At 69.0% G+C, this 53,368-nt stretch carries 58 protein-coding genes and 2 tRNA genes (1 of these 60 cut by a window edge); 29 read left to right on the top strand and 31 right to left on the bottom strand.

The features are described 5' to 3' along the window. On the top strand, positions 1–991 hold the 3' portion of the coding sequence (gene mptB, locus ACLJPX_RS05140) for a polyprenol phosphomannose-dependent alpha 1,6 mannosyltransferase MptB (protein WP_410598950.1). 569 nt of this gene lie to the left of the window's left edge; only the last 991 of its 1,560 coding nucleotides appear in the window; the start codon falls outside the window, past its left edge; its stop codon occupies positions 989–991. A gap of 151 nt (positions 992–1,142) precedes the next feature. Here mptB and ACLJPX_RS05145 read toward each other — a convergent pair whose 3' ends face one another. From ACLJPX_RS05145 to ACLJPX_RS05160, 4 genes are read right to left on the bottom strand one after another with little or no spacing between them, the layout of a single operon-like run. After that, on the bottom strand, positions 1,143–1,559 hold the full coding sequence (locus tag ACLJPX_RS05145) for a TIGR03668 family PPOX class F420-dependent oxidoreductase (RefSeq protein ID WP_410598951.1): 417 nt from the start codon (positions 1,557–1,559) through the stop codon (positions 1,143–1,145). Between the two features lie 14 nt (positions 1,560–1,573). Continuing rightward, entirely contained in the window at positions 1,574–2,200 is a 627-nt protein-coding gene (locus tag ACLJPX_RS05150; protein ID WP_410598952.1) for a class I SAM-dependent methyltransferase, read from the bottom strand. A gap of 48 nt (positions 2,201–2,248) precedes the next feature. Beyond that, positions 2,249–3,136: an LD-carboxypeptidase gene (locus ACLJPX_RS05155; RefSeq protein ID WP_410598953.1), complete on the bottom strand. Its 888-nt coding sequence runs from the start codon at positions 3,134–3,136 to the stop codon at positions 2,249–2,251. Then, the gene (locus tag ACLJPX_RS05160; RefSeq protein WP_410598954.1) at positions 3,133–5,073 is read right to left on the bottom strand and encodes a S9 family peptidase; all 1,941 of its coding nucleotides are present in this window, start codon (positions 5,071–5,073) and stop codon (positions 3,133–3,135) included. Before ACLJPX_RS05160 ends, ACLJPX_RS05155 begins: the two co-directional genes overlap by 4 nt. 133 nt (positions 5,074–5,206) lie before the next feature. On the opposite strand from ACLJPX_RS05160, the gene ACLJPX_RS05165 reads away from it, so the two are divergent. From ACLJPX_RS05165 to ACLJPX_RS05190, 6 genes are all read left to right on the top strand, one after another. Continuing rightward, on the top strand, positions 5,207–5,782 hold the full coding sequence (locus ACLJPX_RS05165; RefSeq protein WP_101607741.1) for a DUF3090 domain-containing protein: 576 nt from the start codon (positions 5,207–5,209) through the stop codon (positions 5,780–5,782). Between the two features lie 4 nt (positions 5,783–5,786). Beyond that, entirely contained in the window at positions 5,787–6,569 is a 783-nt protein-coding gene (locus tag ACLJPX_RS05170) for an SCO1664 family protein (protein ID WP_410598955.1), read from the top strand. Beyond that, positions 6,554–7,447: a phosphotransferase gene (locus ACLJPX_RS05175; protein WP_410598956.1), complete on the top strand. Its 894-nt coding sequence runs from the start codon at positions 6,554–6,556 to the stop codon at positions 7,445–7,447. The genes ACLJPX_RS05170 and ACLJPX_RS05175 overlap by 16 nt, the downstream gene beginning before the upstream one ends. Positions 7,448–7,497: 50 nt before the next feature. Further along, positions 7,498–8,313: a DUF3097 domain-containing protein gene (locus tag ACLJPX_RS05180; RefSeq protein WP_410598957.1), complete on the top strand. Its 816-nt coding sequence runs from the start codon at positions 7,498–7,500 to the stop codon at positions 8,311–8,313. A 95-nt stretch (positions 8,314–8,408) separates the two neighbouring features. Next, positions 8,409–8,840, top strand: a complete 432-nt coding sequence (locus ACLJPX_RS05185) for an NfeD family protein (RefSeq protein ID WP_410598958.1) — start codon at positions 8,409–8,411, stop codon at positions 8,838–8,840. Between the two features lie 47 nt (positions 8,841–8,887). Beyond that, the gene (locus ACLJPX_RS05190) at positions 8,888–10,240 is read left to right on the top strand and encodes an SPFH domain-containing protein (RefSeq protein ID WP_410599093.1); all 1,353 of its coding nucleotides are present in this window, start codon (positions 8,888–8,890) and stop codon (positions 10,238–10,240) included. Between the two features lie 239 nt (positions 10,241–10,479). Here the strand turns inward: ACLJPX_RS05190 and ACLJPX_RS05195 are convergent, their stop codons facing one another. Then, positions 10,480–11,004, bottom strand: a complete 525-nt coding sequence (locus ACLJPX_RS05195) for a helix-turn-helix domain-containing protein (RefSeq protein ID WP_410598959.1) — start codon at positions 11,002–11,004, stop codon at positions 10,480–10,482. A gap of 68 nt (positions 11,005–11,072) precedes the next feature. Here ACLJPX_RS05195 and ACLJPX_RS05200 point away from each other — a divergent pair, with 68 nt between their 5' ends. Together ACLJPX_RS05200 and ACLJPX_RS05205 are read left to right on the top strand one after the other, a co-directional pair. After that, on the top strand, positions 11,073–12,413 hold the full coding sequence (locus ACLJPX_RS05200; protein WP_410598960.1) for a M20/M25/M40 family metallo-hydrolase: 1,341 nt from the start codon (positions 11,073–11,075) through the stop codon (positions 12,411–12,413). Next, positions 12,410–13,660 carry an MFS transporter gene (locus ACLJPX_RS05205; protein ID WP_410598961.1) on the top strand — a complete coding sequence of 417 codons (1,251 nt, stop codon included), beginning with the start codon at positions 12,410–12,412 and terminating at the stop codon, positions 13,658–13,660. Before ACLJPX_RS05200 ends, ACLJPX_RS05205 begins: the two co-directional genes overlap by 4 nt. 41 nt (positions 13,661–13,701) lie before the next feature. Here ACLJPX_RS05205 and ACLJPX_RS05210 read toward each other — a convergent pair whose 3' ends face one another. The 3 genes from ACLJPX_RS05210 to ACLJPX_RS05220 are packed head-to-tail and all read right to left on the bottom strand — an operon-like array spanning position 13,702 to position 16,096. Further along, positions 13,702–14,070, bottom strand: coding sequence for a MerR family transcriptional regulator (locus tag ACLJPX_RS05210; protein WP_410598962.1), 369 nt, complete (start codon positions 14,068–14,070; stop codon positions 13,702–13,704). Continuing rightward, a complete protein-coding gene (locus ACLJPX_RS05215) occupies positions 14,067–15,515 on the bottom strand; it encodes a DHA2 family efflux MFS transporter permease subunit (RefSeq protein ID WP_410598963.1) in 1,449 nt (482 codons plus the stop codon). Before ACLJPX_RS05215 ends, ACLJPX_RS05210 begins: the two co-directional genes overlap by 4 nt. Then, positions 15,512–16,096 carry an NADPH-dependent FMN reductase gene (locus ACLJPX_RS05220; protein WP_410598964.1) on the bottom strand — a complete coding sequence of 195 codons (585 nt, stop codon included), beginning with the start codon at positions 16,094–16,096 and terminating at the stop codon, positions 15,512–15,514. Before ACLJPX_RS05220 ends, ACLJPX_RS05215 begins: the two co-directional genes overlap by 4 nt. Positions 16,097–16,198: 102 nt before the next feature. Between ACLJPX_RS05220 and ACLJPX_RS05225 the strand changes: the two genes are divergently transcribed. Beyond that, positions 16,199–16,684, top strand: a complete 486-nt coding sequence (locus ACLJPX_RS05225; RefSeq protein WP_410598965.1) for a hypothetical protein — start codon at positions 16,199–16,201, stop codon at positions 16,682–16,684. A 2-nt stretch (positions 16,685–16,686) separates the two neighbouring features. On the opposite strand, the gene ACLJPX_RS05230 is transcribed toward ACLJPX_RS05225, so the two are convergent. Then, on the bottom strand, positions 16,687–17,184 hold the full coding sequence (locus ACLJPX_RS05230; protein WP_410598966.1) for a hypothetical protein: 498 nt from the start codon (positions 17,182–17,184) through the stop codon (positions 16,687–16,689). Between the two features lie 101 nt (positions 17,185–17,285). Between ACLJPX_RS05230 and ACLJPX_RS05235 the strand changes: the two genes are divergently transcribed. Both ACLJPX_RS05235 and ACLJPX_RS05240 read left to right on the top strand, forming a co-directional pair. After that, positions 17,286–17,591, top strand: a complete 306-nt coding sequence (locus tag ACLJPX_RS05235) for a metalloregulator ArsR/SmtB family transcription factor (protein WP_101607754.1) — start codon at positions 17,286–17,288, stop codon at positions 17,589–17,591. Between the two features lie 153 nt (positions 17,592–17,744). Then, a complete protein-coding gene (locus tag ACLJPX_RS05240) occupies positions 17,745–18,503 on the top strand; it encodes an SGNH/GDSL hydrolase family protein (protein WP_410598967.1) in 759 nt (252 codons plus the stop codon). Here ACLJPX_RS05240 and ACLJPX_RS05245 read toward each other — a convergent pair. Genes ACLJPX_RS05245 through ACLJPX_RS05295 form a run of 11 tightly spaced genes read right to left on the bottom strand, consistent with a single transcriptional unit; the run spans position 18,494 to position 30,713 of the window. Then, positions 18,494–19,066 carry a TetR/AcrR family transcriptional regulator gene (locus ACLJPX_RS05245; protein ID WP_101607755.1) on the bottom strand — a complete coding sequence of 191 codons (573 nt, stop codon included), beginning with the start codon at positions 19,064–19,066 and terminating at the stop codon, positions 18,494–18,496. The two genes, ACLJPX_RS05240 and ACLJPX_RS05245, sit on opposite strands and share 10 nt — an antisense overlap. A gap of 47 nt (positions 19,067–19,113) precedes the next feature. Continuing rightward, positions 19,114–23,274 (bottom strand): caspase family protein, encoded by a 4,161-nt coding sequence (locus ACLJPX_RS05250; RefSeq protein ID WP_410598968.1) that lies wholly within the window; start codon positions 23,272–23,274, stop codon positions 19,114–19,116. Further along, positions 23,271–24,152, bottom strand: a complete 882-nt coding sequence (locus ACLJPX_RS05255) for a hypothetical protein (protein WP_410598969.1) — start codon at positions 24,150–24,152, stop codon at positions 23,271–23,273. Before ACLJPX_RS05255 ends, ACLJPX_RS05250 begins: the two co-directional genes overlap by 4 nt. A 28-nt stretch (positions 24,153–24,180) precedes the next feature. After that, positions 24,181–24,444 (bottom strand): hypothetical protein, encoded by a 264-nt coding sequence (locus ACLJPX_RS05260; protein ID WP_410598970.1) that lies wholly within the window; start codon positions 24,442–24,444, stop codon positions 24,181–24,183. After that, positions 24,426–25,775: an SLC13 family permease gene (locus ACLJPX_RS05265; RefSeq protein ID WP_101607757.1), complete on the bottom strand. Its 1,350-nt coding sequence runs from the start codon at positions 25,773–25,775 to the stop codon at positions 24,426–24,428. Before ACLJPX_RS05265 ends, ACLJPX_RS05260 begins: the two co-directional genes overlap by 19 nt. After that, entirely contained in the window at positions 25,772–26,470 is a 699-nt protein-coding gene (locus tag ACLJPX_RS05270) for a molybdate ABC transporter substrate-binding protein (RefSeq protein WP_410598971.1), read from the bottom strand. Before ACLJPX_RS05270 ends, ACLJPX_RS05265 begins: the two co-directional genes overlap by 4 nt. Continuing rightward, positions 26,467–27,114 (bottom strand): 3-oxo-tetronate 4-phosphate decarboxylase, encoded by a 648-nt coding sequence (gene otnC, locus ACLJPX_RS05275; protein WP_410598972.1) that lies wholly within the window; start codon positions 27,112–27,114, stop codon positions 26,467–26,469. The genes ACLJPX_RS05270 and otnC overlap by 4 nt, the downstream gene beginning before the upstream one ends. Then, positions 27,111–28,346, bottom strand: coding sequence for a 3-oxo-tetronate kinase (gene otnK, locus ACLJPX_RS05280; protein WP_410598973.1), 1,236 nt, complete (start codon positions 28,344–28,346; stop codon positions 27,111–27,113). The genes otnC and otnK overlap by 4 nt, the downstream gene beginning before the upstream one ends. After that, positions 28,343–28,951, bottom strand: coding sequence for a hypothetical protein (locus tag ACLJPX_RS05285; RefSeq protein ID WP_410598974.1), 609 nt, complete (start codon positions 28,949–28,951; stop codon positions 28,343–28,345). Before ACLJPX_RS05285 ends, otnK begins: the two co-directional genes overlap by 4 nt. After that, positions 28,948–29,745 (bottom strand): hydroxypyruvate isomerase family protein, encoded by a 798-nt coding sequence (locus ACLJPX_RS05290; RefSeq protein WP_410598975.1) that lies wholly within the window; start codon positions 29,743–29,745, stop codon positions 28,948–28,950. Before ACLJPX_RS05290 ends, ACLJPX_RS05285 begins: the two co-directional genes overlap by 4 nt. After that, a complete protein-coding gene (locus ACLJPX_RS05295) occupies positions 29,742–30,713 on the bottom strand; it encodes a phosphoglycerate dehydrogenase (protein ID WP_410598976.1) in 972 nt (323 codons plus the stop codon). The genes ACLJPX_RS05290 and ACLJPX_RS05295 overlap by 4 nt, the downstream gene beginning before the upstream one ends. Before the next feature lie 126 nt (positions 30,714–30,839). Here ACLJPX_RS05295 and ACLJPX_RS05300 point away from each other — a divergent pair, with 126 nt between their 5' ends. Further along, on the top strand, positions 30,840–31,547 hold the full coding sequence (locus tag ACLJPX_RS05300) for a GntR family transcriptional regulator (protein WP_410598977.1): 708 nt from the start codon (positions 30,840–30,842) through the stop codon (positions 31,545–31,547). A gap of 135 nt (positions 31,548–31,682) precedes the next feature. On the opposite strand, the gene rox (ACLJPX_RS05305) is transcribed toward ACLJPX_RS05300, so the two are convergent. Beyond that, positions 31,683–33,161, bottom strand: coding sequence for a rifampin monooxygenase (gene rox, locus ACLJPX_RS05305; protein ID WP_410598978.1), 1,479 nt, complete (start codon positions 33,159–33,161; stop codon positions 31,683–31,685). Between the two features lie 281 nt (positions 33,162–33,442). Here rox (ACLJPX_RS05305) and ACLJPX_RS05310 point away from each other — a divergent pair, with 281 nt between their 5' ends. After that, positions 33,443–34,291, top strand: coding sequence for an oxidoreductase (locus ACLJPX_RS05310; RefSeq protein ID WP_410598979.1), 849 nt, complete (start codon positions 33,443–33,445; stop codon positions 34,289–34,291). Further along, positions 34,291–34,884: a TetR/AcrR family transcriptional regulator gene (locus ACLJPX_RS05315; protein WP_410598980.1), complete on the top strand. Its 594-nt coding sequence runs from the start codon at positions 34,291–34,293 to the stop codon at positions 34,882–34,884. Before ACLJPX_RS05310 ends, ACLJPX_RS05315 begins: the two co-directional genes overlap by 1 nt. On the opposite strand, the gene ACLJPX_RS05320 is transcribed toward ACLJPX_RS05315, so the two are convergent. After that, positions 34,862–35,950: an epoxide hydrolase family protein gene (locus tag ACLJPX_RS05320; RefSeq protein ID WP_410598981.1), complete on the bottom strand. Its 1,089-nt coding sequence runs from the start codon at positions 35,948–35,950 to the stop codon at positions 34,862–34,864. The two genes, ACLJPX_RS05315 and ACLJPX_RS05320, sit on opposite strands and share 23 nt — an antisense overlap. A gap of 92 nt (positions 35,951–36,042) precedes the next feature. Here ACLJPX_RS05320 and ACLJPX_RS05325 point away from each other — a divergent pair, with 92 nt between their 5' ends. After that, positions 36,043–36,516, top strand: coding sequence for a MarR family winged helix-turn-helix transcriptional regulator (locus tag ACLJPX_RS05325; protein WP_410598982.1), 474 nt, complete (start codon positions 36,043–36,045; stop codon positions 36,514–36,516). Between the two features lie 107 nt (positions 36,517–36,623). Continuing rightward, a complete protein-coding gene (locus ACLJPX_RS05330) occupies positions 36,624–37,844 on the top strand; it encodes a hypothetical protein (RefSeq protein WP_410598983.1) in 1,221 nt (406 codons plus the stop codon). Here ACLJPX_RS05330 and ACLJPX_RS05335 read toward each other — a convergent pair. Then, entirely contained in the window at positions 37,841–38,356 is a 516-nt protein-coding gene (locus ACLJPX_RS05335; protein ID WP_410598984.1) for a CGNR zinc finger domain-containing protein, read from the bottom strand. The genes ACLJPX_RS05330 and ACLJPX_RS05335 overlap by 4 nt on opposite strands. A 25-nt stretch (positions 38,357–38,381) precedes the next feature. Between ACLJPX_RS05335 and ACLJPX_RS05340 the strand changes: the two genes are divergently transcribed. Next, positions 38,382–38,570: a hypothetical protein gene (locus ACLJPX_RS05340; RefSeq protein WP_410598985.1), complete on the top strand. Its 189-nt coding sequence runs from the start codon at positions 38,382–38,384 to the stop codon at positions 38,568–38,570. Here ACLJPX_RS05340 and ACLJPX_RS05345 read toward each other — a convergent pair. From ACLJPX_RS05345 to ACLJPX_RS05355, 3 genes are all read right to left on the bottom strand, one after another. Next, on the bottom strand, positions 38,561–39,673 hold the full coding sequence (locus tag ACLJPX_RS05345; RefSeq protein ID WP_410598986.1) for a tyrosine-type recombinase/integrase: 1,113 nt from the start codon (positions 39,671–39,673) through the stop codon (positions 38,561–38,563). The genes ACLJPX_RS05340 and ACLJPX_RS05345 overlap by 10 nt on opposite strands. 406 nt (positions 39,674–40,079) lie before the next feature. Beyond that, complete coding sequence (locus tag ACLJPX_RS05350) at positions 40,080–40,505, bottom strand: nucleoside deaminase (RefSeq protein ID WP_410598987.1); 426 nt, start codon at positions 40,503–40,505, stop codon at positions 40,080–40,082. Further along, on the bottom strand, positions 40,502–41,371 hold the full coding sequence (locus tag ACLJPX_RS05355) for an LLM class flavin-dependent oxidoreductase (protein WP_410598988.1): 870 nt from the start codon (positions 41,369–41,371) through the stop codon (positions 40,502–40,504). The genes ACLJPX_RS05350 and ACLJPX_RS05355 overlap by 4 nt, the downstream gene beginning before the upstream one ends. Before the next feature lie 92 nt (positions 41,372–41,463). On the opposite strand from ACLJPX_RS05355, the gene ACLJPX_RS05360 reads away from it, so the two are divergent. Beyond that, positions 41,464–41,910, top strand: a complete 447-nt coding sequence (locus ACLJPX_RS05360) for an Lrp/AsnC family transcriptional regulator (RefSeq protein ID WP_410598989.1) — start codon at positions 41,464–41,466, stop codon at positions 41,908–41,910. Positions 41,911–41,935: 25 nt separating this feature from the next. Here ACLJPX_RS05360 and rox (ACLJPX_RS05365) read toward each other — a convergent pair whose 3' ends face one another. Then, the gene (rox, locus tag ACLJPX_RS05365; RefSeq protein WP_410598990.1) at positions 41,936–43,384 is read right to left on the bottom strand and encodes a rifampin monooxygenase; all 1,449 of its coding nucleotides are present in this window, start codon (positions 43,382–43,384) and stop codon (positions 41,936–41,938) included. 263 nt (positions 43,385–43,647) lie between these two features. On the opposite strand from rox (ACLJPX_RS05365), the gene ACLJPX_RS05370 reads away from it, so the two are divergent. From ACLJPX_RS05370 to ACLJPX_RS05380, 3 genes are read left to right on the top strand one after another with little or no spacing between them, the layout of a single operon-like run. Further along, the gene (locus ACLJPX_RS05370) at positions 43,648–44,322 is read left to right on the top strand and encodes a TetR/AcrR family transcriptional regulator (protein ID WP_410598991.1); all 675 of its coding nucleotides are present in this window, start codon (positions 43,648–43,650) and stop codon (positions 44,320–44,322) included. Next, positions 44,319–45,452: an FAD-dependent oxidoreductase gene (locus ACLJPX_RS05375; RefSeq protein WP_410598992.1), complete on the top strand. Its 1,134-nt coding sequence runs from the start codon at positions 44,319–44,321 to the stop codon at positions 45,450–45,452. Before ACLJPX_RS05370 ends, ACLJPX_RS05375 begins: the two co-directional genes overlap by 4 nt. Positions 45,453–45,506: 54 nt before the next feature. Further along, entirely contained in the window at positions 45,507–46,313 is an 807-nt protein-coding gene (locus ACLJPX_RS05380) for a hypothetical protein (protein WP_410598993.1), read from the top strand. A gap of 40 nt (positions 46,314–46,353) precedes the next feature. Here ACLJPX_RS05380 and ACLJPX_RS05385 read toward each other — a convergent pair whose 3' ends face one another. Then, positions 46,354–46,992, bottom strand: coding sequence for a CGNR zinc finger domain-containing protein (locus tag ACLJPX_RS05385; protein ID WP_410598994.1), 639 nt, complete (start codon positions 46,990–46,992; stop codon positions 46,354–46,356). A gap of 90 nt (positions 46,993–47,082) precedes the next feature. Between ACLJPX_RS05385 and ACLJPX_RS05390 the strand changes: the two genes are divergently transcribed. Further along, on the top strand, positions 47,083–47,868 hold the full coding sequence (locus ACLJPX_RS05390) for an MBL fold metallo-hydrolase (RefSeq protein WP_410598995.1): 786 nt from the start codon (positions 47,083–47,085) through the stop codon (positions 47,866–47,868). Here the strand turns inward: ACLJPX_RS05390 and ACLJPX_RS05395 are convergent. After that, positions 47,822–48,445, bottom strand: a complete 624-nt coding sequence (locus ACLJPX_RS05395) for a TetR/AcrR family transcriptional regulator (protein WP_410598996.1) — start codon at positions 48,443–48,445, stop codon at positions 47,822–47,824. The genes ACLJPX_RS05390 and ACLJPX_RS05395 overlap by 47 nt on opposite strands. A gap of 109 nt (positions 48,446–48,554) precedes the next feature. Between ACLJPX_RS05395 and ACLJPX_RS05400 the strand changes: the two genes are divergently transcribed. Then, positions 48,555–49,487 (top strand): alpha/beta hydrolase, encoded by a 933-nt coding sequence (locus ACLJPX_RS05400; RefSeq protein WP_410598997.1) that lies wholly within the window; start codon positions 48,555–48,557, stop codon positions 49,485–49,487. Between the two features lies 1 nt (position 49,488). Here ACLJPX_RS05400 and ACLJPX_RS05405 read toward each other — a convergent pair whose 3' ends face one another. Then, the gene (locus ACLJPX_RS05405) at positions 49,489–50,076 is read right to left on the bottom strand and encodes a class I SAM-dependent methyltransferase (RefSeq protein WP_410598998.1); all 588 of its coding nucleotides are present in this window, start codon (positions 50,074–50,076) and stop codon (positions 49,489–49,491) included. Positions 50,077–50,164: 88 nt separating this feature from the next. On the opposite strand from ACLJPX_RS05405, the gene ACLJPX_RS05410 reads away from it, so the two are divergent. The 5 genes from ACLJPX_RS05410 to ACLJPX_RS05430 all read left to right on the top strand — a co-directional run bounded on the left by ACLJPX_RS05410 (position 50,165) and on the right by ACLJPX_RS05430 (position 52,774). Next, positions 50,165–50,761 (top strand): helix-turn-helix domain-containing protein, encoded by a 597-nt coding sequence (locus ACLJPX_RS05410; RefSeq protein WP_410598999.1) that lies wholly within the window; start codon positions 50,165–50,167, stop codon positions 50,759–50,761. A gap of 19 nt (positions 50,762–50,780) precedes the next feature. Further along, positions 50,781–51,521, top strand: a complete 741-nt coding sequence (locus ACLJPX_RS05415; RefSeq protein WP_410599094.1) for a dienelactone hydrolase family protein — start codon at positions 50,781–50,783, stop codon at positions 51,519–51,521. 355 nt (positions 51,522–51,876) lie between these two features. Continuing rightward, a tRNA-Leu gene (locus ACLJPX_RS05420) sits at positions 51,877–51,952 on the top strand. Between the two features lie 7 nt (positions 51,953–51,959). Then, positions 51,960–52,030 (top strand) — tRNA-Gln (locus tag ACLJPX_RS05425). Between the two features lie 27 nt (positions 52,031–52,057). After that, a complete protein-coding gene (locus tag ACLJPX_RS05430) occupies positions 52,058–52,774 on the top strand; it encodes a methyltransferase domain-containing protein (protein WP_410599000.1) in 717 nt (238 codons plus the stop codon). Here the strand turns inward: ACLJPX_RS05430 and ACLJPX_RS05435 are convergent. Next, complete coding sequence (locus ACLJPX_RS05435) at positions 52,771–53,349, bottom strand: TetR/AcrR family transcriptional regulator (RefSeq protein ID WP_410599001.1); 579 nt, start codon at positions 53,347–53,349, stop codon at positions 52,771–52,773. The genes ACLJPX_RS05430 and ACLJPX_RS05435 overlap by 4 nt on opposite strands. Between the last annotated feature and the right edge of the window lie 19 nt (positions 53,350–53,368).

Below are 53,368 nucleotides of genomic sequence, written 5' to 3' on the forward strand. Positions count from 1 at the left end.
CAACGACATGATCGCCGGCGTCATCGCGACCCGCCTGGTGCTGATGATCGGCCTGGTCGGGATGCTGTGGTCGCTGCCGCGGCTGGTCAAGCACCTCGGCGGCAAGCTGCCGATCACCCTGTGGCTCGCGATCGCCAGCCCGATGACGGTGATCCACCTCGTCGGCGGACCGCACAACGACCTGCTGATGCTCGGCTTCCTCACCGTCGGCGTGCTGGCCGCGCTGGAACGCAAGCACGTCGTCGCGATCGTCCTGGTCACCATCGGCATGCTGATCAAGCCCACCGCGGCGTGGGCGCTGCCGTTCCTGGTCTGGGTCTGGGCGAACCACCTGCCCGGCGACCGGAAGGTGGTCAACTTCTTCCGGGCGGGCGCCGCGTCGGTCGGGATCTTCCTGCCGGTGTTCGTCGCGGGCACCTGGCTTTCGCTGGGTTCGGTCAACCTCGGCTGGCTGGGCGGCCTCAAGGCGCCGACGCTGATCGCGAACTGGATGAACTTCCCGACCGGGATCGGCGAGATCGTCTACTCGCTGGTGAACCTGGTGATCGACGTCGAGGTCTCGCCGTTCGTCACCGTGTTCCGGGCGATCGCGATGGTCGGCCTGTTCGTCTTCGCCGGTCGCCAGTGGTGGCTGGCCCGCAACGGCGGCAACCCGGCGATCCACCGGATGGCGATCGTCCTGCTGGCCGGTGCGATCGTCCCACCGCCCTCGCTGCCGTGGTACCTGACCTGGGGTTTCGTGGTCCTGTCCGCCTTCGAATGGCGTCGGCGGAACCTTGCCGTCGTCGTCGCGGTGTCGGTGTTCGTGACGCTGGTGTACTACCCGACCGGCGAGCAGGCGCTGTACGACTGGTGGTTCATGGCGGGTGTCGTCGTCGCGAGCGTGTACGCGGCCGCTTCGCTGCTGCGGCCGGATCCGCTGGGGATCATCGCCGCCTGGCGGGGGAAGCCGGTGGAGCAGTTCCTGCCCGCCGAGGCCCCGCGTTCCTGACGCTGGAAGTACGTGAAGGCCCCCTTCCTTGCGCTAGACGCAAGGAAGGGGGCCTTCACGTACTTGGGATCCGGTCACCAAAGTGTATAACGACCTATACGGCCGGGCAATCGGCATCGTGTTGCCACAGAACGGCAACACGACAAAAACGCTAAGACGCCCGCCACCCGCTCCAGGAGCGGACGAGCGTGCTCACCACGGCATGCGGAGGCGGCTGCGCCTCGTACTGCGGGTACTTCTCCCGCAGCAACCGCGCCGGCAGCGCTTGCTCGTCGGGATCGGTCAGCACCCGGGCGACCCCGTCGGCCCGCGCCCACCACAGTCCGGCCCAGTCCTCGTCGTAATGGTCGGTCAGGAAGCTGACCGCGGGGTTCTCGGCGATGTTCTTCAGCCGCCGCAACGCCGTCGTGCTCTTCGGCTTGTGATCGATCGCGAAAGCGACCGAATCGCCTTCGACGACGAAAGTCACCGGCACCAGGTGGGGCACACCGTCCGAACCCGTCGTCGCCAGCCGCGCGATCCGCTCGCCCTCGAACCTCGACCTGGCTTCCGCAGGCGTCAATCGCATGCGGTCAACGGTACCTAGGCAGCGCGCCGCACGCGGAGCACGTTGTCCGACCGGGTTCCCTCCTGGCCCTCGGGGCCTGGGAAATCGCGCGTCACGACTTCCTTCAACTCCACGGTCCACTCGCTGTCGGCCAGCGCGAGCGCTTCGAGGACCTCGGCGGGTGTCGGGAAGTGGAAGTCCTTGTGCGGCGGCTCTTCCAGCCACGTCGGCCAGCCCGCGTGGCCGACGACGATCAGCGTGCCGCCGGGAGCGACCGCCTCGGAGGCGCGGCGGAGTGCCTTGTCCCGTTCGTCGTCCACGGCGACGGGGGAGTGGAAGAACTGCGCGGAGACGAGGTCGAATTGTCCCTCCGGGAACGACTTCGCCAGGTCGTGACGCTCCCAGACGATGCCGTCGGCACCGGCTTCGGCCGCGTGCCCGGCGGCACGCTTCAGCGCGACGTCCGAGATGTCGACGGCGGTGACCCGCCATCCCTGTTGCGTGAGCCAGATCGCGTCGCCGCCTTCGCCGCAGCCGAGATCGAGCGCCGCTCCCGGCGCCAGCGCCGCGACCTCACGCACGAGGAGCGGGTTCGCCTTGCCGCTCCAGACCTGGTCCTTGTCCCGGTAGAAGTCTTCCCAGAACTGCTGTGTGGAATCCATGACCGAAAGATGCCTCCGAACCGGCCGGATCCGCCAGTTCCGTTGCCGTTATGGCAAAACCACGAGCGTGCCCGCGTCGGCGTCGAGGGTGGCCCGCGCACCGAGAGGGATGGTCGGCGACGCCGGGACGTGCCCGAACCCGAAATCCCAGACCGTCGGCACGTCGAGCGGCCCCAGCCTGTCGAGCATCAGGTCGCGGATCGCCCCGGGATCACCGCATGCGGCCCACGAGCCGAGAACGATCCCCTGGACGCCGTCGAACCAGCCCGAACGCAGCAGCTGGGTCAGCATCCGGTCGATCCGGTACGCGCTCTCGGTGACGTCCTCCAGCAGCACGATCGCGTCCCGCGCCGAGCCCTGCTCCGGGGCACCGAGGCCCGAGGCCAGCAGGGCGAGGTTGCCGCCGATGAGCGTCCCGGTCGCGGCGCCCGGCACGAGCGGCGACCCTGTCGGCGAGGTGATCGTCTGTACCTCGTCCGGTTCGAACAGCGACAACCGCAGATGTTCGGCGGCCACGTCGTCGAACAGGGTGGTCGCGGGCAAGGGAGAGAACAGCGTCTCCAGTCCCAAGTGGACGTTCACGGCGCGGTGCAGCGCGGTCACGTCGCTCGACCCGGCGAACATCTTGGGCCCGGCCGCCCGCAACGCCGCCCAGTCGACCAGGTCGAGCATGCGCTGCGAGCCGTAGCCACCGCGGGCGGCGAGGACACAGGTCACCCCCGGATCCAGCCATGCCTCGGTGAACTCGGCGGCCCGCGCCTCGTCGGGTGCGGACAGGTAGCCGGTGGGCGCCGCGCGGACGCACTCGCCGACGCGGACCTCGACGCCCCAGCCGTGCAGGACGGGCAGCGTCTTCTCGACCAGTTCCACCGGGACCGGACCCGCCGGAGCGACCAGCGCGATCGTGTCGCCCGGCCGTGTCTTCGGCGGCTTCACCGGCTCAGCCGCAGCTTCGGCACGCCGGGCGTCTCGAAACCGAAGACCTGGCCGTAGAACGACAACTCCGCTTCGAGCGCGGCCACGATCGTCTCCGCTTTCCGGAAACCGTGTTGCTCGCCCTCGAACCTCAGATAGGCGTGATCGATTCCCCGCCCCGCGAGCCCGGCCACGAACCGGTCCGCCTGCTCCGGCGGGCAGATCTCGTCCTCGAGGCCTTGCAGGAACAAGAGCGGGCCGGCGAGGGTGCCCGCGTTGTTGATCGGTGAGCGGTCCTTGTAGCGCTGTGCGGCCTCCGGCAGCGGGCCGACCAGTCCGTCGAGGTAGCGGGACTCGAAGTCGTGCGTCTCGCCGCCGTCGCCGGTCCACTGATCGAGGTCGAGGATCGGGTACATCACGGTGCCGGCGCGGTAGGTCGTCGTGGTGGTCAGCGAAGCGGCGGAGGTGTATCCGCCCGCGCTGCCGCCGCGGATGGCCAGCCGGTCGCCGTCGACGGTGCCTTCGGCGGCCAGTGCTTCGGCGACGGTGACGCAGTCCGCGACGTCGACGACGCCCCACTGCTCCCGCAGCCGCTCACGGTAGGCGCGTCCATAGCCGGTGGAGCCGCCGTAGTTCACCGTGACGACGGCGATCCCGCGGCTGGTGAAGTAGGCGATCTCGGAGTCGAGCACCGCGCTGTCCCGGCCGGTGGGCCCGCCGTGCGGGTACACGAACAGCGGCGGCCGTTCCCCCTCCGGTGCGGTGAAGTCGGCGTTCGCGGGCAGGTAGACGAAGGCCGGGATCTGGTCGCCGTCGCCGGTTTTGAAGACCCGCTCCACGGGCGTCGACAGATAGGCGGACGACGGCGGTTCGGGCGATGGCGCGAGTTCTGTCACCGTCCCGCGTTCGAGATCGACCTTCACCACGGCGCCTTCGCGTTCCGGGCCCGCCGCGACGCCGACGACGCCGCCTTCGTGGACGGCGAAACCGTTGGTGGACCACGCGGTCAGGTCGGCGGCCGCCGCGACCGGGGTGACCTCCCGCGTCGTCTCGTCGAGGACGGCGAGCTTGCCCGAGGCGATGACCGCGAACCGGCCGTCCCCGACCGGCGTGAACCAGCGTGCGCCGAGTTTCCACTGCGCGCCGCCGATCTCCTGCTCGGACGGCGCCAGGTTCGTGACGGTGCCGTCGAGCCCGACGCGGTGCAGGTTCCACCAGCCGTCCGGGTCGAGCAGTGCCAGCAGGCTGTCGGCCGACTCCCATTCGACCTGGCAGACGGAGACGTCGGCCGCACCCGCGAGGACGTGGTGGGGTCCGAACGTCCCGTCCCCGCGGATCTCGGCGACGCACAGTTCCGTGCCGTCCCAAGGCATCGCGGGGTGATTCCAGCCGACCCACGCCGCACGCGCGCCGTCGGGCGACAGCTGCGGGGCGGTGAGGAAGTGATGGCTGGCCGTCAGGACCCGTTCCGGACCGCCGTCGAGGGGGACCGCGATGAGGTCCCGTGCGATGTCGACGCGCCTGGGGCCGGTGCTGCGTTCGCGGACGAGCCACACTTCGCCGTCCGCGCCGGGCCGGAGATCGCTGTAGCGGATCCCGTGCCGGGCCGCCGGTTCCGGCGTCAGAGGTGCGGTCGCGCCGGTGGTCAGGTCTCGGCGGTAGACGCGCTGATCCGCCCAGTGGGTGAAGACGAGGACGTCGCCGAGCACGAGCCAGGGACGGCCGCCGTACTCGTGCACGCGGTTCCGGACGTTCCACGGAGCGGGAAGGACGTCTTCGACAGTGCCGTCCGCGCGGCACCTCACGAGGGTGACGCGACCGCCTTCACCGGTTCTCGCTTCGGCCCACCAGACCTCGTCTCCCGCCGTTCCGAGCCATTGCGCGCTGACTCCCGAAGCCGCGACATCGGCGGCCGACAGGGGAGACGTCCAGGTGCCGTAAGGGGCGATCTCAACCACAGCTGAAGACTAGGATCGGGTCTTTGCCCGTGGTGGCCCGGGGCACACCTGGCCCAGGCGGAGTTTCGCCCTTGGCAGAACCGTGGGGCGGCGGATGCCGATCATGGGGTCGTGGCCTAGGGTCAAAGGTGCCATGTCTCGCGTAATCCACGTCTTCCGCCAGCCCGACCGGTTCGTCGCAGGAACCGTCGGTGAGCCCGGCGACCGCACGTTCTACCTCCAGGCGTCCGAGGACGTCCGCACGATCAGTGTGACGATCGAAAAACAGCAGGTCGTGGTCTTGGCCGAAAGGCTCGGCTCGCTGCTGGAAGAGGTCGCCAGCCGGTTCGGCGCGGACGTACCGGACGACGCGCCCGACGAGCTTCTCGACGTCGACCCCCTCACCGTCCCGGTCGAGGAGGAGTTCCGCGTCGGCACGATGGGGCTCGGCTGGGACGCCGACAGCAGCGCCGTCGTCATCGAGCTGCTCGCGATGACCGAAGGCGAGGTGGACGAAACGGTCGTTCTGGACGACACCGAAGAGGGGCCGGACGCCGTCCGCGTCTTCCTGTCGCCGGGCGCGGCGCGCGCGTTCGCCGAACGTGCCGACAGGGTGGTCAACGCCGGCCGCAAACCGTGTCCGTTGTGCGCCGAGCCGCTCGACCCGGCGGGCCACATCTGCCCGCGGCAGAACGGGTACCGGCGCGACGTCGACGTCCTCGAGGACTGATCAGGTGGCCGAGAGCTCGCTGGAGCTGGTGACGCGCGGCAAGATCGACGTCGAAGGCAGGCTCGTCGACGCCTCCAACGTCACGCTCTTCTGCAAGATCGAACTCGACGGCGTGACCGGTGACGTCGTGTACAAGCCGGTGTCGGGCGAGCGGCCGCTGTGGGACTTCCCGGACGGGACGCTCGCCGGCCGTGAGGTCGCGACGGCGATGATCGCCGAAGCGTCCGGGCTCGGCGCGATCCCGCCGACGGTGCTGCGCGACGGGCCGTTCGGTCCCGGAATGGTGCAGCTGTGGATCGAGACCACCGAAGAGGAACTGGTCGACGTCCGATCCCCGGAGAGCCTGCCGGACGACTGGCGCGTCGTGCTGCACGCGCACGACCGTGACGGTGAGCCCGCGGTGCTCGCGCACGCGGATCGCCAGGGGATGCGGGAACTGGCCGTGCTCGACATCGTCGTCAACAACACCGACCGCAAGGGCGGGCATCTGCTCGCCGGCGTCGACGGCCGGATCTACGGCGTGGACCACGGGATCTGCCTGCACACCGACCCGAAACTGCGGACGGTGCTCTGGGGCTGGATCGGCGAGTCGCTCACCGAAGCCGAGGTCGGCAAGCTGCGCGGCCTGCGCGAGCAACTGGACGGCGAGTTCGGTGAGGCGTTGAGCGAGCACCTCACCGGGTTCGAGATCCGTGCGCTGGCCGAGCGCACCGAGCAGCTCCTGACGGCGGGCGTCTTTCCCGCGCCGGGTGACGACTGGCGTGCCATCCCATGGCCGCTGTTCTGATCGACGATCAGGCCCGTGCGCGCCTGATCACGCGATTCGGTGACGACGCCGCGGACTGGTGCGACGCGCTGCCCGCACTCGTGGCCCGGCTGGCGGAGCAATGGGGACTCACCGTCCTCGACGCGAAACCGGGCAACACCGGTCGCACGCTGATCTGCGCCGGGGACGACGGCGCCAAGAAGGTTCTCAAGCTCACCCCCGATCACACCATCGCCGAGTCCGAGGCTGCGGCGTTGCGGGCGTGGGACGGCTGCTCTCGCGTCGTCCAGGTGCTCGCCACCGAACTCGCCGACGGGGCGATCCTGATGGAAGGCATCGATCCGGGTACGGAGCTGCGTGAGTCGGGGGTGAACGTCCCCTGGTCCGAGGTCGGCGACCTGCTGGCCCAGATCCACGCGGTGACCCCGCCCGCCGGTTTCTCGACGCTCGAAGACCGCGTCTCCTTCATGTACGGGCTCGCGGAGCGAGGGCTTCGCGGCTCGGTGGCCGAAGCGACGTTGTCACTGGAGACGCTCGACCGTGCCCGTCTGCGGGCACTCGCCCTCGCGACCGATGGGGGCGGGAGTTCGATCGTGCACGGCGATCTGCACCCGGGCAACGTCCTCGACGGCGGGCCCGGCAGGGGAGTGGTCGCCATCGATCCGCGACCGAGTGTCGGTGATCCGTCCTTCGATCTGGCCGACTGGGTCACGCTGCCGATGACCGAGGGCGGCACGCTCGAGGACGGCTTCGACGCCATCGCGCCGCATCTGCCCGGGTTCGACGCCGAGCGTGTCCGGGCGTGGTGTGTCGCGCTGTCGCCGCTGTTCGTGATGCGCCCGCTCGAACGCGGTGAACGGACCCCGTTCGTCGAAGCGATGCTCCGGATGACGGCCTGACCGGCGTGGCGGGGAGACGCTGACCCCGGGCACCGCTAGCGTCGTCCGCCGTGCGCTCTCATTCGTATGACGACGTGCTGTCCGGTCCGCGCAAGCGGAAGATCCCCGAGGTGCCCGCGGAACCGGGCCTCGTGGTCGAAGACCCGGCCAGCGGGTATTGCGGCGCCGTGGTGAAGATCGAGTACGGCAACGTCGTGCTGGAGGACCGGCACGGCAAGCATCGGGTGTTCCCGCTGAACCCCGCGGGTTTCCTGCTCGAAGGCAAACCGGTCACGCTGGTGCCGTCGAAGGCGGCCCCGAAGACCCCGGAACGGCGGATTTCCGCGTCCGGGTCGGTCCACGTGGGCGGTCTCAAGGCCCGGGTCGCGCGCGATTCGCGCATCTGGGTGGAAGGCAAGCACGACGCCGAACTCGTCGAGCGGGTCTGGGGACACGACCTGCGGGTCGAAGGCGTCGTGGTAGAACCACTCGATGGGGTGGACGTGCTGGCCGACCGCATCGGTGACTTCGGCACCGGTCCCGGCCGCCGCCTCGGCGTGCTGGTCGACCACCTGGTCGCGGGCAGCAAGGAGTCCCGCATCGTCGACGGGATCCGCGACGAGAACGTGCTGATCACCGGTCACCCGTACATCGACATCTGGGAAGCGGTGAAGCCGTCGGTCGTCGGTATCCGCGCCTGGCCGAAGATCCCGCGCGGCACGGAGTGGAAACAGGGTGTCTGCGACGCGCTCGGCTGGGGCGAGCCGTGGGAGGGCTGGCAGCGGGTCCTGGCGGCGGTCGGCAGCTACCGGGATCTGGAAACGCCGCTGATCGGAGCGGTGGAGCGGCTCATCGACTTCGTCTCCGACCCGGGCGAGGAGTCCTGAATGACCGGTTTGCGCGAGGTCACTCAAGGTCACGCGTCGGTCACGTCGGTTTCGCTTCTTCGGTATGAATCGGCGCGATCTGGGAGCATGAACGCATGACAGGCGCTCTCATCTGGCTGATCGCCGGCATCCTCTTGGTCATCGCCGAGCTCCTCTCGGGTGACTTGTTCCTGCTCATGGTCGGTGTGGGAGCCCTGTTCGGGGCCGGCTCCGCCGCGCTGACCGGGAACCCGTTCATCGACGTGGCGGTGTTCGCCGTCGCCTCGGTCGGGATGCTCGCCCTCGTGCGTCCGACCCTCAAACGCCGGTTCCTCTCGGGGCCGGACATCAAGACCAACACCGACGCGCTGATCGGCGCGCGGGCGGTAGTAGTGTCCACTGTGGACGACGAAAGTGGCCAGGTGAAGCTGGCGGGCGACGTCTGGTCGGCACGGTGCATGACCGACGGCGAACCGATCCCCCCGGGGACATCGGTGACGGTCGTCGAGATCTCGGGCGCCACGGCGGTCGTTTCGGCCGCGGTGTGAGCACGGCAAAGGGTTTCTACGTAAGGGGAAGGTAGTTGTCAGAGACAGTGGTGTTCATCGTCGTCGGGCTGCTCGCGTTGTTCGTTGTCGTCGTCGTGGTCAAGGCGATCATGGTGGTGCCACAGGCGCAGTCCGCTGTGATCGAACGGCTGGGCCGGTTCCGGACGGTGGCTTCTCCCGGCCTGACGTTTCTGGTGCCCTTCCTGGACAAGGTGCGGGCGCGGATCGACCTCCGCGAGCAGGTCGTCTCGTTCCCGCCCCAGCCGGTGATCACCGAGGACAACCTGACGGTGTCCATCGACACGGTCGTGTACTTCCAGGTCACCGACTCGCGGGCGGCGGTCTACGAGATCTCGAACTACATCGTCGGTGTGGAGCAGCTGACCACCACGACGCTGCGAAACGTCGTCGGTGGCATGAGCCTCGAGCAGACGCTGACCTCGCGTGACTCGATCAACAGCCAGCTGCGTGGCGTCCTCGACGAGGCCACCGGCCGCTGGGGCATCCGTGTCGCGCGAGTCGAGCTGAAGGCGATCGACCCGCCGCCCTCCATCCAGGACTCGATGGAGAAGCAGATGCGAGCCGACCGTGAGAAGCGCGCGATGATCCTGACCGCCGAAGGTCAGCGTGAATCGGCGATCAAGACCGCGGAAGGTCAGAAGCAGAGCCAGATCCTCGCGGCCGAAGGTGCCAAGCAGGCCGCGATCCTGAGCGCGGAGGCCGAACGGCAGTCGCGGATCCTGCGGGCGCAGGGTGAACGTGCCGCCCGCTACCTGCAGGCGCAGGGTCAGGCGAAGGCCATCGAGAAGGTCTTCGCGGCGATCAAGGCCGGGCGCCCGACGCCCGAGGTCCTGGCGTACCAGTACCTGCAGACCCTGCCGCAGCTGGCGCAGGGTGACGCGAACAAGGTCTGGATGATCCCGAGCGACTACGGCAAGGCCCTTGAGGGCTTCGCCCGCGCTCTCGGCGCCCCCGGCGACGACGGCGTGTTCCGCTACGAGCCGCCGAAGGAAGACCCGGTCGAGAAGCCGGACCTGGAAGACGAAGAAGTCCAGGGCTGGTTCGACACCTCCAGCGACCCGAAGGTCGCCGAGGCCGTCGCGGCCGCGGAAGCCGTGGCACGCAAGGAGGTTCCGGCGCTGGGTGTCGCGACGCCGCGGCAGGAGCCGCCCGCTCCGCGTCAGGTTCCCCAGGCCGCGCCGGCTCCCGAGCCGGAGGCCGCCCCGGAGCCCCCGCAGCAGCAGGCTCCGCCCTCGCAGTTGCCGCAGCCGCAGCCGCCCGCTCCGCAGGGAGGCGCATACCAGGGTCCCCCAGGACAGGCGCCGGGTGGCGGCAGTGGTCCGTTCCCGCGGCAGAGTCCGTTCGGCGGACCGCAGGGTGGACCGCCGCCGCAGCGCTGAGTGCAGAACCGAAAGAGGGCCGTCCCATCCGGGGCGGCCCTCTTTCGTGCTCGTATGGCGGCCGCGCTCAACGCGTGAGTCACGTTTCGGTCGGGTTGGGCGTGAGCGAGGGTGTCCGGTGTCCTGAAGGCCACCTTTGAGACGTTGAACGTCCTGAAGGTGGCCTTCAGGACACCTGCGAGAGGCCCCGTGACCAGGACCTCGTGAGTGGTAAAGACGGTTCTAACCGCCCTTACCACTCACGAGGATTCGTGGCGTTCGGCGGCGTTCCACAGGATGGCGATCGGGGTTCCGCCGGACTTCTCCCGTCCGGCGAACTCGTCGAGGAGCGCGTCGACCCTGCTGTTCAGTTCCGCCTGGTCGCCAGCGTCCAGCCGCAGGACGGCCCGGCGGGTGTGCTGAGGGATGGACGGATCGTTCTCGCTGATCTCCGCGCGGTGCGCGTCGAGGATGGCGAGGTCGACCTTGGCCGTGAGGTGTCGATCGCCTTCCGGCTCGAGGTTGAGACGCCAGGTCTTCTTGGTCGCCCGGTAGGGATGTTCCCAGGCTCCCTTGGGTCCTCGCCGCGGCTCCTCGGCCTCGAGAAAACCGGTCGAGCTCAGTACTCGCAGCCTGCGCAGCAGCGTGGCGGGCGCGACGTCGAGGCGTTCGGCGAGTTGCTGGTTCGTCCAGGCCGTGTCCACGCACAACCGCAGGATGCGCCAGCTCAGCGGGTGGGAGAGCGCGCGCAGCTCTTCGGGCGTCGCGGCGGGGTGTTCGGCCATTGACAGCACTGTAATCGATTCGCATACTCGAAATCAATTTCACTCGATGAAATCGATGAGGAGTCGACGTGGACTCGGTCAAGGAATACGTGCGGCGGCACCGGCTGCGGCACGAGCTGGAGCTCGCCGACTGGATCGCGGTGCCGAGCGTGAGCGCCACGGGCGAGGGCATGGATCAGGCCGCGCCGTATGCGCTGGAGCTGCTGGAACGCAGCGGATTGGACGCGCGGATCGTCGACACCGGCGGCTGGCCGCTGGTCGTCGGGCACGCGGCGGGACCGCCGGACAGTCCGCACGTGGTGATCTACGGGCACTACGACGTCCAGCCGGCGGGGCCGCCGGAGGAGTGGCACAGTCCGCCGTTCGAGGCGAGCATCCGCGACGGCCGGATGTACGGACGGGGCACCGGCGACAACAAGGGACAGCACTTCGCCCAGCTCCTCGCGCTGCGCGCACTGCGCGATGTCGACGGGGGACTGCCGTGTTCGGTGACCGTCCTGCTCGACGGCGAGGAGGAGATCGGCAGCCCGAATCTGACCGCCACGCTCACGGCGATGCGCGAGGAACTGGCCGCCGATCTCGCGGTGTGGAGCGACGGGCCGGTGCATGACAGCTACGAGCCGACGGTCGCGCTCGGCGTGCGCGGGGCCGTGGCCTTCGAGATCACCGTGCGCGGCGCGAACAGCGCGCTGCATTCCGGGAACTGGGGCAACGTCGCGCCGAATCCGGCCTGGGAGCTGACCTGGCTGCTGTCCACCATGCGCGCACCCGACGGCCGGGTGACCGTCGACGGCTACGACGCGGGCGTCACGCCCTTGACCGACGCCGAGCTCGACGCGCTGCGAGCACTGCCGATCGACCCTGCCGCGATGCTGGCGGGAGCGGGGCTGGACCGGATGGACGCCGGCCACGGCCAGGACATCAACGAACGGCTCGCGACGCCCACGTTCACCATCAACTCGCTGACCTGCAGGGACAACGACGAGCACCGGACGGTCATCCCGTCGGTCGCGGTGGCGCGCTGCGATCTGAGGCTGGCCTGCGGGCAGCGATCGGAAACGGTCATCGACGCGCTCCGCGCTCACGTCGAGAAGCACCTGCCACACGCCGAGCTGCGATTCGGGGCGATCATGGAGGCGTCCCGGACCCTGCCGGACGCGCCGTATGCCGACCTCGTGCTGCGGGGAGTGACCGAGGCGCACGGCAAGCGGGCCCTGGCCGTGCCGGCGCTGGGCGGGAGCCTGCCGATCGCGGCGCTCACCGACGGTCTGGCCCTGCCGTGTTACGGCATCGCGCTGGCGAACGTCGACGAGCGCAACCACGCGCCGAACGAGAACTTCGAACTAGAGCGGTTCCATCAGGGCATCGTGACCGCGGCCAGTGTCCTGACCAGCGTCGGCCGTCGATGAACGCGACGGTGCGGATCGTCGCGGCGGCCTCGACGGGGAACATGCTGGAATGGCTGAGCTTCACCGCTTACGCCTTGGTCGCCGACGTCGTCGCGCGGCAGTTCTTCCCGTCGGCCGACCCGGTGACGTCGTTGATGCTGGCGCTGGGGACGGCCGTGGCCGCCTACCTGGCCCGGCCGATCGGCGCGGTGGTGCTGGGTGTCTACGCAGACCGGGCCGGACGGCTGGCGGCGTTGACCGTGGCCATCCGTCTGATGACCCTCGGCTCGCTCCTGATCGTGCTCCTGCCCGACTATCAGAAGATCGGCGTGTTCGCCCCGATCGGGATGCTGATCGCCCTGCTGATCCAAGGATTCTCCGCGGGCGGCGAGTTCGGTTCCGCCACCGCACTGCTCGTCGAGAGTCACGCGGGGCGGCGAGGCTTCATGGGGAGCTGGCAGACCGCGAGCCAGGCGTTCGCGGTCCTGCTCGCGACGGGACTGCTCGCGACCACGAGCAGCTTCCTGAGTCCCGAGCAGTTCGACGCGTGGGGCTGGCGGATACCGTTCGTGGTCGCCCTGCTCCTCGGCCCGGCCGGCTACTACATCCGGACCCGGCTGCGGGACTCGCCCGAGTTCACCACCGCGCGTGCCACGGCCGACCCCGGTCCGGCCCGTCCGCTGGTCGACCTCTTCCGGAACGACAAGGCACGGGTGCTGCTGGTCATGGGCATGATCGCGGTATCGACGGGATTCTCCTACCTGATCACCTACATGCCGACGTTCGCGATCCGGCAGCTCGGCATGTCGCCCTCGACCAGTTTCACCGCGACGTTCGTGACCGGTGTCATCCTCACCGTGTTCACTCCCGTGGCCGGTCACCTCTCCGACCGGATCGGGAGAACCCGGATGCTCACCGCGGCCGCCGCCGTCATCGCGGTCATCAGCATCCCGTTGTTCCTGCTCATCCGCGCCGTACCGGAAATGGTCACGGTGGTGGTGGCCTTGGCGCTGATGGGCCTGGTCAAAGCCTGGTACGCGGGCCCTCTGCCCGCGTCCATGGCCGAGATGTTCCCGGTCGGCAACCGGGGGACCGGGCTGTCGATCAGCTACAACGTCGGCGTGATCCTGTTCGGCGGAGTCACCCCGCTGGCCATCACCTTGCTGATTTCGGCCACCGGCTCCACCCTGGCGCCCAGCTACTGGATCACCGCGCTCGCCCTGCTCAGCGGTACCTGCGTGCTGCTCGCCCGGCGATACCGGAGCTGAAAAGGGGGCTTTCGCCGCATGTCACGCGGCGAAAGCCCCCTTCACCTCCTGAGGAAGCCGAGCGTCCGGTACTCGTCGACCACCGCGGCGAGTTCGGCGATGCGGGCCTGCCCGGCGTCGATGAGGCGCTGCCCGGCGGCCGACCACCGCTCGAGATCGGAGGACATCTGCGGGATCTCGGCCAGGATCTTCGCGCTTTCGGCGAGGCTGAGCCCGACCCGCTGGGCGGCGACCGCGAGCCGGATCCGGCAGACGGCGTCGATCGTGAACCGGCGGGCGTTGCCCGCGGTGCGCTCGGCGGTGATGACGCGGTAGCGCTCGTAGTAGCGGACGGCGTTGGTCGACACCCCGGCTTGGCTCGCGATGTCACCGATGGTCAGCCGGGCGTCGATCGTGGTCCGAGTCGTCATGCCGCGCTCCGTACCGTGGTCGGCTCCGCGATCGAGGCGGGCCGGGTCTTCAACCTGACCACCAGGGCGATCACCATGACCGCGAGGACACCGACGAGGGTGACACGGTACGCGGAGACGATCTCCGCGGTGAGCGGCGCGCCCGCCGCCGGGTCGCTCAGCGCCGCCAGACCCCGCCCTCCCGTGGCCGTCGCGATCAACCCGGTGAACGTCGCGCTCACCGCCGCGGTGCCGACTGCGGTCGCGATGGTGGCGGCCAGGGGGAGGATCGCGGAACCGGACGCGAGGTCCGGGCCGTGCAGGTTCCGGCCGGCGCTCACGATGGTGGGCATCATGATCGCTCCGGTGCCCGCTCCCTGGAGCACTCCCAAGATCGCCAGTACCAGGTACGGCGTATCGGGCGTGAGGACGAGCACGGTCAGCCCGGTCCCGGCGATCGCCAGGCCCAGTCCGATCCCGACGACGATCCGCGGACCGAAGCGTTCCAGGACGCGGGCGGCGAGCTGGATGCTGAGGCCCATCCCGATCGTGCTCGGCACCATCATCAGCGCACTGACCATGGTCGAATCGCCGCGCATGATCTGGATGTAGGCGGGCATCAGCAACATCGAGCCGAAGTACGGCGCGGCGTACAGGACGAGGACCGCGGCGTTGCGCCCGAACGTCCGGTCACGCAGCAGACGGACGTTCAGCAGCGGCGCGTGATGGTGCCACGACCGGCGCGCGAACACGGCCACGAGCGCCAGCCCGGCGAGGACGATCGCCGCGCGGAGCCCCGTCGCGACCGTCTCTTCGCTGAATCCGTAAGCCACCGCGACCACTCCGGGGACGAGCAGGAGGCCACCCACGAGGTCGATCGGGACGCGTTCGGTCGACCGCGTTCCGGCGGGCACCCAGCGCAGTACACCCACGACGGCGAGCAGGGCGGGCGGCACGGTGATGAAGAACAGCGCCCGCCACGACAGGCTGTCCAGCAGGACGCCGCCGAGCAACGGGCCGAGGATCGGGCCGATGAGCAGGGGCAGCCCGGTGATCGTGGTCATCCGCCCCCGGCGTTCCGGCGCCACCGCGCCGAAACCGATGGTCATCCCCAAGGGATTGATCAGACCGCCGGCGAGGCCCTGCACCGTCCGCGCGGCGATCAGCCATCCCAGATCACCCGCCGCTCCGGCGGCCGCGGACGACGCCGCGAACACGAGCAGTGCTGCCAGATAAACCCGGCGGGCTCCCCAGCGCCGGGCGAGCGTCGCCGCGAGCGGCATCGCCGCGACCATGCCGAGGGCGTAGGCGGTCGCGATCCACTGGATCGTCGTGAGCGACGCGGAGAAGGTCGTCATGAACTGGGGCAGCGCGACGGCGACGATCGTGGTGTCGAGAACGGCCATCAGCCCGCCGAGCGCGATCACCGCCGCGATGCGCAGTTCTTGTCCGGTCAGCCGGTTCATGCCGCACTCGCCTGATCCGCGACGCGTCCGGCGCGCAGGGTGCGGGCCCACCACTCGAGCTCGGTCATGGTCGCCGCCAGTGCGGCTCGCTCGCCCTCGGTGCTCTTGTAGCCGTCCGGGCCGAACCGGGTCCACGGTGCGTTCAGCAGTACCGCGTCGCGCGTGGTGGTGGCCCGCAGCTCGGGGAAGATCAGCCGCAGCTGCTCGATAGCGCGGATACCGCCCGAACCGGCGCCGTAGCCGACGAACGCGACGGGTTTGTACGCCCATTCGGTGAAGTGCCAGTCGATCGCGTTCTTCAGCGCGGCGGGGAAACTGTGGTTGTACTCCGGGGTGACGATCAGGTACGCGTCGGCCGCGTGCAGCCTGCCGCTGATCACCGTGTCGGTACCGCCGGGCCGCGTTCCCTGCAGCGGGAGATCGACGTCGGCGAGGTCGATCGCGTCGACTTCCAGGCCTTCGATCGTCGCGAGTTCGGTCAGCAGCCAGCCCGTGATGGCGTCGGCGAACCGCTCGTGCCGGACGCTGCCGATGATCACGGCGAGGCGAAGTGGGGACTGTGCGGTGGTTTCTGTGCTCATGCCGAAGACGCTAAAAGCTCGTCCATAGGTGAACTCAAGCCGTTTGCGGCCCTGCTCACGATTCCTGGACCTCTATTAAGGTCGAGGTTGTACGGTGCGGCCATGGAGCGACCGGGATTCGATGTGCGGGGGTTCTTGGATGAACGCGAACGTCCGGCCAGTGTCGCCACGACGACCCGTCGCGGCGCCACCGCGTTGGCGATGATGTGGTTCGTGGCCGAGGAAAACCGGTTCTGGTTCCACACTCCGGCCCCCGACGGCCGGCCGGCGCCGTTCCTCGACGCGGCCCGGCACCATCGTGAAGTCGCGGTCATGATCGCGACGTTCGCCCCGCCGGACGATGTCCGTCAGGTACGCGTGACCGGACCCGCGAGACTCGAACCGAAGGATCTTCCCAGAATCCGCCGCATCTATGAGCGCTACATTCCGGAATGGACCGAGACCTGGGCGGCGCACGCGGCGTCCCCGGACGCACTTCTGTGGTCGATGGCGCCGGAACGCGGGATGGCCGTGGCGTATCCGGATTTAGGGAACACACCGGCTTTCCGCTGGGCCGACGTGGCCGAGTACGCCCGGATCGCCACTTAGGATCAGCCGCCGAAGGCCGCCGCTGTCGCGTGGACACGGAGGTCTTCGAGTTCGTCGATCTGGTGCCGGGCCCGGTCGATCAGGTCGTCCAGCCGTCCGCCGTCGAGCCGGGGATCGGCATCGGCGCGCACCCGCAGGGTCCGCCAGCCCGCCGCCTTGCCCTCGACGCCGAGGCGCATCAGTTCGAGTTCCTCGACCGAGCTCAACGGTGACCGCGAGACGAGCCGCCCGTTCGGCTTGAGCCGTCCCAGCTTTTCACCTGCCCAAGCCGCCACGGTCTTGTAGTGGCGGACCGGAACCTCCAGGGCGGCCATGCAGGTCAACAGGGCGGCCCGGTCGTCGGCGACCTCTTCGGCGAGCCTGCTCAACACCGCTTCCCCGCGCTGTCCGCGTTCGGCGGCGGCGAGCCGCTTGGCGAGTTCCGTGCCCGCGGTCGCGCCGGCCAGATGGTCGTTGAGGTAGATACCGAGCAAGGCGGTATCGGGGAGAGTGTCGGCCATGTCCGAGGCGTACCCGGTGCCCGCCGATTGACACGTAGGTAATCTCCTACGTATGGTCGCGACATGAACATCACCCTCTACGTCGGGACCTGGCCGCGCTGATGCCGGTCAACGACGACGTCTTCGCCGCGCTCGCCAACCCCGCCCGCCGCGAGGTGCTGGGCATCCTCCTCGACGGTCCGCGCGCCGCGGGGGAGATCGCCGAACGCTTCGACATGCGGCGGCCGAGTCTGTCGGAGCACCTTCGGGTGCTGCGCGAAGCGGGGCTCGTCAGGGAAGAGCGCAAGGGGCGCAATCGCGTCTACTCGCTGGAAGCCGCTCCGTTGCAGGAAGTCTCCGACTGGCTTTCGCCGTACGAGCGGTACTGGCGAGGGAAGCTGGGCAACCTGCGTGACCTGCCGGACTAGGAGGGCCTCACGCCGGATCATGGGCGGCGGCTGGCGCACCGGGGTCCCGAAGGCACTGGCGCGCTTCCTGGCCGACCTGCCCGACTAGGGAGTGTTCTGGGTGCTGTCAACCCAGCCGGATCCCCTGGCCGGCAGGTTCGGTAACATCGTTTTATGACCGACCGCTTAGTTTGTCTGGGTGACTCCTTCACCGAGGGTGTCGGCGACGAGGACCCGTCGTCGCCCAACGGCGTCCGTGGCTGGGCCGACCGCGTCGCCGGCCAGCTCGCGGGCAACTACCAGGACTTCCGCTACGCGAACCTCGCGATCCGCGGCAAGCTCCTCGGACAGGTCCTCACGGAGCAGCTCGACCAGGGGCTCGCGCTGAACCCGGACCTCGTGACGCTGTACGCGGGCGGCAACGATCTGATGCGGCCGAAGGTCGACATCGACGCTCTCCTCGACGACTACGACGCCGCTGTCGGCAAGATCGTCGACAGCGGCGCGCGCGTCGTCCTCTTCACCGGTGTCGACGGGGTCGAGGACGCGCTGTTCCGCCGGATCCGGGGCCGCGTCGCGATCTACAACGAGCACGTCCGCGGTATCGCGGCACGGCACGGGGCGTTGCTCGTGGACATGTGGGCGATGCGCCGGCTGCGTGACCGTCGCTTGTGGGCACCGGACCGTCTGCACCTGAACTCGTTGGGGCACAACGAGGTCGCCATCGCCGTCCTCGACGCGCTCGGCGAACCGCACAAGCTCACGCCCGCAGAACTGGGCCCGCGGCCGCTACTGAGCCCGCAGGCTCGGCGCACCGAGAACCTTCAGTGGGGCAAGGAGCACGCCGTTCCGTGGATCAAGCGGAGGCTGCGTGGCGAGTCCTCAGGCGACGAGCTCGCACCGAAGCGGCCGACGATGGATCCTTACGCCTGACGCGGCCGTAGTCCGTCGAAAAGGATGCAGATCGTCCGGGTCCGCAGTTGGGGCCCGGCATGTTCCGCTGCCTTCGCCGTCCCGATGATGACCGGGATCAGTTCGTCGACGCCGAGATCCTTGCGGACGTCGCCAGTGTCCTGCGCGCGGCTGAGAAGCACACCGAGCGCCTCTTTGAGCCGGACGCCGATGACCGATCCCGTCGTCGGAACGCTGATTCCGGCCGCGGACAGGGCTTCGAAGTAGGCGTTCTTGGCATCGGCCATCTCGATCCAGCCGGTCAGGAAGCCGAAGAACGCCGCACCCGGGTCGGGCGAGTTCGCGGCCACCGTGGCTTCCGCTTCATCGACGAAACGGTGAAGGCGCGCGTAGAGAACGGCTTCCAGCAGGGCTTCCTTCGTCGGAAAGTGCCGGAAGACCGTGCCGACCCCGACGCCTGCTTCGCGGGCGACTTCTTCGGTCGGCGCACTGGTGCCCTTGGCCGTGAAGACGCGCTCCGCAGCCTCCAACACCCTTGTCCGGTTACGGCGGGCATCGGCTCGGAGCGGTTTCTCGTCCGTCACAAGCGGGGATCCTAGACCCGGTGTCGAGAGCCGGTCCGGCGGCTGGGTCACCCGTCCGCTTTCTTCTCCAACACGGCGAGATCCCAGCCGGTGGCCACCACGAGCCGGGCGTCTTGTGCGAAGTACCGCACCGAGCCGACCGGGCCCGCGAAGTCGATCGTGGCCAGCTCTCTGGCGGTACTGAGGTCCCAAAGTCGCACGGTGTTGTCGTTTCCGGTGGTGACGACTGCGGGGCGGCCATCGATCATCAGGGAGCCGACCTGGCGTACCAGTCCGACATCGCCGCGCAGCGTGGACAGGCGCTCGTCGTGGGTCAGATCCCAGATCTGGACGGTCCGGTCGAGACAAGCGAGTACGGCCACCGGGCCGTTCCCTTGTACCGACTCGTGAACGGTCAGCGCGTGCGCGGGTGGTGCGGTCAGGGGAGTGCGGGCCAACCCGGCGAGGTCCCAGAGGCTGGTGCTGTTGTCTCGCAGGTTGTTGACGACGGCTACCGGCCGTCCTCCGATCGTGGTGGTGGCGATGGCACCTCCACCGGCGGAGTCCGGCAAGGTCGCGAGCACTTCGCCGGTGGCCAAGTTCCACATCCGTACCGGGCCCACGTGCCCGCCGGTCAGCAGGACAGGGGCGCCGCCGATGCCGGTGACGGCGATGGTCCGCACCGGACCCTCGTGCTCGCCGAGGATCCAGGTGAGATCACCGGTGGCGAGGTCCCACACCCGAACCGTGCGGTCACTGCTCGCGCTGAGCGCCGTTCGTCTGCCGTCCACGTCGGTGCACGAGACGAGGTGTACGAGCCCGGAGTGTCCATGCAGTGAGTGCGCCGGTTCACCGGTGTTCAGATCCCACACTCCGAGGGTGCCGTCGCCCACTCCGGTGACCGCCACGGGGCAGTCGTTCACGACGGTGCATGCCACGTCGTAAACAGCCGTTTCATGATCCGTCAGGACGTTGCGGATCTCGCCGGTCAGCAGGTCCCAGACGCGGGCCGTCCGGTCCTCGCTGACGCTGACCACAACCGTTCGGCCGGCTGTGACGGCTCCGTCGAGGGCCGTGACTTCGGCTGTGTGACCGGACGCGGGCAGCCCACCCGCGGTCGCGACCGTGAGATCCCAGCTGCGAACGGTCCCGTCGTCGCTCGCCGTCACCGCGAGCGGATGACCGTCCACTTCGACGCAGGTGACCGCGTTGACCCAGCTCCGGTGTCCCGTGAGGATCGCGCGCGACTCGCCGGTCGCCAGGTCGCGGACGTGGACCGTCCCCTGGTCGCCGGCGATGACGGCGACCGGTCGATCGCCGAGGACGGTGCAGGTGACGGCATTGGCCCATCCGTCACCACGGCCCATCTCCGCGCGCGCCGCGCCGGTCCGGGCATCCCAGACCTTGGTGCTGTCGCTGACGGTCATCACCACCGGCTCCCCGTCGAGCTCCGCGAGATCCAGGTCCATCGCCTGGGCATGCGAGCCGACGAGCCGAGACAGCGTGCCCTCCGCCAGATCCCAGAGCTGGATCACGCCGTCGCTGCCGAGGGCGGCGGCTGTCGGACGGCCCGCCACCACCCGGTACGCGACGGCCTTGACCCATCCTCGACGTCCACTCAGGACAGTGCGGTCATGGGTGACGAGATCCAGAACGTGCAGCGAGCCGTCCTCGCCGCCGGTGACCGCGATGGGATCGCCGTGGAGGATCCCGCAAGCCACGGCGTGGATGGTGCCCTGGCCACTGGGGAATTCGGTCTGAGTATCGGTGATCAGGTCCCACACCCAGGCCGTTCCTTCGGTGTCGCCGACGATCACCAGCGGCCGGTCAGGCGCCGTGGCACACGCGACCGGGTCCGACGCGCGGAGCTTGAAGGTGGCGCCCGGAAGCCCGGTCGTGAGTTCCCACGTCCGGACGGTCCGGCCCGCGCCGATGGTGACGGCCACGGCGTCGCCGTGCACGGTCGTGCAGGCCACCGACGCGATGCCCCCGCCGCCTGGGAGGGTCGTTCTCAGCGCGGGGCTGATCTGTTGACCTGTCGCCCATCGCGTGGCCCAGGACAGGCTCCGGGAGAGCTCACGGTGAAGATCTCCCGCGTTGAACCGGGCGGCATCCATGGCGAGAAGCTGTCGCCGACGCCGGTGATCCAGATGACGGTGCACGGACGCGGACGCCCGATAGATCGCGCCGCCGGTCTGGCCGGGCGTGCCGTGCAGGACGCGCAACAGATCGTCGGGGGAGGCGTGCACGAGGAAATCGGCGTCGGCCAGCACCCGGTCGAGCAGGCCGGCCGCGGCCGCGTGAGTGGCCAGATGGCGGTGGAGGTACGGATGCGCGACCGTCCACTCGCGACGGCCGGACGGATCTGCGGGCACCAGATCCAGGAGTGCGAAGGTGATCGTCCGGTGAGAATCCGCGTCCTGGAAGGATCGGCGGAGATAGCCTGCCATGGTTTCGTGGAACAACCGGTGGACAGGACCGTCCGCCGACGGGTGTTCCGAGATGTACTCACCCGCGGTTTCGAGCAGCCAGTGCACGTCGTCGGCGGTGCATCGCTCGCCGGAGAGCGCGGTGGCCATCGCGGGCCAGACGGTCGACCGGGGCAGGCCCGCCCCTTGCGCGTACGCGAGCGGTCGCAGCAGGCGTTCCACTTTCCTCCGCTGGTCGCCGAACCGGGCGAGGTAGGTGGAGTAGGCCTGGTTGATGTCGTTCGGCAACCGGTCTTTCCAGCCGGGTTCCGTCGTGTCGACGGTGATCTGGCCCTTGACGACGGCGCTCGCCGTCACCTGGGCATAGAGGAACATGTGACCGGCCGACTCGGCGATCACCTCGCCGACCTCCGTGGCATCCTCGAACCGGTCGCGGTAGGGGGAAAGACTGCCCGGGTCCTGGGCGTCGAGAAGGACGTCCCGGGCGTAGGAAACGAGGTCCGCAGGGGCGACTTGGTCCGCGCCGTCCAGGTTGATCACCGTGATTCCCGTGCCCAGTTCCGGCAGGTGCGGACGGCGCGAGCCGATCACGAGCCGCAGTTCGGGAAGCGTGGTGAACGGCCGCAGCATCCTGGCGAACTGCCCGCTGTCCGGAGCTTCGTCCAGACCGTCGACGATCACCAGAAGGGGAGTGTCGCGCACGCTCAGCATGAGCTGGAGTTCGTCATGGCTCGCCCGAGGGTTTCCGAGCACGTTGGCCAGTTCGGCGAAGACATCGTCTCCGCGCGCGTGCAGCGCCAAGACGTCCATCTCAGGGCTGGGCCCCGAGCCCGGCCGGAGATGACGGCGGGCCGGGTGCTGCCGGTCGGTGAGCATGAGCAGCCTGCCCAGCAGAGCGGTCTTGCCCGAGCCGGGGTCGCCCACCACGACCCGGGCGCGCCGGTCGTGCGTGCCGGATCCCAGCCAGGACAGGAGCTCGGCGAGTGCCGTCGTCCGGGCGGAGAAATAGTCTCCCGGGTCGCTCACATTCCGGACGCCGCGACCGGAGATGCCGAAGCGGGCATTGTCGAGCCGATGCAACTCGGCGATCCGGGCGTGGTCGACGGCCCCGCTGCCGCGGGGGACATGGAAGAACGGGCCGGTGCCCGGGTTGTCGACCGTGGAGTACGTCGCGCACTGTCGCCTGCCACGCTGGATGAAGTAGGCGTTGATCTCCTTGACGATCTCTTCGACACCGGGACTGCGGCCGAGCGAGCCGAGCGCGTGCTCGAGCGCGTCGACGAAGGCGTTGTCCGCGGCCGTCTCCTTGCCGCGTGCCGCCGCGAGCGTCCAGCGGCCCACCGGCTGCGACTGGGTCGCCGCCAGATCGGCCGCCACCGCGGCGACCTCGCCTCCGCCCGCTCCGGCGTAGCAGGTGTCGAGTACGACGAGGAGATGTTTGAAAGCGCCACCGAGCAGTGGCCTCGCCAGCTCCTCACTGGGCACGGCCGTCGTCCACCGCCCTGGCTCGTAATCGGAGCACAGAAGATGGTGCCGTTCGGAGTTCTTCTCGGCGTGACCGGCGAAGTAGACCACCACGACGTCTTCGGCGCCCAGCCGCGCCTCATGCGCCCACGTTTCGATTCGATGCGGGATGTCCCGGCCGGGGATGGCCGCCAGATCGGGCAGCACTTCTCGATAGCCGAGGTCGGAGCACAGCCGTCGCACGCGGTCGGCGTCAGCGGGTGCCCCCGGCAGGTCGGTGATGCCGCTGTCGCGGTAGACGCCGACGCCGATCGCGATCAGGAAGCGACGGCTCATGCTTCCTCACCGTTCCGGATTCCTCGGGCGATCGCGCCGCCGGTCGTGGGTGCCGTGAGATACCGGAGCAGGTCGTGCATCCGGACGCCGTTGGTGATCGTTTCGTCCCGCACCCCCGGAAAACGATCCGCCAGGCCGTTCGGAAGGGCGACGATGTCGCCCCGGTCCGCGACGTTCGTCCATCGGCGCAAGTCGCCCGGCCAAACGCCCTTCTCACCGACCGGCGCGGGGTCGAGGCGGTCGAAGACCAGTGAACGCAGGCCGAGCGGGGAGCCGAGCGTCACCAGATCAGAGACCGGGGAGTTCCGTTCGGCACACAGCGTCTCGTAAGCCACCACCGAACCCAGCGAATGCGCTACCAGCACCCGGGTATCGGGGCCGATCGCGGCGGTGACGCGAGTCCGCACGGCCTCGCGCAGCGCCGTGTCGGTCAGATACCGGCGGACCTGTTTGAGGGCGAAGATCATCAGCCGGTCGGACACCGAGCCGAAGAACCGCGATCCGCCGAGAGCGTCCAGTTTCGCCCGCACAATGCGGGACAACAGCGCCCGCGAGGCGACGAAGCCGAGCGCGCCGCGGCTTCCGGCGGGATCGTCCACGCCCGGATCGACCGCGATCGCCGCCGACCACCAGGCGTCCAGCAGGTCCGCTTCCCACTCGTCGACGTCATGTTCGTCCCAAGGCGGCAGGTGCCGCGACCGGACTCCGGGTGGAAAGAACAGGTCGCCGTAGAACGCGCAGGCCACGTCGGTGGCCGTGAGGTCCGGTCCGCCCGCCAGCCGTACCCCGTCCCGCAGGGCGGGGCCGACCTGGTGGCACATCAGTTCTGGTCCGAGGAACTCCTGCCCGATCCCGTGTACGACGACTACTCGTGCCACCCGTCACCTCCGAGAGCCTCATCGTGGCTCATTCTTCGGCGTCAGGCACGTTTTCCTTTCCTTCCGGCGTATAGAGCAAAAGGAACGCGAGAATCCCCGCGATTCCGGCGATGACGCAGACGTTGTCGGCGATATCGGTGCCGAACGCCGTCACGAGCGGCCCGGAGCCGACGATGATGCCGAGGGTTTGCCCGGCGACGACCACGCCGCCGCCGACGAGGAAGGCGAACAGGCAGACGCGGGTCGCGGCCAGCAGGATCCGGTACACGGTGATCACGCTCCAGGCAGCCACAGCACGCCGACGGCCATGAGCACGCCGAACAGCAGTGTGGGCAGCAGGTAGTAGAGGACGACCGGGACGAAGATCCGTACCGGGTTGATCTCGGCGATACCCGCCGCGACGTAGAGCGGTGCCGCGCCCGGCGGTGAGCATCCCTCCGACGACGCCCACACGAGGATGGCGGCGAAGGCGACGTGCGGAGGGATGCCGGCGGCGGTCAGCGCGGCGAACGCCACCGGGCCGACCGCGGCGACCGTGGACGTCGTGTTGAGCGGTCCCGCGACGAGCACGATGACGACGCCGACCACGATGGCCGCCACCAGCGGGGAGACTCCGGTGAGTCCTTCCAGGTAGGGCTTCAGCTGATCGTCGAGACCGAGCGTCTTGAGCACGTTCGACGCGGCGAACGCGGAGATCATCGTGACCCCGACCAGGCCGAGTTTGGGCCCGACCGCGCCGAACAGATCCCACCACTGAGCCCGCCCCTTCGGCAGCAGCTTCCGCTCGACGAGCAGGCCGACCAGCAACATGACGATCGGCAGCCAGATGAGCAGCGGGATCGCGTCGGGAGCGTCGATGCCGATGCGGGCCGAGACGAAGTCCGCGGTCGGCGGGGCGGTGAGCAGGATCGGGACGGCGATCGAGCCGAGGACGACCAGCGACGGCCAGCCGACCTTGAACGACGCGCGCAGCGGATGGATGTCCTGCGGCTCCATCGCCTGGACGCCGCGGCGTTTGACGATCACGTAGGCCATGATCAGCCGCATCCCGACCATCCACGCGCCGGTGACGAAGATCGTCGCGACGATGTCGCCCGCGCCGAGCACCGGCATCACGGTCGGCGCGGCCAGAAGGATGAAGAACGCGCCGCTGAACGGGAAGGTGGCGCCGACACCGGCGTTCCCGGACAGCACGAGCGCCGCGGTCTCGCCGCTGGCCTTGGACCGCTTCATCCAGGGGATGGTGATCGACCCGACCGTGGCGACGATCGCGGCACCGTTGTGGGCGACCGCGCCGAACAGGCCGGAGGCGACGGTCGCCGCGTAGGCCGATCCGCCCCGCCGTCGGCCGAGGAACGAGCTGAGGATGTCGACCATCCGCTGCACCAGCCCGGTCCTGGTGAGCAGTTCGCTGACGAAGACGAACGCCAGCGCGGCGAAGGTGATCTCGGATTTGAGCCCGTCGACCAGGCTTTCCCAGGCGACGGTGAAGAAGTCCGTGCCCGCGAAAGCGGCGGTGACGAGAAAGCCGACCACCATCGCTTCGCCGATGTTGCGTTTGAAGACCGCGTTCCACACGACGATGGCGGCGATGAACGCGATCAGTGCCAGGATCGCGTTCATCCGCGAGTCCGGGGTGAGTGGTCGGTGACGAGGCCGGCGTCGCGGTAGGCGGTCTTCGCTTCCGGTCCGGAGAGGAACCGCAGCAGGTCCGCGGCCTCGGGCGGGGCCGAGGGGCCGAGCGCGGCGGAGAGTTCGCTGTAGTGCTGGGCCCCGTCGGGGAGCGGGCCGATGATCCGCGCCTGCGGGACGAACTTCAGTTCGCTGATCTGCTGGACGGCGAGGTCCGCACGGCCGTCAGTGACGGCGAGGGCGGTGAACCCCTTCTCGACGATGGTGGCTCGCGCGTTCACCTCGTCGGCGACGCCCAGGTCCTGGATCAGCCGGGCGAAGTGGATGCCGCTCGCGCCGCTGCGTGAGTAGGCGACGGATCGCGCCGAAGTGAGGGCAGTGCGGAGCGCGTCCACCGTGCCGATGTCGGGGCTGTCCAGTTCCGGTGCGGTGGCGATGCCGATCCCGCTCTTCGCCAGCACCACACGAGAATCAGAGGTGATCGCACCGGCGGCCGCCAGCCCGGCGAAGGCGTTGGACACGGCGATCACGACGTCGGGCTGAGCGCCTTGGGCGATCTTCTCGACCAGGATCGTGGTGGGGTCGAACGTGACCTCGACTTCGACGGCGTGCTTCTTCGTGAACGCGTGCAGCAGCACTTCGTCGAGTGCCTTCTTGACGGAGAGGGCGCTGAACAGGGTGATCATGGGGTGTCCCTTCGAGCGGGTGGGGAGTGGAGGGCGTCGCGCCGGCGATCGGTCAGCGGACGGGTGGGGAGACCCCGCAGGAGCAGGAAGATCTCCGCGGTGTGCTCGAGTTCTTCGAGGGTGTCCAAGGCGGTGTCGAGGTTCGTCCCGGCGACCACCGGGCCGTGGTTGGCGAGCAGCAGCGCCGGATGGCCGACGGCGGCGCGGGCGATCGGCTCGCTGATGCCGGGGTCTCCTGGTGGGTGGTACGGGAGCAGGGGAAGGCGGCCGACACGCATCGCGAAGTACGCGGTCAGCGGCGGGATGGCGTCGTCCGGGTCGAGGCCGTCCAGACAGGAGACGGCGGCCGAATACGTCGAGTGCGTGTGCACGACCGCGCTGTCGGACGGGCGCTCCCGCAGCACGATCGCGTGGAAGAACGCTTCCTTCGACGGCGGTGGTCCGGCGAGATGGTTTCCGTCGGCGTCGAGGAGCGACAGATCCCCCGGCCGCACGGTGCCGAGGCAGGCTCCGGTGGGCGTGACGAGGATCTGCTCGCCGTGGCGCACCGAGATGTTGCCCGTGCGGCCGTGGGTGAGCCCGCGGTCGTACAGCGATCGTGCCGCGGCGATGACGCGTTCGCGGTGGAGCCGGTCGCCGCTCACGGGGCGGACGCCGTCGCGAGGAGATCCGGATCGCCGAAGTTGCCCGACTTGAGCAACAAGGCGGGATGACGGTCGCCGACGGGGTGGATCCACGGCACGCCCGGTGCGGCTTCCGCCCCGATGACGCCGCCACGGACGTCGAGCGCGGTGACGATCGCGCCGGAGGTCTCACCGCCGGCGGCCACGAGACGGCGCACACCGCGTCCGGCGAGGCCCAGGGCGATGAGCCCGGTCGCCTTCTCGAGTATCCCGGCCGACCGCTCGACGCCCAGTTCTTCTTGGGTGCGCTTGAGTTCCGCCGGACTCGACGACGAGTAGACGAGCGGTCCGGGTTCGGTCAAGGAGTCGTACCAGGCGAGTGCTTCCGCCGCGAGGGCGTCCGGATCCGGCGTCGCCACCGGGTCGAGCCGGTGGGCGGGACGGCCGAGCCGCAGCATGACGGCGACCTGTTCCAGCGTTCGCGCCGAGCAGCTTCCGGACAGCACCACGGCCGGGCCCGCCGGTGCGCGGGTCTCGGTCGGCAGGGGAGTGGCGGAGGCACGCGCGGCGGCGAGCCCGGCCGCGAGACCCGCCGCGCCCGCGACGAGTGGCGCGTTCACCACGACCCGGCCCAGGAGGCGGAGGTCGTCTTCGGTGAGCGCGTCGACGAGGACGTAGCCGCTCTTGCCGTCGATCGCTTCGCGCACGGCGGTTTCCCCGCGCCGGACGATGTCGTGCGTGACGAGAGCGACCGGTGTGGTGGTCTGCGCCCGGAGCAGCCGAGGCAGGTGGGAGTCCGTCATCGGGGTCGCGGGATGGTCGCGCATGGGCGATTCGGCCAGCAGGGTCTCGCCGACGAAGAGATGCCCCTGGTACTGCGTGCGCCCGTGCTCCGGCGAACTCGGCGTCATCACGGCACGATCGGACGACAGTGCCCGCGACAGCGCGTCGAGGACCGGGCCGATGTTGCCGTGTGGCGTCGAGTCGAAAGTGGAGCAGTACTTGAAGTAGATCTGCTCCGCCTTCCGGTTTCGCAGCCACCGCAACGCTTCCAAGGACGACGAGACAGCGTTCTCGGCGGGGATCGCGCGGCTCTTGAGTGCGATCACGATCGCGTCGTGCGGCGGAAGTACCTCGGTTTCGGGTGGGACACCGAAGAACAGCAGGGTGCGCAGTCCGCCACGGCGGAAGGCGACCGCGACGTCGGTCGCGCCGGTGAAGTCGTCGGCTATCGCGCCGAGGGTGCCGGTCATGCCCCGATCACCGCCTTCAGTCTCGCGGCCGCGCTACGGGGGCCGGACACGACCGGCACACCGAGTGCCGCGGCGAGTTCCTCCGCTGCCGGGGCGAGGGAGTACTGGGCGAGCAGGACGAGGTCCCAGCCGTCGCCCCGTGCCCGGCAGGTTTCGACGAGCTCGTCCGGCGCGAGCAGCCCGCCGACCTCGACGGTGATTCCCTTGTCGCGTGCAGCCTGCTCGAAACGCGCGGTCGAGTCGCTCAGTGCCGAGGCCAGCGAGGCGACCACGAGGATCCTGCTGTGTCCGCTGGAAAGCGCGTCGTCGAAGGCCGCCTCGTCCGGGGCCAGGAGCGGGACCGGCGCGTCGACCTGCTTCGTGACTTCGCCGTAGAGCGAGCAGGTGAGCAGTACGCCGTCGGCGCCGCCGGTGACCGCGTAGGCGATGAGGTGGCGCATCCGGTCGTCCAGAGCGGTGGTGCGGCCGTCTTCGCCGACGTCGGCCAGCAGCCGGTCGTCGAGGATGTTCCAGGGCCGGGCCTGGGGGAATCCCGTTGCCAACGCACTGACGGCGGGCGGGATCGCGGCCGGGGTGGCGCTGATCAGCGCGATACGCGGGCTCATCGGAGTCGCTCCTTGATCCAGGCCAGTCCCGCTTCGGTGGTGGTGGCGGGCCCGTATTCGCAGCCGATCCAGCCCGCGTAGCTCTCGGACTTCAAGGTGTCTAAGACGTCGGTCCACGGAATGCCGCCGGTGCCGGGTTCGGCGCGGCCGGGCGAGTCGGCGATCTGCACGTGGGCGGTCCGGGGCAGGAACTCCCGCAGCGCCGCGACGATGTCCTTCTCGTCGATGGAGGCGTGGTAGACGTCGAAGAGCAGGCTCACGTGGTCCTGGCCGATCGCGTCGACCACCGCGGCCGCGTGTGCCTGGTCGTCGAGGACGAACCCCGGCGCGTCCTGTTTGTTCTGCGCCTCCAGCAGCAGCCGGACGCCGCTGCCGCGCGCCTGATCCGCCGCCCACGCGATGTTCGCGACGTACTGCGCGAAGGCACGGTCCCGGGAGACGCCGGCGGGCCGGATCCCCGCGGGCAGGTGCAGGAAGGAACTGCCCAGGGCCACCGCGTACTCCAGGCCGAGCTCCACCCCCGTGCGGAACTCGGCCGCGCGACCTGGAAGGCACGCGTAGCCGAGCCTCTCGGGGGAGCCGGGTTCGCCGGTGGGGGAGTTGACGAGGATCTGGGACAGGCCCGCGTCGGCGAGGCGCCGGACGAGGGTGGCGGCGGGGAAGAAGTACGGCGAGGCGTATTCGACGGCGGTGAAGCCTGCCGCCGCTGCCGCGTCGAAGCGCTGTTCGAAGGGGAGTTCCGTGAACAGCCACTTGAGGTTGGCGTCCAGGCGAAGTCCGTTGTGGAGGATCATCGGCGGTATCCGGGATTGGCGAGGTTGCCGGGATCGCGGCCCTGGAGGACGTCGATCACCTGCTGGGCGGCCATCAGGCTGGACCGCGACCTGGCCTGTTCGGTCGCGGCTCCGATGTGCGCGGTGACCACGACGTTGTCGAGACTGCGCAGCCTGCTGTCGAGTGGCAAGGGCTCCTCCGTGAGCACGTCCAAGGCCGCGCCCGCCAGCGCGCCGTTCTCCAGCGCGTCGGCGAGGGCTTCCTCGTCGACCACCTCCCCGCGCGCCGTGTTGATCAGGAAAGCCCCGGGTTTGACCTTCCGCAGCGCGGACGCGTCGATCAGGTGACGGGTGGAGTCGTCGAGGAAGATGTGCAGGCTGACGAAGTCGGCCTCGGCCAGGACTTCGTCGAAGGTGCGGGCTTCGACGCCGGTCTCCGCCAGGAAGTCTTGGTCGGGGTAAGGATCGTGGGCGACGACCCGCATCCCGAGTGACAGCGCCAGCCGCGCGACGGTCTTGCCGATCGAACCCAGTCCGATCAGGCCGAGCACCGCGCCGTCGAGTTCCCGCCCGCTGCGCTGCTCCCAGCGTCCGGCCTGGACGCTCGCGATGTTCTGCGGGATCAAGCGGGCGCAGTTGAGCATGAGGGCCAGGACGTGTTCGGCGACCGACCGGCGGTTGGCACCGGGGGTGTAGGTGACGGCCACACCGGCGCGGGTCGCGGCGTCGAGGTCGATGTTGTCGTAGCCGACGCCGCAGCGGCCGAACACCTTCAGCCGGGTCGCGGCCTCGATGACGTCGGCGGTGAAGGCGTCGGTGCCCGCGACGATCCCGTCGGCGTCACGGACGAGGTCGGCCAGGGGAGTGCCGGTGGCCTCGCGCTGCGCTGGGGTGGTGAAGGCGGTATCGAAACCCGCGTCCGAGAGCAGCTTGTCGACCTCGCCGCCGGGCTTCAGATACGAGGTCGTCACGAGTACGCGCTTGGTCATCCGGTTCGTTTCTCCTGTTCGAAGCTGCCTGATGCAAATACTATAGGATTCATGTCAATACTATAGCGAGGCAAGATCAAGGCTTCCGGACGCGCGGGATATCGTGAGGCGACTAAGGAGGGACACATGGCTTCCCCGCGGAGGTCCGGACGGCAGCCGCTCGCCGACCGGATGTACGAGGTGCTGCTGGGTCAGTTCACCGACGGCCGATGGTCCGCGGGCGAGCCGGTCAACATCGGTGCGCTGTCACGGGAACTCGACGTCAGCCAGACTCCGCTCCGAGAGGCGCTGGCGCGGCTGGAGCACACCGGGCTCGTCCGCCGCGAGGCGCTCAAGGGTTACCGGGTCGCCCCGCTGCTCACCGAGTTCGAGCTGATCAAGCTGATGGACGCCCGTCTCGTCCTGGAGCCAGCCCTCGCCTACGAAGCCGCGCGCCGGACGACGCCCGAGTTCCTGGGGGAAGTCCTGGAGAGCGTCGACGATCTCGCGCGCGCCGCGACCTCGCCGGACACAGCGGCCTTCAGTGCGTACTGGACGATCGACGAACGGTTCCACCTGCTCATCGCCGCTCAGGCGGACAACCCGTTCCTGGAGAAGGCGTACCGGTCGCTCGGCGGCCAGGTCCAGCGGTTCCGGTTCTTCGCGAAGCTCGGCTCGGCCAGGGGAGCGCCCGGGCTGGCGGCGGAGGAGCACCGAGCCGTCTACGAGGCGTTGGTAGCGGGGGAGGCGGACGAAGCGGCCGCCCGGATGCGACGGCACATCGAGAACGCGAAGCAACGCGTCCTGGAGGACCGAAGGTCGGTCGAGGCCGCCGAACTGCCGTCCAGTCACTGAATCTTCTAAGTGTATAACGCCCTATACGTCGGGGCGACATTCAAAAACAGTCATTAATACGCGTGAAAAAACCTGCACTGATCGTGAAGGCCTCCTTGCCGACGTTGAGCGTAGGCAAGGAGGCCTTCACGGACTTCAGTTGACGGGCTTGCCGAACCAGCGTGCGAGGTGGTCGTCCAGGTCCTGCTGGTGCTCACCGATCCAGGCGATGTGTCCGTCGGGGCGGAGCAGAACCGCCGGAACCTCCAGTGCCGCGGTGGGATCCGCAAGGTGATCGACCCGGTCCGACCAGCCGCCGACGGTCAGGCGTTCGGTGCGGTCGAGCAGTAGACCGCGGCCCCCGTGGAGCCGGTCGTACAGGCGGCCCTGCTTCACCTCGATGTCGCGCAGGCGGCGTCCGAGCAGATCGGGTCCCTCGCCGAAGTCGTAGCGGATGCCGATCGCGGTGATCTTCTCGATCAGATACCGGTTCACGTCGTCGAAGTCCATCAGTTCGGTGAGCAGCCTGCGCACGGCCTGCGGACCCGGTTCGGTGGACGACAGTGCGATCTGGGCGCGGGTGTTGTCCAGTACGTCTTCGGCGACCGGATGACGTTCGGCCTGGTAGGTGTCCAGCAGGGTTTCCGGCGCCCAGCCACGGATCTGCGCGGCCAGTTTCCAGCCGAGGTTGAACGCGTCCTGAACCCCCAGGTTGAGGCCCTGACCGCCCGCGGGCGGGTGGATGTGCGCCGCGTCGCCCGCCAGGAGCACCCTTCCGACCCGGTACCGCTCGGCCAGCCGGGTGGCATCGCCGAAGCGGGACAGCCAGCGCGGGGAGTGCACGCCGAAATCGGTTCCGGCGATGGTGTGCAACTCTCGTTTGAAATCGTCGAGGGTGGGCGGCTCCGCGCGATCCTCGCTGACTTCCGCGGCGGGGACGACGACGCGATAGATCCCTTCGCCGAAGGGGCCGAGGCTGAAAACCTTGCTGGTCTCACGGATTTCGGCCACCTTGGCCGCGATCTCCTCCTGCGGTACGCCGACGGCCATCTCGCCCATCAGCGTGTCGTTCCGCGAGGGCTCGCCGGGGAAGCCGACGCCGAGCAGTTTGCGCACCGTGCTCCGCCCGCCGTCACAGCCGACGAGGTACCGCGACCGCAGTCGCTCCCCGCAGACCAGCTCGACGGTCACCCCGTCGTCGTCCTGCTCGAATCCGGTCAGCGCACAACCGCGCCGGACCTGTGCGCCGAGTCCGATCGCGTGTTCTTCGAGCAGGTGATCGACGACCGGCTGCGGTATGCCCAGCAGGTAGGCGTGCGCGGAATCCAGGCCCTCGGGCTCGGGTTTGCTGATGGCGGCGAAGAAACCGGCGGCCGGACGCCTTCTGCCGCGTTCGAGGAAGCGCTCGAGCAGTCCGCGCATGGCCATCAGTTCGAGGCTGCGAATGTGCAGGCCGACGATCCGGACGAACGACACGGGCTCGGTTTCCTTTTCCAGGACGAGTACCCGTACGTCGTGCAGCCGGAGTTCGGCGGCCAGCGTCGCGCCGGTCGGCCCGCATCCGGCGATGATCACGTCGAATTCGTCGGTCCCGGAGGCCGGTGACGGCCCGGGGGTGAACTGCTGAAGGTGCATAGGTGGTGCCTTTCGGGAGTGCCTGTTGTCGAGGCGCTCCCGGCGACACCTACGTCAATCGCCCGACCGTAACGCAAGAGGGAGCACCCACATCGATTCTGCGTTCATGGGTCTCACCTCCTGGGGCGATGTCACGGTCGAGTGCAAGGTACAAGCCCGGGTTCGTCCCGTCCACTCCTTTTCGCCTGCCGCGTGACCATGGAATCTGCACTACGACGATAAAAATCGACACAGTGTAGACTTTGTGCTCAGGAGATCGTTTCGAGTCCTCTGGAGGGGCGATGAGGAAGCAGAAGTGGCTGATCACCGGTGTCAGCACGGGCCTTGGGCGCGCCTTCGCCCAAGCCGCCTTGGCCGCCGGGCACACCGTCGTGGGGACGGTCCGGTCCCGGGAGGACCTGCGGTCCTTCGAGGATCTCGAGCCCGGCAAAGCGCACGGCCGCATCCTGGACGTGACCGACGACGACGCCGCCTCGGCGGTGATCGCCGAGGTCGAGCAGAGCGTCGGTCCGTTGGACGTTGTCATCGCCAACGCCGGCTACGGCGTGGAGGGCACTTTCGAGGAAACCCCGCTGGCGGAAGTGCGACGGCAGTTCGAGGTGAACGTGTTCGGGGCCGTGGCGACCCTGCAGGCGGCGCTGCCTTACCTGCGCGAGCGCCGCCGCGGGCACCTGCTGGCCGTCACCTCCATGGGCGGGCTGATGGCGGTGCCCGGCATGTCCGCCTACTGCGGCAGCAAGTTCGCGCTGGAAGGCATTCTCGAGGCGCTGGGCAAGGAGGTCGCGCAGTTCGGGATCCACGTGACGGCGATCGAGCCGGGTTCGTTCCGCACCGACTGGGCGGGGCGGTCGATGTCCCGCGCCACCCGGACGATCGACGACTACGACGAGCTGTTCACCCCCATCCGTGAAGCGCGGCAGAAGGCCAGCGGCAACCAGTTGGGCGATCCGGCGAAGGCTGGGGAGGCCCTCGTGCACATCACGTCGCTCGACCGGCCGCCGTCCCATCTGTTGCTGGGCTCGGACGCGCTGCGGTTGGTCACCGCCGCGCGCACGGCGGTGGACGAGGACATCCGGACGTGGGAGGCGCTCTCCCGGACGACCGACTTCGCCGAGGGCGCGCAGCTCTGATGTCCAGGCGCACCACCGAGCGCAAGGGTGATGTCCGGGAGCGGGCCATCCTGGACACCTGCGAAGTCCTGCTGGCGCACAAGGGCTATGACGCGATGACCGTCGGGGACATCGCCCAGGGGGCCGGGATAACCCGTGGCGCCTTGTATTTCTACTTCGGCTCCAAGCAGGAGGTGGTCACCGCGCTGGTGGCCCGGACCGTCGAGCATCTGTGGGAACGGTCCCGCGTCGCCGCGGAGGCCGACGAGCCCGTCCAGGCCATCGCGGCGGCCATGCGGCGCACGGTCGAGCTGTGGAACGAGCACGGTCTTGTCATGCGGACGGCGATCGACCTTTCGTTGACCGTGCCGGAGATCGGCGAGCTGTGGAGCCGGACGGCCGACCTGTTCAGCTCGGCCATCACCGCTGTGCTGGAACGGGCCGGTGTCCGGGCCGGCGCCGAACCGGACCAGGCGTCGTCGATGGCGCGTGCCTTGTGCTGGATGATCGAGCGGAGCTTCTATCACGCTTCGCAGGAGTCCCGTGAGAGCTTGCAGCGGGCGTCCTCGACCTGTGAGCACATCTGGATGGTCAGCGCGGGCCTGACAGCTTGAGGAAGAAGGCCCGGATGTCCTCGGCGAGCAGGTCCGGTACTTCCATCGCGGCGAAGTGGCCGCCGCGCTCGAGTTCCGACCAGTGCCTGATGTCGTAGAGCCGCTCGGCCAGTGGCCGTACCGACTGCGTGATGTCGTGCGGGAACACGGCCACGCCGAGCGGTACGGGGCAGGGCGCGTTCCCTCGCTGGGTTTCGTGGTGCAGCCGCGCGGAGGAGGCCGCGGTGGCGGTCAGCCAGTACAGCGAGATGTCGGTGAGCATCCGGTCGTCGCTGACGGGGGAGCGAGGGTCCGTCCACTGTGCGAAGCGCTCGGCGATCCAGGCGAGCTGGCCGACGGGTGAGTCGGTCAGGGCGTAGCCGATGGTCTGCGGGGTGGCGGCCTGCAATGCCTGGTACGGCGGGCGGTTCGCCATCAGGTGCTTGATCTTCTCCAGTCGCGCTTGGTCCACTTCGGACAGTTCGATGCCCGCGTCCGGATCCGGCCGGGTCGGCAGGTAGTTGACGTGGACCCCGACGACCTGGTCCGGTGCGACCGTGCCGAGCGCGATCGAGATTCCCGAGCCGAAGTCGCCGCCCTGCGCGCCGTAGCGCTCGTATCCGAGGCGGTGCATCAGTTCGGCCCAGGCGCGGGCGATCCGGACGAGGTCCCAGCCGCGTTCCCGGGTCGGTCCGGAGAAGCCGTAGCCCGGGATGGACGGGATCACCAGGTGGAAGTCGCGTGACAGTGGCTCGATGACGTCGAGGAACTCCAGGAACGAACCGGGCCAGCCGTGGGTGAGGATCAGCGCGAGCGCGTCCGGGTTCGCGGACCGGACGTGGACGAAGTGGATGTTCTGGCCTTCGATCTCGGTGGTGAAGTGCGGAAGCTCGTTGAGCTCGGCTTCGTGGGTGCGCCAGTCGTAGCCGGTGCGCCAGTGGTCGGCCAGTTCTCTGAGTCGTGGCAGTGGGAAGCCGTAGTCCCAGCCCGCGTCGGTGATCTCGTTGGGCCAGCGGGTGCGGGTCAGCCGGTCGTTGAGGTCGTCGAGGTCGGCTTGGGGGATGTCGATGCGGAAGGGCTTGATCATGTCTCGTCTCCATTATGTTCGGGCACCAAACGTTTAGGTGACAAACGATAGCGCAATCGTTCGGTCGCCCAACGATTCGTTAGACTCGTCACATGGAGAACCCTTCGGAAGGGCCGGACGGCGGCTGGAAGAGCCTGCCCAGCTGGCTGCTCACCCAGACCGCGAACCATGCGCATCGCCTGGTGACCGACGGGTTCTCCGCCGTCGACGCCCGGGGTTACCACTTCCGCGTGCTGGCGACGTTGGAGGAGTCCGGTCCCGCCAGCCAGGCGACGTTGGGCCGCCGCAGCGGGATCCACGTCAGTGAGATGGTCGCGACGATCAACGAGCTCGCCGAGCGTGAGCTGGTGGAACGCGCCCCGGATCCCGCCGACCGGCGGCGGAACGTCATCTCACTGACCACCGCGGGCGAACAGCGGCTGCGGCTGCTGGAGAAGCAGCTGGCCGAGCGCCAGGACGAACTGCTGGCGCCGCTGTCGTCCGAAGAGCGAGCGCGGTTCACCGAGCTGCTGTCGAGGCTGTTGGACCACCACGACCGGCGAAGGGGCGAGGACTGGACCGGGTAGTGAAGGAGTCCTTCACGCGGCCGCTTTGTGGCCTTCCCCACGCCTTCCGTACTGCGAATCTTCGAGATCGAACGGCGAAATGACTTCGCATTGTGGACACTCTGTTCGTGCTCCGAGAAGTCGACGACCTTGATCAGCCCGCCGTTCCCGAAACGGCGCCCCGGCAGGGGCGCCCGGCGCGTGTGTTCGAGAGAGTTCTCGACAGACTGGCCTGGTCGCCCTATCCGAGGGCGATCCTGCTGTATCTCGTGATCCGGACGGCCAGTGTCCAGCTGCTCGACCTGTTGGCCGACCGGCGTGGTGCGTCGCTGACCGATCGGCTGACCGCGTGGGACGGGCAGTGGTACCTGCGGCTGGCGGTGCACGGGTACGCCGATCTTCCGGGGACGCTGGACGCGGCGAGGCAGCCTTATTCGGACGCGCCGATGGCGTTCTTCCCGCTCTATCCGAAGTTGGTCGGGGCGGTGATGTGGCTCGGGGCCGACGTCGTCACCGCGGCGCTGACGGTCTCGGTGCTGGCCGGTCTGGTGCTGGCGTGCGGGTTGATCCGCATCGGGCGCGCGGTGTCGCCGGAGCGCGGTGACCGGACCGGGTTGCTGCTGGTGGCGTTGTGGGCCGGGGCGCCGATGGCGATCGTGTTCTCGATGGCCTACACGGAGGCGGTGTTCTGCGCGTTCGCAGTGTGGGCGCTGGTGGGAGTGCTGGAACGGCGATGGGTGCTGGCCGGGTTGTGCGCCTTCGCGGCCGGGCTGTCGAGGTCGACGGCGGTGGTGCTGGTCGCGGTGGTCGTCGTCGCGGCGTTGATCGCGGTCTTCCGGCATGCCGAGGAGCGGCGGTGGGCGCTGGTGGGCGCGGTGATCGCGCCGCTGGGGGTGGTGGGGTATCTGGGGTTCGTCGCGTACCGGACGGGCAGTTGGACCGGTTGGCAGGACATCGAACTGCGGGGCTGGAACACCGAGTTCGACTTCGGGGTGGAGACCGCGGAGTCGGTGCTGGCCCGGTTGACCGGGGACGAGTCGGTGTTCAGCACACTGACGGTGTTGTTACTGCTGGGCGCGGTGGCGCTGGCGGTGATGGCGGCGTTCATCCGGGTGCCGTGGCCGTTGACGCTGTACGGCGTCGGGGTGCTGTTGCTGGCGATCGGGACGCGGGGGCTGCCGGACGCGAAGATCCGGTTCATTCTGCCCGCGTTCCCGGTGCTGATCCCGATCGCGATCGGGTTGGCGAAGCGGCGGACGGTCACGGCCGTCGCGGCCGCGACGGCGTGGGTGGTCCTGGGCGCGTGGTTCTCGGCGCATGCCCTCACGGCGTGGCGATACGCGATCTAGGACGCTTGCCGGGTCCGGTGGTCGGCGACGTGGACCCTGGTGGCGCAGCGGGTGGAGCAGAACCGGCGGCGTCCGTTGCGGGAGACGTCGACGTAGACCGTTTCGCAGCCTTCGCGTGAGCAGACGCCGAAGCGGTCCGGGGCGTCGCAGACGAGGTGCGCGAGCCCGCCCGCGGTGTAGGCCCGGACCCGGGGGACGGTGCCGGCGTGCGCGTCGACGTAGTGCAGGTGGGGCGCTTTGCCGTCGTGGGTCGAGATGTACGGCTTGGACGCGGAATCGTGCAGCAGCGCGTTGACCAGGTCGACTCGCGCGTCCGGGGCTGCTTCGAAGACGTTCCGGAGTCTGGCGGTCCAGGCGATGATCTCGGTCGATTCGGATTCCCGGACGGCGGGGACGGTGTTCATGCGGTCTTTGAAGACCGCGGTCAGGGCGGCCGGGTCGGCGGCGTCGCCCAGGTTGACCAGGTCCACGGCGATCTGCGCGGCCGCCCCGCCGTAAGGGTTGAAGTGCATTGACCCATTACAGCACGATCGGGGCATGGAATCGAACCTGTGCCCGCGGTGTGGGTGGCCGCTGGCGGAACTGCCCGGAAGCGCGACGAAGTCCCAGCGGGTCTCCCAAGGGAGGCTCGAGTACGTCCGGTGCCTGTGCGGGAGCTGGCTGGCGCGGGTCGACGGTGTCGTGATCGGGGCGACGAAGTCCCAGCTGGGACAGGCTCAGCTTTGACGGTGGCGCGCGTCGGCGAGCAGTTGCGCGAGCGCGTGCACGGGGGAGGTCTCCAGCTTGTGCCGGTGGGCGTCGTAGCGGTCGCGGGTGGTGCGGATGTCGGCGTGGCCCAGCAGGTCCTGGACCTTCTGGACCGGGACGTCGTTGGCCAGCAGCAGGGTTCCGGTGGTCCGCCGCGCGGTGTGCGGGGAGATGGTGTTCGCTTCGGTGAGCCCGGCTGCCTTGGCCTGCGCCCGGAGGAGGAACCAGACATCGCGTTGCGCCAACGGTTTTCCGCCGCTTTTGGTGCTGTCGTACCGGTGGGGCATGGTCGCGAGCAACGGGCCGGTCAGTTCGTCGGGACGGACCCCGGTGCGGGCCGCCCTCAGGTCGAGGTAGCGGCGCAGCGGGTGCAGGGCGGCGGGGACGAGCGGGACGAAGTCGCGGTGGCCGCCTTTGGCGGTGTAGCGCAGGATCGTGTGCCCGGCGTCGATGTCGAGGTCGCGCACGGTGGCGGTGGTCAGACCGGAGACGCGCAGGCCGGTGTAGAACAGGATCGCGACGACGGCGGCGTCGCGCCAGGACGCTTCGGTGTCGTTGGCGCGGGCCCGGTTCTCCATGTGGTTCAGCAGTTTCGCCGTCGACTCGCCGCCGAGCGCGGGCAGCGGCGGGGTCTTGCCGGTCTTGGGCCGGTTGACCGCGGAGACCGGGTTGCGGTCGGCGATGTCGTTGGACTGCAGATACCGGTACCAGCTGGAGATGCCGGCGAGGGTGCGCGCGACGGTGGAGTCGGCGGCGGGCCGGGGCAGGCCGTCCCTGCCGGTGACGGTGAGGGTGTTCTTCCAGGCGTCGACGTCGGCGCGCCGGGCCGTCAGCGGGTCGAGTCCCGTGCGGTCGCACCAGCCGAGCCAGGCGGCGAGGTCGGCGTAGTAGGCGCGGCGGGTGTGGTCGGTCTTGTCGGTTTCCAGCCAGAGCGTGGTGATGTGCCGGATGGCGTACCGGTCGAGCGGGTCGGCCGGGGGGAGCGCGGGCAGCAACGCGACGGCTTCGGCGAGGACCTGTCGCCGGTTCTCGGCCTTGGTCTCCGGCAGTTTCGGGGCTGCGGGCACGAGTTCGGCGGACATCACGATCATCCTAACGCAACGCGGTCCGTCACGACGGTGAAACTCGGCTTGTCCGGTCCTTGTCTTGTTCGCTATCGGCAAGTTCGTAATGGGCCCCCTCTTTTTCTGCTCGTCACGTTGATGACGCACTGGGGATTGGGGGTTGGCACAATGGATGGCCGATCCCCTGCGTCCCCCCTTTTTTTGCGTGGGACCGGGCGAAAGGCTCTTTCTGTGCAGTTTCCTCCTGCACCGTGATCCACAAGTGTGGAATGACGCCGACGAGTACCTCCCGAAACGCTAGGAGAATCCCCCTCAGGGCTACAAGTCCGTCTATCTCCCTTATGGTTTCGGGGCAGCCGCCTGTGAAGGAAAATCCGGTGATGGGGCCGATTCTGGCCCCACCGGAATTCCGATTCGCCGGTTCTCAGGTGTAGTACCCGGCAACCGGGACACGGGCCTCGTCGAACAACGCAGGCCCTTCCAGCCGCACCGCCGGCGCGGTGGACGGCGGCTTGAGCGCGGTGACCTGCTCGCCCGACAGGGCGAACACGACCCGTCCCAGGCCGGAGCGTTCGATGGCGCCCTGGCACATCCCGCACGGCTGGCAACTGGTGTACATCGTCGTCTCGGCGGCGACGGCAGGGTCCAGTTCACGTGCGGCCCACACGGCGAGCTTCAGTTCCGGGTGGAGGCTGATGTCCGACTGCGACACCGACGTGTTGTGGTCTTCGGCCAGCACCGTGCCGTCGGGGCCGACGAGAAGCGAGCCGAAGGGCGGGTCACCGTCCTTACGGGACTTCGCGGCCAGCTCGATGGCGTGGCGGAGGAACTTCTCGTCTTCGTCGGTCATGATCGCTCCCGTTCCGGCCGGTATCGGCCCAGTTCCCAGTGTGCTGCCACGGTCGCCAAAGCCTGCCAGGCGGCTTCCGGGCGGAGTGTTTCCTCGGGGTCGCCGGAGAACGGGTCGAGCACGACCGTCTCGGCGCCGAGGTGGCGAAGCCGGTCGAGGTCGTCGACGATCTGCTCGATCGTGCCTTCCCCGGCGAGGCGTTCGGGTCCGGTGATCGGACTGTCGGTGACGTTCAGCAGGATCCGCGGGGTGAACGCGGGGACGGGCCGCTCTTGGGCGTCGGCGATCGTCTTGACCCTGGTGAGCGCTTCGGTGAGCCAGGGGAGTGAGGTCCGCAGCGGATGCCAGGCGTCACCGACGCGGACGGCGCGGCGGATCCCGGCGTCGCTGTTGCCACCGACCCAGATCGGGATGTCGCCCGCGCGGTAGTCGGCGTCGTTCGCCCACGCCTTCCGGACGGCGTCGAGGTGGTCGTCGGTCAGCCGTCCTCGTTTCTCGAACGGGACGTCGAGCGCTTGGAACTCCTGCCGGGCCCATCCGGACGCGACACCGAGCACGAGCCGTCCACCGCTGAGCTGGTTCAGGTTCGCGGCCATACGGGCGATCAGCAGTGGATGCCGGTACGGGACGATGAGCACGGTGGTGCCCAACCGGATTCTGCTCGTCACGCCGGCCAGCCACGACAGCGTCGTGAACGGCTCGTAGAACGGCGCCGGGTACTGCTCGGCGACGTCGGGGGTGATGGCGACGTGATCGGACACCATGAGCAGGTCGTAGCCGAGGCCTTCGACCGTGGTGGCCCAGCCGCGGAGGATTCCGGGGTCGGTCCCCGGTCCGAAATTCGGGACGTTGACACCTATTCGCACAGGCCAAGGCTATCCGTGCGACGGCGGCCCGGGAAGAGATCTTTCCCGGTGTGCGGGCGTTCCCGCCGTGGATCTGCCGGTATTCTGGCCGGATGGCCGAGACTCTCGACGCGACGGACTGGGCGATCCTGATCGAGCTCCAGAAGGACGGGCGCCTCCCGCTCACCGAGCTGGGGAAGCGGGTCAGCCTGAGCGCCTCGGCGACGACCGAGCGGGTCAAGCGGCTGGAGTCGGCGGGGGTGATCACGGGCTACCGCGCCGACATCGACCTCGAAAAGGCCGGGTACGTGGTGCTCGCGGTGGTGCGGCTGAAGTACCCGGGAAGCAAGCACTCGCCGTTGTACAAACTCCTGGCGGAGCGGACCGAGATCCTCGAATGCCTCCGGACGACCGGTGACGACTGCTATTCGCTGAAGATCGCCGCGCCGTCGATGGGGCGGCTGGAGGAGATCGTCAACGAGCTGGCGCTGTTCGGGAGCACGAACACCAACATCGTCTACAACCAGACGTTGCCCTACCGCGGACCGCAGGGCCCGTGACCGGTCGGGTCACGGGCCCTGGGTGTCAGGCTTGTCCCGCCGTCTCCCGGACTTCGCCCTCTCCGAACCACCGGCGCAGCGCGGCGTCCAACCCTTCCTGGTCTTCGCCCGCCCACGCCACGTGACCGTCCGGCCGCAGCAGGACCGCCGGTACCTCCAGTTCTTCGCTGACGTCGACGACGTGGTCGACCCGTTCTCCCCAGCTCCCGACCGAAAACCGTCCGGTCTGGTCGAGCAGCAGGCCACGGCCTGCGTGGGTGAGGTCGTACAGACGGCCGTCCTTCAGTGCCACGTCCCGCATCCGCCGCCCGAGCAGGGCGTGGCCGTCGCCGAAGTCGTAGCGGATCCCGATCGCGACGATCTTCTCGACCAGATACCGGTGGACCTCCTCGAAGTCCATCAGCTCCGACAGCAGCCGCCGCACGGCCTGGGCGCCGGGTTCGGTGGACATCAGTTCGGCCTGCGCCCGGGTGTTGTCCAGGACCTCGGCGGCCACCGGATGCCGTTCGACGTGGTAGCTGTCGAGCAGCCCTTCCGGCGCCCAGCCCGCGATCTCGGCGGCCAGTTTCCAGCCGAGGTTGAACGCGTCCTGGATACCGAGGTTGAGCCCCTGCCCGCCCAGCGGCGGGTGGACGTGCGCGGCGTCGCCCGCCAGCAGTACCCGGCCGACACGGTAGCGCTCGGCCTGCCGGGTCGCGTCGCCGAACCGGGACAGCCAGCGCGGCGAGTGCACACCGAAATCGGTGCCCGCGTAATGCCGCAGCCGTTGCTTGAACTCCTCCAGCGTCGGCTCGACCGTGCGGTCCTCCCGCACACTCTCGGCCGGGACGACGACGCGGTACACGCCCTCGCCGGACGGACCGAGACCGAAGAACTTCTCGGTCTTGCGGATCTCGGTCACCACGGCGGTGATCTCCTCCGCCGTCGCGGTCACCTCCATCTCGCCCAGCAGGTTCTCGTTCCTGGCCGGGTCGCCGGGGAAACCGACACCGAGCAGCTTGCGCACCGTGCTGCGCCCGCCGTCGCAGCCGACGAGGTAACACGACCGCAGGCGGGTGCCGTCGGCCAGCTCGACCTCGACGCCCTCGTCGTCCTGGCTCAGCCCGACGACCTCGGTGCCGCGCCGGATCTCCGCACCCGCCTCGACGGCGTGCTCGGTCAGCAGCCGCTCGGTGGCGGGCTGCGGGATGCCGAGGACGTAGGCGTGCGCGGAGTCCAGCCGGGGCGCCCGCGGTTTGACGATGGCGGCGAAGTGACCGTTGAGTTCGTACTGCTTGCCGGTCTCGTGGAACCGCTCCAGGAGACCGCGCTGGGCCATCACCTCGATGCTGCGCACGTGGATGCCGAGCGACCGGACGTGATCGGTCGGCTCGGTCAGCCGTTCCAGCACGACGACGCGCACGCCGTGCAGCCGCAGTTCGGCGGCCAGCATCATGCCGGTCGGTCCGCCGCCGGCGATGATGACGTCGATCATGAGTCCCCCCGATTGATCAAGCTCATGGTTCATGAAACCCCTGATTTCCGCAGGTTGTAGCCCTACGGCGGAAGATTGTGAAGCACGATGGGGGTCTTGCCGCAAGCCCCGGGGTGCGCTATACCTTGAAGGGGAGGGGACAACCCCTCCTTTTTCGTCCGCTCTGGACAGCTCCCGGAAAGCCAAATCCATCCACTGTGACCTGTGACGAACATGTTCGGTCCGAACTTGTTCGTCACGAACATGTTCGCTACCGTGGACGTATGGCACCTGAGAAGAGCCGCCGGGAACGTCCGGCCAAACCCGCACTGAGCCGCGACGGCATCGTGGCCGCGGCCGTCGGGATCCTGCGGGAAGAAGGCCTGCGGAAGGTCACGATGCGCCGCCTGGCCCAGGAACTCGACACCGGCGCGGCCTCGCTCTACGTCTACGTCCGCAACACCGCCGAACTGCATGCGGCGATCCTGGACGAACTCCTCGGCACGATCGCCCCGCCGCCGTCCGAAGGCGACTGGCGTGACCGGCTCGAGCGGCTGCTCACGGCCTACACCGCGATGTTGCTCGAGTACCCGGGTCTCGCCCTGTCCGCGCTGGTGGCCCGCCCGAGCGGGGAGAACTACCTCCGCCTGGTCGAAAACCTGCTCGTCCTGCTCGCCGAGGGCGGCGTGCCCCCCGAACGGCGCGCCTGGGGAATCGACCTCCTCCTGCAGTACGCGACGACGACCGCGGCCGAGCACGCCGACGAGGAACCGCACGGCGACTGGGACGCGCTGGCCCTCGCCGTACGGGACGCCGACGAGACGACCCACCCGCAGATCGCCGCCCACGCGGCCGATCTGCTCACCGGACGGCCCGAGCAGCGGATGTCGTGGGGCTTACAGGTGCTGATCACCGGGATCACGCACACCGCCCTACCACCCGAAAGGAACCCGACATGACCACACATCACCCCATCGCGATCATCGGCGCAGGCCTCGGCGGACTCACCCTGGCCCGCGTTCTGCACGTCAACGGCATCGAGGCAGCGGTCTTCGACCTCGACGCGTCGCCATCGGCCCGGACACAGGGCGGGATGCTCGACATCCACGACGAATCCGGCCAGGAAGCACTCCGGGCCGCCGGCCTCCACGACGAGTTCCGCGCGCTCGTGCACCCCGGCGGCGAGGCCATGCGCATCCTCGACCGCCACGGCGTCGTCCACCATGAGGAAGCCGACGACGGTGACGGAGGCCGTCCCGAAGTCGCCCGTGGCGACCTCCGAGACCTTCTGCTCGGCTCACTGCCCGAAGGCACCGTGCACTGGGGCGCCAAGATCACCGGCGCACGCCCGCTCGGCGGCGGCACACACGAAGTGACCCTCTCCGAGGGCGCCACGTTCACCACGGACCTGCTGATCGGAGCGGACGGCGCGTGGTCCAAGGTCCGCCCCCTGGTCTCCGACGCAGAACCGGCCTACGAGGGGCTCTCGTTCGTCGAAGTCCACCTGCGCGACGCCGTGACCCGTCATCCCGCGAGCACCGCACTGATCGGCGGGGGCATGTTCTTCGCGCTCGGCGCGGGCAAAGGATTCCTGGCGCACCACGACTCGGCAGGCAGCCTGCACGTCTACATCGCGTTGAAGACCGCCGAAGACTGGATCTCCACCATCGACTTCACCGACACCACCGCCGCAAAGGCCGCGGTGCTCGCCCATTTCGACGACTGGGACGCAGGCCTGCGGGCACTGATCACCGACGCGGACGGCGCCCTGACCCCACGGCCGATCCACGCGCTGCCGATCGGACACCACTGGGACCGCGTCCCCGGGGTCACCCTTCTCGGCGACGCCGCCCACCTGATGTCACCGTTCGCCGGCGAGGGCGCCAACCTCGCGATGCTCGACGGCGCCGAACTCGGCCTGGCCCTCGCCGCTCACCCCGGCGACGGCGACGCCGCCTTGGCCGCCTACGAGAAGTCGTTGTTCCCGCGCAGCGAAGCCTCGGCAGCCGAATCCGCCGAAAGCCTCGTGCTCTGCTTCGCCGAAGACTCCCCGAAGCCCTTGCTGGAACGATTCGCGTCCTATCGCTGAGGCAACCACCGCGCGGTGCCGGGCGTAGATCCGTTAGGCGCGCGAGGGGGAATGATGGCGAACGCGATGACGGGCTGGCCCGGCGAACCAGGGTTCGACGAGATCACGGCGACCAGGCAATGGCTGGGCAAACGCGGCGTCGAGGTGGGGGAGCCGTCAAGACTGCTCGCCGCCCGCGTCGGCGCCCGCTTGAGCCGGCGGACACCAGGCCGATTCCGATGGCTCGCCGGAGCGGCGGTGTTGAGTGTCCTGCTGGGCATGGCCGCTGGAGCCGTGGGGCTCAGCGGCAACGGGATCCTCCTCGGCCTCATCTGTGCCTCCCTGGAAGTCGCGCTCTGGCTGTCGTACCAGCACCGCGAGCGGGCACTGGGACCGTTGCCGGTGATGGACCGGCGCTCCGGGAGACCTTCGGCCTTCGCGATCCTCGGCGGCTGGTACGTGGCCTCGTTCGTGATCACTTTCGGCGGCGGAGCCGCCCTCGCGGCGGTCATCCACCTCACCACCCCGGCGAAGGCGTATGCGTGGGGGCTGGCCGCCCTGCTCGGCTGGGCAGCGCTCTGCTGCGCGGTGATCCTCATCGGCACCCTGCGCCGGCCGGTGTACGCCGATGACACCGCTTCGGCGGCCGTCGACACCGAACTGCGCGTCCTGGACAGCCAAGCCGCGCTACCCGGTTTCTACCCGGTGATCGTCCTGTACGACATGGCCGTCGGCGACCAGGTGCCCGCCGAGTTCACCGGCTGGCTGATCGCCTACGCCGTCCTCGCGTTCGGGACGACGGTGATCGGTGTGTGGCGGCACCACCGCCGTCCCGCGTTGCCGCCCGGCGACTACGGCACCCCCGTGCAGGTCTCCTCGTGAGTGGTAAAGACGGTTCTAACCGTCTTTACCACTCACGAGTTCAGACCGGCTCGTGCTGGGAGCGCCGGGCATAGGCGCGGGCGGCGCGGGCCCGGTCGCCGCAGCGCACGGAACACCACTGCCGTCGTCCGTTGCGCAGGAAGAACCGGGTGCACGGAGCCGATCCGCAGGCGGCGATCCGCTCGGCGTCCGGGCCGGTGAGCAGGTCCGCGGCGTTGGCGGCGAGCGTCGCCAGCGCGTGCTCGACGATCTGGGTGACCGGATGCGGCGCGATGCGATGCAGCCCGTGGACCGGATCCCAGCGCAGCAGTTCCGCTGTCGGGGCCTTGCTCAGCGCGTCGTTGACGGCGTTGAGCGCGCTCTGCGGGGCCGGATCCGAGCAGGACTTCGAGGCGAGCAGGACGCGCACCTGTTCGCGCAGCGAGCGGACCAGTCCCGCGCACATCTCCTGCAGACCGGCGTCGACCGGGGCGAGTCCGTGCTCGACGAGCCAATCCGTCGCGAGGGCCGGGCTGCCGAGGAGATCGGTGAACTGGCCGCCGGGCAGCGCGATCGCGGTGTTGGCGAGGGCCAGCGCGACGTACTGCTCGGCGCCCGGCGCAGGCGGCAAGGCAGCGGTGTCGAGATCGGTACCGGCGTTGTCGTGCACGTCCTCATGGTAATCGCCGGGTTCAACCATGAGAACGCCTCACGGAAACGGTTGCACTCTTCCGTGAGAACTGGCTAATGTTCCTCACGGAAAGAAGAATAACTATCCGTGAGGTGGATGATGACAGCCGGCACGAACCAGATCAGCGACCAGCTCTCCGTCCAGGTCTTCGGCGGGCCGACCGCCTTGATCGACTACGGCGGCCTGCGGCTCCTGACCGATCCGACCTTCGACGAGCCCGGCCACTACGGGAGGCCCGACGGGAGACCCGGCCTGACCAAGACGGCATCGCCTTCGGTGAACCCGGCGGACCTCGGCCGCGTCGACGCCGTCCTGCTGTCTCACGACGAGCACCCCGACAACCTCGACAACTCCGGCCGGGAACTACTGGCAGGCGTGCCGCTGACGCTCACCACACCCAGTGGCGCGGGCAGGCTGGGCGGCACCGCGAAGGGCCTGGAGACCTGGGAGACGGTCGAGCTGACCCGTCCGGGTGGAGGAAAGGTGACCGTGACCGCCGCACCCGCGCTCCACGGTCCGGAGGGCGCGGAGAAGGTGACCGGCGACGTCGTCGGCTTCGTGCTCACCGCCCAGGATCTTCCGACGGTCTACGTCAGCGGCGACAACGCCTCGCTCGACGCCGTCCGCCAGGTCGCCGACCGTTTCGGCCCGGTCGACGCCGCCGTGCTCTTCGCCGGGGCCCCGCGACTGAAGCCGGTCTTCGACGGCGCGCTGCTCGTCCTCGACAGTGCCCTGGCCGCCGAAGCGACGCGGATCCTCGGCGCCCGCGTCGTCGTCCCGGTGCACATCGACAGCTGGGAGCACTTCACCGAAGGCCGTGACGACCTGGTGGCCGCGTTCACCGCGGCGGGCTTGGCCGACCGACTCCATCCCGGAGGGCTGTGAACAGCCGCTCGAGGCGCGTGCGATGGTCCTTCACCACGGTCTCCGCCGGTTCGCCCGCGACGAGGTGACGTGCGGTCTCGACCATCATGTCGCTGTAGCCGGCGATGAAGAACGCGGCGAGCAACGTCCCGTCACCCTCGAAGGCGGGGTCGCTGTCCAGCTCTTCGGCCAGGGTCCGCCGAAGTTCGGACTCGATCGCCCTCGCGCGCGCGATCAGCGCGGGGGACCCGGCGATCGTGCGAAAAAAGGGCACGGAACTGTCGTTGACGCCGGACAGTGGATGCCGGGTGTCGAAAAGGCGGAAGCTCATGTCCCGCAAGGCTGTCAAAGCCTCGACATCCGGCGCGCGGTCGCGGACGGCCGAGCGCAGCAGATCGACCGCGTCGTCCGCGCGATCCAGGAAGAGGTCTTCCTTCCGTGGGAAGTGATTGAAGACCGTCACGCTCGAGACACCGGCCTCGCGCGCGATCTCGGCGACCGTGACAGCCTCGTACCCGCGCTCGAGGAAGACCCGGTTCGCGACCTCCAGGATCCGCGCGCGCGTCCGGGGGCCACCACGTTCGCCGGTTCTGGGCATGGATCCCACTCTCTTGTGTGACTAAATTTAGTCAGTTAAGGTAACGCTCGTTCCGCTTCCTCGCAACGAACATGATGGCCGGGTCGCGCCGGCCGAGGGGAGTCGAGTCATGAGCGAGCGCACCTTCCCGGCTCCGTCCACGGTCAGCGAGCAGGCGCGCACCTGGCTCGCCGCCGCCCGTGGCGAGCTGACCTATCCGGCTTTCGAAGACACCCGCGCCTGGCTCGCGATGGTCGAGCAGGCGAACCGATCCACCGCCCGGCGATTCCCGATCTCCGATTTGCCGGTCACCGTCGACGACTTCGACGTGGACGGCGTCACCGTGTACGCCGCCAGACCTCACGGAGTGGAAGAAAGGGCGGACGAGCCGGTCTTCCTCTGGATGCACCCCGGGGCGCTGCTGGTCGGCGGCGGGGACGCGTGCCGCGTGACGACCGGCAGGGCCGCGCTGTCCACGAGAATGCTCACCTGGGGCGTGGACTACCGGCTTCCGCCACTGCATCCGTACCCGGCCGCGCTCGACGACGTAGTCGCCGTGTACCGGCGCGCGATACGAGACCGCGATCCCTCCCGGATCTTCGTCGGAGGTGACTCAGCGGGCGGGAACATCGCCTCGGCCCTCCTGCTGCGCGCCAAAGACTCCGGCCTGCCGATGCCCGCGGCCCTGGTGCTCAACACGCCACAGGTCGACCTCACCGAAGCGGGCGACACCTTTCAGACCCTGGCCGGAGTAGACAACGTCCTTCACAGCCTGCGAGCGCCGAATGAGCTCTACGCGGCGGGAGCCGACCTGCGGGATCCGTATCTCTCCCCGGTCCTGGGCGACCTGACCGGCTTCCCGCCCACCTACCTCCGCAGCGGTACTCGCGATCTGTTCCTCTCCAACACCGTCCGGATGCACCGCAGGCTTCGCGGCGCCGGCGTGGAAGCCGAGCTGCACGTGTTCGAAGCGATGACCCACGGCGGATTCGGGGGCGACAGCCCGGAGGACCGGGAGGCCGCCGCCGAACAACGCCGCTTCCTCGACCGGCACGGCGCCTGACCTACGGGTGCCGGGTCGCGCGCACGACGACGTCATGGAGCGGGGCGTCTCGTCCAGGAAGGATGCGTTGGCCCTCCTCGGCGGTCACGACCTCCCAGGCCGCCTCGTCCAGCCGCGCCGTGATGGCCGCGGCGGTGGCCGACGCCTCGGCGGGCGGATGGTGGCCGTGGCCGCCGTGAGTGTGGAGGTGCCCGACGATCAGCAGCGTCCCGCCGGGCGCGACCCACTCCGCGACGCGGTCGTAGAACTCCAGCTGCGGCATCGCCGGATGCGCGTAGTGCGTGGTGACCAGGTCGAACCGCATACCCGGGTCCCAGGTGCTCAGATCCGCCTCGACCCACCGCAGCCGCTCGGGCGTGCCACGTTCGGCGGCGCGGGCCAGCACCGCCGACGAGATATCGGCGGCGGTCACCTCCCACCCCCGTGAAGCGAGCCAGATCGCTTCGGCGCCCTCACCGCAGCCCGCGTCCAACGCCGTACCAGGCGCCAGCTCGCCGACCTCGCGGACGAGATGCGGATTCGGTGGGCTGCCGGCGCCGTCCCGCTGCCAGTGCTCTTCCCAGTACTCCTTGTCGAACCCGTGCGTCATCGGTCGATCCTCTCCGGTCGTCTCCGGCGATGGTGACGACCGTGAAGGCAAGATGGCAAATCTAGTTGCCGAATGGCAAAATGGACGGATGGCCGAGGCACTGGATCGCACGCTCGACGCCGTCGGGACGAGGTTGAAGCACCTGCGTCAGCGTCACGACATCACCCTCACCGACCTCGCCGGGGAAACGGGCATCTCGGCAAGCACCCTCTCGCGGTTGGAAGCCGGGCTGCGGCGTCCCACCCTGGAGCAGCTCCTACCGCTCGCCCACGCCTACGGCCTGACCCTCGACGAGCTCGTCGACGCGCCGCCGACCGGCAATCCCCGGATCAACCTGCGCCCGATCGCCTGCGGTGACGGATCGACCATCCTGCCGCTGACCCGCCGACCGGGCGGTATCCAGGCCTACAAGTTCGTCCTTCCCCGTGGCGACGACGACACCGAGCCGGACCTGCGCACCCACGAGGGATACGACTGGGTCTACGTTCTCGACGGCACGCTACGACTGGTCCTCGGCGAGCACGACCTCCTCCTCGAACCCGGGGAAGCCGCGGAGTTCGACACCCGCACCCCGCACTGGTTCGGCGCCACCGGCGCCGGTCCCGTCGAGTATCTGAGTCTCATCGGACGGCAAGGCGAACGCGCGCACATCCGCGTCGGCCCGAGGGCTCCGTTGTCCGAGTAGCAAGAAAGGAAGCACCGCCATTCCCACCATCACAGCGCAGATCCCCACCCCGGACGGCCAGGCAGACGCCTTCGCAGCCTTCCCCGAGGGAGGTCCGCACCCGGCCGTCCTGCTCTACCCGGACGCCTTCGGGCCACGCCCCGTCCTCTGGAAGATGGCCCGCGAACTGGCCGACAACGGGTACTACGTCCTCGTTCCCAACGTCTTCTACCGGCACCGCGCAGCACCGGTGTTCGACCTTCCCGAGCACATCACCGCCGAAGACCGGCCCGCGCTCTTCGGCGAGATCATGCCTCTCGTCCAGGCGCACACCGCCGAACGCACCCTGCTCGACGCCGAAGCCTTCCTCGGCTTTCTCGGCGACCAGCCCGAGGTCCGCCCAGGACCGGTCGCCGTGATCGGTTACTGCATGGGCGCCGTCCTCGCGATGCGCACCGCGACCGCCCATCCCGGCAAGGTGGCCGCCGTCGCGGGATTCCACCCCGGTGCCCTGGTCACCGACGCACCCGACAGCCCGCACCGGCAGATCCCGAGCCTCACCGCCCAGGTCCACCTCGGTCTCGCCGAGAACGACATGACACCCGAGGCCATCACCGAGATCAGCCAGGCGTTCGATGCCGCCGGAGTCGGCTACTCCTGCGAGATCTACCCCGGCACCGTCCACGGCTTCACCATGGCCGACACCGACGCCTTCGACCCCGCCGGATCACAACGCCACTGGGAGCGGCTGCTGGCCCTCCTCGGCAGCACCCTGACCTAATGACGGGTGTTCCGAATGTCGCATTTGAGACACTGAGCGTCTCAAATGCGACATTGGGAGCTTCCGATTAATGCGATTGACGTCCGTCGACGACATTGGCAATGATGGTCGCATACCGGAATTCACAGGAGTAGCCATGATGAACGTGCGACAGCAGGGGACGTCCACTCTCGTGCTTTCGTCGTGCGCCCAAGACCTTCTGGCCTGCTCTGGCTCCCCGCCGTGACCGAAAACGTCACGCCAGGGAGCCGCCCATCGGGAAACCGATCAGGGCGGCTTTTTCTATTCCACAGTTCGTCGATGCAGTTCTTTTCGCGGTTCCCCGGAACCGCACTCCCGGCGCCACGGCGCCGACGCCCCTGTAGCCCAACGGAAGAGGCAACGCGCTCAGAACGCGTCCAGTCCAGGTTCGAATCCTGGTGGGGGCACCACACCCGATCCCGGTTGGTGTAGCGGCAGCACGACGGACTTTGACTCCGTCAGGCCAGGTTCGAACCCTGGACCGGGAGCAAGTCCGTTGTGCCATATTGGGCCATATGCCTGTCACTTCCGAGAGTCACGCGGAGAACGACTACGACGCCTTCGCCGAGGCGTACGCGGCCGAGAACGAGACCAGTCTCATCAACGCCTACTACGCGCGACCCGCGATCCTGGATCTCGCCGGGGACGTGTCCGGTCGTCGGATCCTCGACGCGGGCTGTGGGGCGGGCCCGCTGTTCGAAGCTCTGCGTGATCGGGGCGCCGACATGACCGGCTTCGACCTCAGCGCCAAGATGGTGGAACTGGCCAGGAAGCGGCTCGGCGACGACGCGGCCTTGCGCGTGGCCGACATCGGCAAGCCGTTGCCGTTTCCCGACGACGAGTTCGACGACGTCATCGCGGCACTCGTCCTGCACTACCTGGAAGACTGGGCCGCGCCGTTGGCCGAGCTCCGCCGTGTGCTGAAGCCCGGCGGCCGGCTGATCCTGGCCGTCAACCACCCGCTCAGCTTCAAGCTGCTCCATCCCGAGGCCGACTACTTCGCGACCGTCAAGTGGTCCGACGAGTACACCTTCAATGGCCAGAGAGCCGAGCTGACCTACTGGCACCGGCCCCTGCACGCGATGACCGACGCCTTCACCGCGGCCGGTTTCCGAACCGCCGTCGTCAGCGAGCCCCACCCCGCGCCGGGTGCGCGCGAGCGGTTCCCGGAGGAGCTTGCGGGCAAGACGGCCTTCCTGTGCTTCTTGTTCTTCGTCCTCGAGGCTGCCTAGCTCCGACTGGCGTCCTGGGCCGACTCGGCGACCGCCTCGCGCAGCTCGTCCGCGGCCTGGGTGATGAGCTGGGAGAGTGAGGCAGCCGGTTCGGCCAGCCAGCGGGCCACGGCGCGACGGTGGATCGCCAGCACCACGTCGATGATGAAGCGTGCCTTGCCAGACTCGACACCGCGACGTTCGAGAGCCTGCGCCAGTGCGTCGGCGATGTCGGCGAGCTTGATCAGATCACGTTCGACCAGTGCGGGGTTGGCGGCGATCACTCTGACGCGGCGCAGCAGGAACTCGCGTGGGCGAAAGATCTCCTCGGCGGTTCTCAGCGCGGTCAGTACCGCCTCGAACGGCGTGAGGCCCGGGTCGGTCGCCTCGACCTGCGCGACGAGGCGGGCCTCGAGTTCATTACCGGCGAAGAGGACTTCCCGCTTGTCGGGGAAGTAGCGGTAGAAGGAGCGCTCCTTCAGACCGGCGGCATCCGCGATCTGCGCGACCGAGGTGCGTTCGAACCCCTGATTCTCGAACAGTTCGAGCGCAGCGCGCTCGAGTCGGCCCTGTGCGTCGGATTCCCATCGCGGCATACCCGTCAGAGTACGACAA

Source organism: Amycolatopsis sp. lyj-90 (genome assembly GCF_046549035.1).
In the GTDB taxonomy this organism is placed as follows: domain Bacteria; phylum Actinomycetota; class Actinomycetes; order Mycobacteriales; family Pseudonocardiaceae; genus Amycolatopsis.

What these genes read in the sequence shown, in the direction of transcription:
- ACLJPX_RS05385 (WP_410598994.1), bottom strand. Translation starts at nt 46,992, where the DNA reads ATGGTTGAACCCGGCGATTACCATGAGGACGTGCACGACAACGCCGGT.
- ACLJPX_RS05300 (WP_410598977.1), top strand. Translation starts at nt 30,840, where the DNA reads ATGGCTTCCCCGCGGAGGTCCGGACGGCAGCCGCTCGCCGACCGGATG.
- ACLJPX_RS05270 (WP_410598971.1), bottom strand. Translation starts at nt 26,470, where the DNA reads ATGATCACCCTGTTCAGCGCCCTCTCCGTCAAGAAGGCACTCGACGAA.
- ACLJPX_RS05320 (WP_410598981.1), bottom strand. Translation starts at nt 35,950, where the DNA reads ATGATCAAGCCCTTCCGCATCGACATCCCCCAAGCCGACCTCGACGAC.
- ACLJPX_RS05250 (WP_410598968.1), bottom strand. Translation starts at nt 23,274, where the DNA reads ATGAGCCGTCGCTTCCTGATCGCGATCGGCGTCGGCGTCTACCGCGAC.
- ACLJPX_RS05350 (WP_410598987.1), bottom strand. Translation starts at nt 40,505, where the DNA reads ATGACCGACGAAGACGAGAAGTTCCTCCGCCACGCCATCGAGCTGGCC.
- ACLJPX_RS05335 (WP_410598984.1), bottom strand. Translation starts at nt 38,356, where the DNA reads ATGCACTTCAACCCTTACGGCGGGGCGGCCGCGCAGATCGCCGTGGAC.
- ACLJPX_RS05240 (WP_410598967.1), top strand. Translation starts at nt 17,745, where the DNA reads ATGACCGACCGCTTAGTTTGTCTGGGTGACTCCTTCACCGAGGGTGTC.
- ACLJPX_RS05205 (WP_410598961.1), top strand. Translation starts at nt 12,410, where the DNA reads ATGAACGCGACGGTGCGGATCGTCGCGGCGGCCTCGACGGGGAACATG.
- ACLJPX_RS05215 (WP_410598963.1), bottom strand. Translation starts at nt 15,515, where the DNA reads ATGAACCGGCTGACCGGACAAGAACTGCGCATCGCGGCGGTGATCGCG.
- ACLJPX_RS05145 (WP_410598951.1), bottom strand. Translation starts at nt 1,559, where the DNA reads ATGCGATTGACGCCTGCGGAAGCCAGGTCGAGGTTCGAGGGCGAGCGG.
- ACLJPX_RS05400 (WP_410598997.1), top strand. Translation starts at nt 48,555, where the DNA reads ATGAGCGAGCGCACCTTCCCGGCTCCGTCCACGGTCAGCGAGCAGGCG.
- ACLJPX_RS05150 (WP_410598952.1), bottom strand. Translation starts at nt 2,200, where the DNA reads ATGGATTCCACACAGCAGTTCTGGGAAGACTTCTACCGGGACAAGGAC.
- ACLJPX_RS05310 (WP_410598979.1), top strand. Translation starts at nt 33,443, where the DNA reads ATGAGGAAGCAGAAGTGGCTGATCACCGGTGTCAGCACGGGCCTTGGG.
- ACLJPX_RS05325 (WP_410598982.1), top strand. Translation starts at nt 36,043, where the DNA reads ATGGAGAACCCTTCGGAAGGGCCGGACGGCGGCTGGAAGAGCCTGCCC.
- ACLJPX_RS05430 (WP_410599000.1), top strand. Translation starts at nt 52,058, where the DNA reads ATGCCTGTCACTTCCGAGAGTCACGCGGAGAACGACTACGACGCCTTC.
- ACLJPX_RS05195 (WP_410598959.1), bottom strand. Translation starts at nt 11,004, where the DNA reads ATGGCCGAACACCCCGCCGCGACGCCCGAAGAGCTGCGCGCGCTCTCC.
- ACLJPX_RS05410 (WP_410598999.1), top strand. Translation starts at nt 50,165, where the DNA reads ATGGCCGAGGCACTGGATCGCACGCTCGACGCCGTCGGGACGAGGTTG.
- ACLJPX_RS05265 (WP_101607757.1), bottom strand. Translation starts at nt 25,775, where the DNA reads ATGAACGCGATCCTGGCACTGATCGCGTTCATCGCCGCCATCGTCGTG.
- ACLJPX_RS05345 (WP_410598986.1), bottom strand. Translation starts at nt 39,673, where the DNA reads ATGTCCGCCGAACTCGTGCCCGCAGCCCCGAAACTGCCGGAGACCAAG.
- rox (WP_410598990.1), bottom strand. Translation starts at nt 43,384, where the DNA reads ATGATCGACGTCATCATCGCCGGCGGCGGACCGACCGGCATGATGCTG.
- ACLJPX_RS05340 (WP_410598985.1), top strand. Translation starts at nt 38,382, where the DNA reads ATGGAATCGAACCTGTGCCCGCGGTGTGGGTGGCCGCTGGCGGAACTG.
- rox (WP_410598978.1), bottom strand. Translation starts at nt 33,161, where the DNA reads ATGCACCTTCAGCAGTTCACCCCCGGGCCGTCACCGGCCTCCGGGACC.
- ACLJPX_RS05185 (WP_410598958.1), top strand. Translation starts at nt 8,409, where the DNA reads ATGACAGGCGCTCTCATCTGGCTGATCGCCGGCATCCTCTTGGTCATC.
- otnK (WP_410598973.1), bottom strand. Translation starts at nt 28,346, where the DNA reads ATGACCGGCACCCTCGGCGCGATAGCCGACGACTTCACCGGCGCGACC.
- ACLJPX_RS05395 (WP_410598996.1), bottom strand. Translation starts at nt 48,445, where the DNA reads ATGCCCAGAACCGGCGAACGTGGTGGCCCCCGGACGCGCGCGCGGATC.
- ACLJPX_RS05375 (WP_410598992.1), top strand. Translation starts at nt 44,319, where the DNA reads ATGACCACACATCACCCCATCGCGATCATCGGCGCAGGCCTCGGCGGA.
- ACLJPX_RS05380 (WP_410598993.1), top strand. Translation starts at nt 45,507, where the DNA reads ATGGCGAACGCGATGACGGGCTGGCCCGGCGAACCAGGGTTCGACGAG.
- ACLJPX_RS05390 (WP_410598995.1), top strand. Translation starts at nt 47,083, where the DNA reads ATGACAGCCGGCACGAACCAGATCAGCGACCAGCTCTCCGTCCAGGTC.
- ACLJPX_RS05370 (WP_410598991.1), top strand. Translation starts at nt 43,648, where the DNA reads ATGGCACCTGAGAAGAGCCGCCGGGAACGTCCGGCCAAACCCGCACTG.
- ACLJPX_RS05315 (WP_410598980.1), top strand. Translation starts at nt 34,291, where the DNA reads ATGTCCAGGCGCACCACCGAGCGCAAGGGTGATGTCCGGGAGCGGGCC.
- ACLJPX_RS05210 (WP_410598962.1), bottom strand. Translation starts at nt 14,070, where the DNA reads ATGACGACTCGGACCACGATCGACGCCCGGCTGACCATCGGTGACATC.
- ACLJPX_RS05220 (WP_410598964.1), bottom strand. Translation starts at nt 16,096, where the DNA reads ATGAGCACAGAAACCACCGCACAGTCCCCACTTCGCCTCGCCGTGATC.
- ACLJPX_RS05290 (WP_410598975.1), bottom strand. Translation starts at nt 29,745, where the DNA reads ATGATCCTCCACAACGGACTTCGCCTGGACGCCAACCTCAAGTGGCTG.
- ACLJPX_RS05230 (WP_410598966.1), bottom strand. Translation starts at nt 17,184, where the DNA reads ATGGCCGACACTCTCCCCGATACCGCCTTGCTCGGTATCTACCTCAAC.
- ACLJPX_RS05295 (WP_410598976.1), bottom strand. Translation starts at nt 30,713, where the DNA reads ATGACCAAGCGCGTACTCGTGACGACCTCGTATCTGAAGCCCGGCGGC.
- ACLJPX_RS05405 (WP_410598998.1), bottom strand. Translation starts at nt 50,076, where the DNA reads ATGACGCACGGGTTCGACAAGGAGTACTGGGAAGAGCACTGGCAGCGG.
- ACLJPX_RS05175 (WP_410598956.1), top strand. Translation starts at nt 6,554, where the DNA reads ATGGCCGCTGTTCTGATCGACGATCAGGCCCGTGCGCGCCTGATCACG.
- ACLJPX_RS05225 (WP_410598965.1), top strand. Translation starts at nt 16,199, where the DNA reads ATGGAGCGACCGGGATTCGATGTGCGGGGGTTCTTGGATGAACGCGAA.
- ACLJPX_RS05235 (WP_101607754.1), top strand. Translation starts at nt 17,286, where the DNA reads ATGCCGGTCAACGACGACGTCTTCGCCGCGCTCGCCAACCCCGCCCGC.
- ACLJPX_RS05285 (WP_410598974.1), bottom strand. Translation starts at nt 28,951, where the DNA reads ATGAGCCCGCGTATCGCGCTGATCAGCGCCACCCCGGCCGCGATCCCG.
- ACLJPX_RS05360 (WP_410598989.1), top strand. Translation starts at nt 41,464, where the DNA reads ATGGCCGAGACTCTCGACGCGACGGACTGGGCGATCCTGATCGAGCTC.
- ACLJPX_RS05165 (WP_101607741.1), top strand. Translation starts at nt 5,207, where the DNA reads ATGTCTCGCGTAATCCACGTCTTCCGCCAGCCCGACCGGTTCGTCGCA.
- ACLJPX_RS05435 (WP_410599001.1), bottom strand. Translation starts at nt 53,349, where the DNA reads ATGCCGCGATGGGAATCCGACGCACAGGGCCGACTCGAGCGCGCTGCG.